Here is a 56,601-nt window from a genome sequence, read left to right as displayed (position 1 = left end):
GCTGCCTTCTTCTGCTGAGCCGTTCTTGCTAAATAGCTGTTGATCAAAGATAACTCTCGGCGACAGAGTATTTTAAACACATGTAAAAATTTAGGCGCGCCGCCCCCGGAGGCGAGGATCAGCGCTCCGTCAACCTAGCCCGCCTGGGACCGCCGGTCTGATTCGAGTTTGCCAAGTGTGTTACATCAAACCCTGCAGCAAGGTGGTCTGAAATAGACCATCCCTGCCATACTGGCGTAGTCCGATCCACATGCCGCTAAACCAAGAGCAACCAAGCAAACCCATCAGGCTTTCCAAGCCTGATTTCTGGTCGTGCGAGTTTTACACTGACTACGATTTTACACGTGTAAAATCCGGGTCGAGCAGCTCTCGATTGTGGTTGGTTGGCCCCAACGTCAACGACCTCGGCCGAGTACAAGGCCGCACTGGCATCGCTTAGCCGATGCCAGCGGCTCTCAGTTGAGACATTTTACACGTGTAAAAACTGCAGCGAGGGCCTCACATTCATCGGTTAACCTCAGCGGAGTCGCCTTTAGCTTCTGGTGCCCTGCCCTTTTCAGCGCCACGGATAGTTTTGGGATCCTGATACTTGGCAGGTAGGATGTCGACCGTGCGCGTCAGCTACCGTTCCTTGACTAGATGACCGCCGTGTCTTGTTAGGTCTAGAGCCGCAGACCACAAGACATCGTAGTTTTACCTGTAAATTCGAGGGTGTGAGCTAGAGCCCTTCCCGTTCATACCGCGGGCCGCTGACGACTGTTTGACGTGTAGGCTGCCAGCGCAAAGTGCTCGTGGTTACGCGACATCTAGGCCAGATGGAAGCCCGCCGTGTCACCGCGGTTTCCGCCCCGACGCTTCACGATGTGACCTATCCAGGCTAGCCCATGAAGCTTTTTACACGTGTAAAACGTACCATTGGTGGGCCCGACCCTTTATCAGGTTGATTGCTGGTAACAGAACAAGGGGAGGTGCAAGCTGACTAGTCAGCCATTGATCTAGAAGTAAGCTATTTCCGTCATTACAGCCAGCCACCCGGTTCCGGGCACTGACTTCATGGGCGGGAGCCATCGCGGCCGTGAATGCCGTGGGCGGATATCTACCATCCCGGCTCCCACCAGATCCTCTCCTGCGCCAGACGAGAGGACGGGCAGGGGTTCCGCGACACGATGGCTTTGCCCGCAGCATCAACCCCGTGCACATAATGTCAGACGGCGACACGATCTTTGCCCTGTCCACCGGCAAGGCCCTATCCGACCGAGCTAATGTTCCGGCCATGGGGGCGATCGCCGCAACGGTGATGATCCATACCGAGAGCCTGATCAGGCATCAATTCCCGGCGCCAGAGGCTACTTCCAGGGATGAACAGAGCCTTTGGAGTTCGTCGCAGAAGATGGGCAGGGGACTGAGAGCGCCTCACCCCCTACTATCGCTCTCCTTCCGTCGCCTCGACAACGGTCCACGGCGCGTGAACCCGCTTCAACTCGGGCGCCGCGCGTTAACCATATTTCTTGGCGCGCTACTCCGCGCCTTGCAAGGATGTTGGCAGGGTCAGCCCAGCCCTCCGCGCTTGTTCGAGTTGCTGTTTGACGGACGAGGCATTCCATTTCGTCCCGCCGCGCGGAGTGCGCTCTCGCATGCGTTCGAGTTGCAGAGCAATATCCCGCAGCGACAGATCCGGATCGGCCATGGCTATGCCAGCGATCAGCGTCATGAGCCGGTCGGCAGAGGGGCGGGGAGGGGACCTCTGAAGCAGCGCCGGATCGGCCATGCGCTGCGAGACCAGTTTTCGCACGGCGCGGCGGAGGCGCTCCACCGTCCAGTCCTGGCCCCACCCATTCAGAACCTGAACGACGTCGGCCCAGGGGTGGTCCGGCCGCATCCGCTTCACCGTGGGCATCCACCGATCGGCGGAGGCAATGAGTGGGTCGAGATACCGCTTCTCTCGGGCAAGTGTCAGCCGGCGGATAGTTTCCGGGCGGTATTCGCGAACCCCAGGGTTGCCGAGAACCTTCCCGCGGGCTTTAGCAGCCCGTAGTCCGGCCTTAGTGCGCTCGGAGATCAGCGATCGCTCGAGTTGTGCCACCGCACCGAGAACCTGCAGCGAGAACATGCCCTGGGGTGTCGACGTATCGATCGGATCCTGGAGCGATTTGAAATGGGCTCCCTTCTTTTCCAGCCCTTCGATGACCTCAAGCAGGTGGCTCACCGATCGCGCCAGCCGGTCGAGGCGCACGACCACGAGCACATCCCCGGCCCGGATCTCCTTGAGCAGCTGAGCGAGAACCGGACGGGCCCGGGACGCACCTGAACCCAGCTCCTGATAGATCACCACGCAGCCAGCCGCCTTGAGCTCGATGATCTGAGCGTCCGTCATCTGCTCCTCGGTCGACACGCGGGCGTAGCCGATCAGGCGCCGTTTCGGGGCAGGGGAGGGGGCCATCAGAGTCGCTAATCTCGGTTCTCGAGCTCACCATAAGGATGGCGGCGCTCGGAGCTTATACCGCCGCCAACAGGTTCGAGGTTGACCATGAGGGCCAGCCAGTTCCGGCGAAATCACGGTCATGGCTCCACAGATCGGCATCCAAGGTCCAGGCCAACGCCAGAAGATGAGCATCAGTGACGCTGCCGTTGCGGAATGCCGGAGCGTTCTTGAGAGCTGTCTCGGCCATCGCCCTGTCCTTATCGGCCACATCCTCTCGGGCGATGATGGTCAGCAGATCCAGCAGGCTTTCCAAAACCGAGAGATCGTTTGGCCTGATATGCTCTACCACTCTGTACGCCTCGTCAAAGGCTTCCTCACTGGTGATCAGGCTACGCCGCCCTGAAATGAGGTCCAGGTGTGTGCCTGTCATTGACCCCAGGACCGCGGCCACGAAAATATTGGCGTCGACCACCAAGGCCGCTGGGACGCCGCGCGGTCGGCTCAAGGACCGAACTCGCGATCAAGAGCGGCCTGCTCGTCAGGAGAGCGCTGGGACTGTGCCTGTGCCAGCGTCTGACGAAACCGTGCTCGAGCTGCCTCAGAAGGGGGGCGCAGGGGGACGAGCAGAGCGACGGTCCGCCCGTCGCTCTGAACCGGAACAGCTCCTGGCAACTGCTCGATTGAGGCAGCGGACAGTTTCTGGAGCTCTCTCATCGTAATCGCCTGGGCCATGTTATGTATGTAAACCCATAGGGCGCGATTTTCAAGGAGCTTGGCAACCATTTGTACAATTAAAGGATATGCATACTAACGATCGTTTGAAGACGATCGGTGAGGGATTTGGTTTACCACCCGAAGAGGACAGGACTTCCCTCAGCCCTGCTAAAATGGCTTAAAACAAGGACTTCTGAGATCCTTCAGCCGCCCAGGGATCTTCATAAGCGCCTATGATGAGGCTTCAGGTAGAGTGGCTCGCGATGCAGCCGGGCAGAAAAGCTCGAAACTGTCTATCAGACCGTAGCCAGTTGCGGTTTAGCTTCCACCGCTCCCGTCAGCTCGTTTTACATCAACGAGTTAGCAGCTATGCGGAAGCTTAGCTTTTGGTGGGGGCGGGATCGTAAACCTCAAGTCGGAAGAGCCTCGCCCGCAAAAACCTCGCAGCGCCTCTGTCGGCATCAGAGTAGGGGCAGGGGACTGTCGACTGCCCGAATCGGCATCCACGGCAGGAGGGGAGGGCAGGTCAGAGGTGAAGAGCGGACCTCGTCACAGCCGCGCTTAAACGGCTGAGTTTGGCCCGGACATTTCATCCTCGTTAGGGTGGCGCTTTGGAACAACGGCAAAGGTCGCAGGTTGGGAGGGTTTGGTCCTCCTGTTCCTGTGACATGCCAACGAGCCAGCTCTCAAAGACCGATCTTAACCGCACGCTTGATCGGCTTCGCCAGCATGAGACTATCCTGGTTGAGTTCGCCCGTGTCTCGGCCGAGATCACCGATCTCCAGCGCCTGCTCGACCTCGCCTGCCAGCATGCCGCCCGGGCCACGGGCGTCGACCACGCCAAGGTCATGCAGTACCGCAGCGACAAGGGCGATCTGCTCATGGTTGCGGGGAAGGGATGGAAGCCTGGCACCATCGGGCACGCACGGCTTGGCGCTGATATGTTCTCGCCTCCAGGACGCGCCTATCAGACCCGCGAGGCCATCTGCCTCGGGGTCATCCAGGATGATCCGGATTTCCCGCTACTCCTCGCTCCTGAGGGACCACGGCATCGTCTCGCTCCTCAATGCCCCGATCGCCATTGACGGCGTGGTCTGGGGCGTGATGGAGGTCGATTCCACCAGGCCCGAGGCCTTCGACGAGGACGATCAGCGCTTCCTGGTCGCCTTCTCGCTTATCCTGGCCTTGGCGGTCCGGCACCGGCAGGGGCAGAGCGAGCGCGAGAGCAAGGCCGAGGAGATGGGCCGGCGGCTGGCCCAGGCCGAGACCTACATGCAGGAGCAGAACCATCGGGTCCGCAACTACTTCCAGATGATCCTCTCGATCCTGGGCAGCCGCAGCCGTCGGGCCGCCAGTGGGCAGGCCCGCACCGAACTCGAGGAGGTGATGGAGCGGGTGACCGCTATCGGCCTGGCCCATGACCTGCTCACGGTGGAAAGCGGCCAGAGCGTGCTCGATGCCGCCACCTACCTCGATGCGCTCTGCCTCGGCATCGAGCGCAGCATGGCCGATGAGGTGCGGATCGAGCGGGATCTCGAACCGGTCCAGCTCCGGCCGGACCGGGCGGTGCCGCTCGGGCTGATCCTGAACGAGCTGGTGATGAACTGCATCAAGTACGCCGTGAAGGAGCGGCCGGACGCGTTCATTAAGGTCCGGTTCCGCTCCGACCTTGGCACGGCGGAAGCCATGCTGAGCGTGCAGGACAACGGCCCGGGCATGGGCGAGCAGCGGCTGGGCAGCTTAGGATTGCGGCTCGTGCGCTCGCTGGCAGGCCAACTTAGCGGACGGATCACCGTCGACAGCTCCTCTGCTGGGACCCTCGTGACGCTGATCTTCCCGATGATCGAATGATGGGGCCGTCGCGAAACAGCGCCTGCCCAAGGCACAGAGGCCCAGATCATGTCGGCACGCTCCTGTTTGCTGGATCAGAAGCCTGAAAGACTGCAGTGGATTGGCAAATCCCACCATGGCTTGCGGCGACCAGGGGAGAGGATGCCGCCCCTTCGGAAATTCCTCATCAGGCCGTGAACAACGGCAGCCGCCAATGGTTAGGGATGCTCCTCGGTCAACAAGAGGTGTGCGGGCCGTGTATGTTCCCCGATTTGAGCGAGCGGCCGATTACCGCCGGCAGGCCGAGCACGCCCGAGGCATGGCCAACTGGATCTCGCTGGACAATGCCAAGCAGCAACTGCTCGCGGTCGCCCGGCATTTGGAGGCCATGGCGGAGATCGAGGAGCGGGAAGCGCGCAAGACAACGTCCATTCAGAATCCGCGACCGGAGCGCTAGTCGCTGCCGGCATCGCTAGGCTTCATCGCCTGACCAAGCCGCCAAGCATCCCCTGCTGGCATAATGATCGGGCGCACGGCTCGATCGGGCAAGCTTCGACGCGGATCGTAAGCCCCGTTTGCGTTGGGGCCAAGCGGCATGCCAGCGAGGCTCTCCGAGGGCCGTATTTGCCGCACGCCATTCCTGAAACCCTGACCTCGCGCCGCGAGTTCGGTTGCATCAACGGACACAACCGCCGATGAACGGCGATGGAGAGAAGCCTATGGGGGCCAATGAGAGCCGGCGGCCGAGCCGCGGGGCGAACCCGCGCACACCGCACCTCCCACGGTACATCATCGAGCACATTGGACAGGTGCTGCGAAATCGCTTCCGCGAGGACCTGCTCATTCCCGTGCCGGGCGAGATGCTCGATCCGCTGGAGAGGATGAGACTCACGCAGGGTTTGGTTCCGGCACGTCTGCGACCTGAACCCGAGGTCAGCAAGCGTCACCGATCCGGACCTTCCTCAGCGTCCGTGAATTTCATTGCCTGACCCTCAGCCGACCTTAACCAGCCCGTCCGGCGTCTCATTAACGGGGACTTTCCGGCCCCAACTCACGTTATCAGGGAAGCAGCGAGTCCAGCTTTGCCTCCAGAGGTTGAGACGTGGCGCTCAAGGATTTGCAGAACCTGATGTGGAACGGGGCACTCCTCTCCGGCGGGGTATCCATCGTCGCCCGTGTCCATGCGCATCAGGCGTGGAAGAGGTTCGAAGCAGCCTTGGCGGGTGCCCGCGCCACCGGTACCGGCGACAGGCTCTACCAGCGGGACTGGGATTTCAGGTACTGGCACAGGATCGGGCTATCGGCGGCCGGGTTCTCCATCCTCTGCTCCATCCTGTGGCTATTTTCCAGGCTACTCTACCTGTGATCCGCCCCATGCAATCGGAAAGGCAGGCGCAGGATCCGGATCCTGCACGGGGCTGCGCCCTCCCGGTCCTCGTTGGTTGCCCCAGTCAGATCGTGATCCGGGAACCCACCTCGACCGCCCGGTCCTCTGGGATGCAGAACTGGTCCGAGATGTCGCTCGCCGAGCGCGCCATCGGAATAAAGATGTAGTCCTGCCACAGCGGCAGTCCCGCGTGCGCCGACGCTTGCAATGCCCGCCGCGACAGGAAGAACGACGAATTGTCGAGATCAAACCCCGCCGCCCGGAGCGCCTTCGGGAGATTGGGGCTCTCCATGAAACCGAACCGCACCGTCACCCGCGAGAACCGGTCCGAGAGCTTCTCCATGGTGACGCGGCCCTCGTCCGGACGGCGCGGGATCTCCTCGGTGACAACCGTCAGGATGACGTTGTGCTCATGCAGCACCTTGTTGTGCTTCATGTTGTGCAGCAGGGCCGCGGGCACATCCTGAGCGTTGCCGGTCGGGAAAATGGCCGTGCCGGGCACCCGCGGCACCGAGCTGCTCTCGGCCATGCGCATGAACTCGGCGAGCGGCGGGCGCCCCCGGTGCGAGATCTCGGCCAGCAGGCGCGTGCCCTTGCGCCAGGTGCGCATCAGGATGAACAGCCCCGTGCCGACCAGCAGCGGGAACCAGCCACCGTGCGGGATCTTGAGGGCGTTGGCGCCCAGGAAGACGAGCTCGATGGCCAGGAACGGCGCGATTACCAAAGCGGCCACGGCCGGTGACCAGCGCCAGAACTTCCAGGCCACGATGAACAGCAGGCACGAGGTGATGACCATGTCGCCGGTGACGGCCAAGCCGTAAGCGGCTGCGAGGGCGCTCGACGACTCGAACAGGACGACGATCAGGATGACGGCAAACAGCAGGAGCCAGTTGATGGTCGGGATATAGATCTGGCCCTTCTCGGTCTCGGATGTGCGCATCACCCGGAAGCGCGGCAGCACACCCAGGTGCATCGCCTGCTCCGAGATCGAGAACGCGCCCGTGATGACCGCCTGGCTGGCGATGATCGTGGCCACCGTGGCAAGGATCACCATCGGCAGCAGTGCCCAGGACGGGTAGAGCAGGAAGAACGGGTTCTCAAGTCCCTCAGGATGGGCCAGCAGCATGGCGCCCTGGCCGAGGTAGTTGAGGGCGAGCGCCGGCAGGACCAGGCCAAGCCAGGCGGTGCGGATCGGCGCACGGCCGAAATGGCCCATGTCGGCATAGAGGGCCTCGGCCCCGGTGACCGACAGGAACACTGCGCCGAGTGCAAGCAACCCGGCCGTGCCGTGATGGAGCAGGAAGCTGAGGCCGTGCACCGGATTGATGGCGGCGAGGATGCTCAGGTCATCCCGGATGTGCATCAGGCCGCCCACGGCCATGACCAGGAACCAGAACGCGGTGATCGGGCCAAACCAGGCGGCCACGCTCGCCGTGCCGAACCGCTGCACGGCGAAGAGTGTGATCAGGATCACGAGGCTGAGCGGCACCACGTAGGGCTCGAAAGCCGGCGTCACCAACTTGAGGCCTTCGACGGCCGAGAGCACGGAGATGGCGGGCGTGATGATGACGTCGCCGTAGAACAGGGAGGCGCCGACCATGCCAAGGACGATGGTGATCCCGGTGCTGTGCCCGAGAGCGCGTTGGGCCAGGGTCACGAGCGAGAGGGTGCCGCCCTCACCGTTGTTGTCGGCCCGCAGCACGATGACCACGTACTTGACCGTCACGATGATGATCAGCGCCCACAGGATCAGGGAGACCACGCCCAGCACCATGTCACGAGTGAGAGCGCCCGAGCCGGCATGGCCGGTGGCGGCAGCGAGGCTCTCCTTGAGGGCGTAGAGCGGGCTGGTGCCGATGTCGCCATACACCACCCCGATGGTGCCAAGCGTCAGGGCCCAGAAGGAGGTCGGGACTGCGTGCCCATGCTCAACAGGACCGACATCCACCCGTTCACTGATCCCTGTGGCAGCCATGAACCGTCGCACCTTTCCGAAGGGGGTGATAATCCCCACGGCTCAACGTAGCTGCATGGTGGAGGGTTTCACCTCCTCAAAGCGGCCGGTCACGCTACAGGCTCGGTTGGGTTCGGTGAAACCGTGTGATAATGGCCTGCGAATGGCGGAGGTCATGGACGCAATGGTTGCCTTTGATCCCCGGTCGTCTCGCACGGCGCAACCTGTTCCCAAAGTGTCGCGTCCTGGCTCATGGGCGCTCCCCCGAAGCCGCAAGACCGGGTTCGATCTGGCCTGGCCCTATCTCTGGTCCGCCGCGGCCGTGGGCCTTGCCGCTGGCGTTGGTCTTGCCTTGACGTCCCTGGTCCGCCTTCCCAACATCTCGATGGTGTTCCTCTTGGCGGTCCTGTTCTCCGCCGCCCGATTCGGCATCTGGCCAGCCCTGGTCTCGTCAGGGCTGTCGTTCCTGGCCTATAACTTCTTCTTCATCGAGCCGCTGCATACCTTCGCGGTCACCCAGCCTCACGAACTGCTCTCCCTCTTCGTGCTTCTGGCCGCCGCGATCCTGACCTCGACCATTGCCGGCCGTGCCAGGGACCAGGCGCAGCTGGCGGCCGAACGCGAGGTCGCTTCGCAGCGCCTGTACCGGTTCGCCCGGCGTCTCTCGGCGCTCGCCGATCCGCAGTCCGTTATCGATCATGCCGTGATCCAAGCCCATGGCGACCTGCGTCGCCCGTGCGTGATCCTGCTCCCGGAACAGGGCAGGCTCGCGATGTCGGCGGCCTGGCCCCCCGAGGACCATCTCAACCCGGAGGTGTTGGCGGCCGCCGACCTCGCTCTCATGCAAGGGGAGCCCGTTGGCGCAGGGACCGCACTCTGCCCGACCGTGCCGTGGCTTTTCCTGCCCCTCCGCACCCCCGAGGGAGCCACCGGCGTCATTGGGATCGCTTTGCCCGATGATGCCCCGGTCGATCCGGAGGCGCGGGTGATGTTTGAGACGGTGGCGGAGCTGACCGCGACGGCGCTGGAGAGGGCCAGGCTCGGCCAGGAGATCTCCGCCGCACGGACGGCCGCCGAGGCCGAGCGGATCCGCAACACGCTGCTGGCCTCGATCAGCCACGACTTCCGCACGCCGCTGGCGTCCATCTTGGGGGCCGCGACCAGCCTGATCGAATATGGCGCCCGCCTGCCGGAGCCGGCCCGGCGTGACCTACTGGTCCAGGTGAAGGATGAGGCCGAACATCTCGACGGCATGGTCCGCAACCTCCTGGCCATGACGCGGCTGGAGGCGGGGGCGCTTGAGCTCAATCGCGACTGGGTCGACCTGCAGGAGCTGTTCGACCGGGCCGTGGCCGTGGCCAAGCGACGGGGCGCCTCCGAGACCTTTGACGTCGCGGTCGAGGAAGGGCTTCCGTTTGTTTTCGCCGATCCCAACCTGCTGGATCAGGTTCTGGCGAACGTGGTGGGCAATGCGATCCAGCATGCCGGCTCGGGTGATCGGATCACGCTTCAAGCCAGGCGCGACGGGGAGATGGTCGTGCTTTCCGTAACCGACAACGGACCTGGGATTGCCCGGGAGGTGCTGCCCCGCATCTTCGAGAAGTTCGCGCGGGCACCGCGGCCAAGCGGCGATGCCGGAGAGGGGACGGGTCTCGGTCTCGCCATCGTCAAGGGGATCGTGGAAGCTCACCACGGCACAGTCGCGGCCATCAGCCCGGTTTCCCAGGTACAGGGAACCCGGATCGAGATCCGGTTGCCGCTCCCACAGGGGAATTCATGACCCATCCAGCCCGAGTCCTCGTTGTCGACGACGAGCCGGCCATCCACCGCTTTCTCACGCCGGCCCTCCTCGCGAATGACTATGAGGTGCTCAAGGCGGAGAACGGAAGCGACGCCCTTCGGCAGATCGCGGCGGACGCACCGGACATCGTCATTCTCGACCTCGGCCTGCCGGATATAGACGGCAAGGACGTGATCGCCCGTGTGCGCGAGTGGTCCAACGTGCCGATCATCATTCTCTCGGCCCGCGACCGGGAGGCCGAGAAGATTGCCGCCCTCGACCGCGGCGCGGACGACTTCGTCAACAAGCCTTTCGGAGTGGGCGAGCTGATGGCCCGCCTGCGGGCGGCTTTGCGTCATCGCATGCAACGCAACGGAGAGACGCCGGTCGTGAGGGTCGGTGGCTTGGAGATCGACGTTCCACGGCGGCGTGTGACGTGGCAGGGCAGCGAGGTGAGTCTCAGCCCAAGGGAATTCGACCTCCTCGCGTTCCTGGCGCGGCATGCGGGCAAGGTGGTGACCCATCGCCAGATCCTGACCGCTGTCTGGGGACCGGCCCATGAACACGATACCCAGTACCTGCGGGTGTATGTCGGCCAGCTCCGGCAGAAGATCGAGCCCAATCCATCTGATCCCAGCTTCATCCTGACCGAGCCCGGCATCGGCTATCGCCTGAGCGATGTGCCCTAAGGGCAGTGGGCCAAGCGTCTTTATACTGTCTTTATATCGCGTCCCTCACTTCCACATCGAATTTTTATGCGGACCGGATCATGTCTGCTCGAAAGGTCAGGACTGGCCGGTCGGCTCCGCAGGGACTGATCGGCTGAAGCCGTTCCTGACCCGTATGGGACAGCCGGCATGTGGCTTCAGCGCAATCAGGAACGCGATCTCCGTTCCCTCCTGTCGAGGATTGAAGCGGCCTCGGAGCCGACAAGCGCGCTTGTGGGGGAGCTTCTCCACCGCGCATGTCCTCGCCTGCAGGGAACCCCCAGGCCTAACGAACTCGTGCAGCGGCTGGTCGAGGCAGAGGCCTGGGTTGACCTCGGGTTCTGGCTGATCGGCTGGGAACTGCCGGATTGGGTGATCCACCGCCTGTCCTGCGATGACCAGCGCTGGAACTGCGCGATCTGCGTCCGCGGCCTGGCGATCAACTGGATCGAGGATGTGGCCGAGTTCCAGCACGACCACCCGGCGCTCGCGATCTTCGGCGCCCTGGTGCTGGCCCAGCTCCGAAAGGTTCAAGGCCCCACGCCCAGCAATGTCACCCCGTTCAGGCGGACGGCAGCCCGTCACGTGAGCCGTGATGCAGAGAGATAACATGACAGCAACAGTATCACCACAGCAGGATTCCGCTGAGACGGCCACCCAACCTGCGACCTCGCACGGGTCCGGCTTCTGGCCCCTGACGCTCGGCACGCTCGGGGTCGTCTACGGCGACATCGGCACGAGTCCGTTGTACGCTCTCAAGGAGTCGCTCTCGGCCGCGGCTGCGGGCGGCGTTGTCACCCGCGAGATGGTGTTCGGGATCGTGTCGCTGATCCTGTGGGCGCTGATCGTCATCGTCACGATCAAGTACGTGCTGTTCATCCTGCGGGCCGACAACAACGGCGAAGGCGGCACGCTGACCCTCATGGCTCTGGCCCAGAAGTCCATGGGCCACAACGTGTTCATGATCACTCTGCTCGGCATGATCGGGGCGGCCCTGTTCTATGGCGACGCCATCATCACGCCCGCCATCTCGGTGCTCTCCGCCGTCGAAGGCCTGAAGGTCGCAAGCCCGGCCTTCGAGCATTACATCCTGCCGCTCAGTCTTGTGATCCTGATTGGGCTGTTCGCGGTCCAGAGCCACGGCACCGCCCGGGTCGCGGCTTGGTTTGGGCCAATCACGGCGGTGTGGTTCGTGCTCATGGCGCTCGGCGGGCTGGTTCACATCGCCGACGACCCAAGCATCTTGGCCGCGATCAGTCCGACCTATGGCATCGTTTTCCTTGCTACGCACGGTACGGCCGGCCTGTTTGCGCTCGGCGCTGTGTTCCTGGCGGTCACCGGGGCCGAGGCGCTGTATGCCGACATGGGACACTTCGGCCGGCGTCCGATCCAGACCGCCTGGCTGGGGCTGGTGCTGCCGTGTCTCGCCCTCAACTACATCGGCCAGGGCGCACTGCTTCTCGACGACCCGGCCAAAATCGAGAACCCCTTCTTCCTGCTCTACCCGGACTGGGCGCTGCTCCCGATGGTCGGCATGGCGGCGGTTGCCACCATCATCGCGAGCCAGGCGGTCATCACCGGCGCGTTCTCCATCACCCAGCAGGCAATCCAGTTGGGGCTCCTGCCACGGATGGAGATCCGCTGGACGTCCGAGACCGAGAAGGGCCAGATCTACGTACCGAAGATCAACTTCCTGCTGCTGCTCGCAGTTCTGTTCCTGGTCATCATGTTCAAGAGTTCGAGCGCCCTGTCCCATGCCTATGGGCTGGCGGTCACCGGCACGATGGTCGTGACCGCCATCATGGCCTTCTTCGTGGTCTGGCGGTGCTGGAACTGGCCGCTTTGGGCTTCTGTTGGCGTGATTGCGCCCTTCCTGCTCATCGACACGATCTTCCTGGCGGCGAACGCCCTCAAGATCCCGCAAGGCGGCTGGATGCCACTGCTGGTCGGGGCGCTGCTGGTTCTCCTCATGATGACCTGGAGGACCGGCACCCGCATCCTGTTCGACAAGACCCGGAAAGTGGACGTGCCGCTGCTTGAGCTCATCACCATGCTGCAGAAGAGCCAGCCGCACCGCGTGAAGGGCACGGCGGTGTTCATGACGAGCGATCCGGATACTGCGCCGGCAGCGCTGCTGCATAACCTCAAGCACAACAAGATCCTGCACGAGCAGAACGTCGTGCTGACGATCAAGACTGCGGATGCTCCGCGCGTCCGGGACGAGGAGCGGGTCCGGATCGAACCGCTGGGTGACTCGTTCTGGCGTGCGACCATGACCTATGGCTACATGGAGCCGCCGAACATCCCGCATGGTCTGGCCCTCCTGCGCAAGCAGGGCTTCAAGTTCGACATTATGGCGACGTCGTTCTTCGTCTCGCGGCGCTCGATCCGGCCGTCCGTGCATGGCGGTATGCCATTCTGGCAGGATAAGCTGTTCATCACCCTGGCCAAGTCAGCCAGCAACGCGACGGACTTCTTCCAGATCCCGACCGGGCGAGTCGTCGAGGTCGGCACCCAGGTGACAGTCTGAACCGGCTCCTGTGTCGTGGCTGTTAAGGGCATCCGCAATTTCTCGTAATGGCACATTTGCGAAGTAGATCGAATGTCGGCTGTGGAAGGGGACAGCAGACCTCCCTGAGGCGATCACAATTTCCCTAGATGACCCAAGAAACCCCTAGGTTGTCCCCTACGAGAGTGCAATCTCCAGGCACCCCGCTCGCTGATTTACATGACAGGGTTCGCGCGGATGTATTTGCGGCGGCGCTATGGCTCAGGCAGCTTCCCATGCTCGGCGACCGGCACGGTCAATATGGACTTTTTCGTCAATATGACCTATATAAAACTTAAGTTTGATAGCTGGTTAGCGATGGCAAAAGTCGATCCGATTCGCCGGGCCGAAATCGGGCGTGAAAAGCGCGCTCGTACTCGTGCTCAACTCGTCGCCGCTGCCACTTCGCTTTATGCGAAGCAGGCAGTAGATTCCGTCACCGTCGACGATCTGGTCCGGGAGGCGGGGGTCGCGAAGGGCACTTTCTATGTCCATTTCACGGGACTCGACGCACTAAACGCAGCCGTCGCGGAGGAATTGGTCAGGTCTTTAGACGAACTACTACAACCGATCAGGCTCTCGCTCAACGAGCCTGCGCTCCGTATCGCATTCGGATGCAGCGCCTTCATCGACAAGGCTCTCGACGATGCTCCATGGGCGAGGTTTGCCTCACGGTTCTTGATGACAGCTCCCATGGGAGGGGAGATCGTCCGCCGCCATCTCCTCGAGGACCTCCAGCAGCTCTCAAAGGGCTTGCCACAAGGCGAAGTTTCTCCCCAACTCAATCTAGAGATCGTGGTCGGGATTATTCTCCAGTTGATGCGTGCCCTTGGCTCGGGCAGGCTGTCATCCCAGGATCGCAACCCAGCTATCAGCGCGATCCTGCGGGCAATCGGCCTTGATGCTCGGCGAGCGGGCGCCATTCTCACGCGTTTGCCGCCCCTTCAAAAAGATGGAGCCCAGGCTGTACCGCGGCGTTCAAAGTCACAGCCAAAGCGCATGCGTGACAGCACTGTCTGAGTCTCGCGAATCGTGGGGCCTTCGGGTTGCTCCAAACGATGCAATTCTCAACGGAGAAAGCATCAAACCCAACAGCGGACGGCGCTTTTGGGCCCGGCGCTCTGGCGGAACCCCAATGCTCTCAGCCCACGATCTCAGTAATCTGTTCGCCGAGATCGAGTGCACCGTCGCGGCTCCAAATCCGTGCATTGATCCGGTCACCGGGTTTCAGATAGTTGGGCCGACGCCCCTGCGACTTGAGAAACAGCTTCCAGAACCGGCGCTCGGGAAGCAGTTGCATCACGCGGCGTAAGGGCGGCGGCGGGACGCGAAGTGCACAGCCGCTCGGCGTACCCGTCAGGAGGACATCCCCGGGAGCGATGTTGGCGAAAGTAGACAATTCGGAAATCGTCTCGGCAGGCTTGAACACGAGAGCGGAGGTGTTGTCGTGTTGCCGCACCGTTCCGTTCACTGAGAGCTGGAGTTCCAGATCGTCGATCTTGGCGAACTCTTCCCGGTCCAGAACGGTAAGCCAGGGGCCAATCGGACAAAAGCCGCGATAGCTCTTTCCCTTGAAGAATTGTGTCTGTGGCAATTGGATATCGCGTGCGCTGAGATCATTCGCGATCGTAACAGCGAAGACGTAGTCGGCCAGCATGTCAGGGGTGACAGTCACGGCGGAGCAAATCGGCCGGCGAAAAACCAGGGCAAGTTCGACCTCGTAGTCCAGCAGCTTCACATGAGGCGGTCGCGCGACCGCCACACGTGCCGAACCGATCGAAGCGTCGGACTTCGTGAAGAACATGTTGAACAGCTTGGCATCCGGATTCATTCCGGATTCAATCATATGTTGTCGGTAATTCGCGCCCTGGCAGTAGATCCGGCATGGGGTGGTGATCGGCGACAGGATCTCGACGTCCTCAATCCCAACACTCGGCGTCCGCCCGCGCGCCTGGCGCCAATCAGCTTCCCCTCGTTCGATCAAGGCCGCGGTGGTCAGATAATCGTCGGAGAGCGGTGTGATCCACCCTTCTGACGCCACTCCCCACCACGGTTTGCCCTGCTTCTCGAAGCGCACGAGATTGGTTGCCATCTTTTCCTCCCTTGACTGCCTGCTCGAAACCCACGCCGCCGATCGCTCATGCTCGCGACCGACCGACTGCGACACGCATTGCCCTAGGCTTTGAACCCGTATTGACTATTTAGTCGTTATGACTCTAACGTTCAAGAATCTGTTGGCGACGAACACGCCAACGGGAGGAAACACAGATGACAACGAAACCTATCGGCCAACCGACTTCTTTGGCCGAGCTCGATATAGCCGTCATCGGAGCAGGCCCCGTCGGGCTGATGATGGCAAACCTGCTTGGCCTTTCCGGCGTGGAGGTTGCCGTTCTCGAAGGCAGCGAGGGTGTTCGAGGCATGCCGCGGGCCATTGCCTATGATGCCGAGACGTTGCGGTTGTTCGGAATGGTCGGTCCTCTTGGCGAGATCGCACCTGAACTGGTCCAAGGTCCGCGCGTGCGTCACGTCAATGCCCGCGGCCGCACCTTGATGGAAATGGATTTTCCCGCCTGCGGGCCCTACGGACACTCTCCTCTAGGCACCTTCTACCAGCCACAGTTTGAGAACGTCCTGCTCCACGGGGTGTCGCGGTTTTCCAACGTCAGAACGTTGTTCGGACACATGGTGACCGGCCTGCAGCAATGTAGCGATCATGCGGTCCTGACAGTGTCAACGCCTGAGGGGGTACGCACCCTTCAGGCGAAGTTCATCGTCGCGTGCGACGGCGGCACCAGTCGGGTTCGCGACATGCTTAGCTCTACGCTCGTCGGGTCGACCTTCGCACAGCAATGGCTCGTTGTGGATGCGATCGTCAATGGCCACGATGTCAGGCAGGTCAGCTTCCACTGTGACCCGCGGCGCCCACGTGTCGAAATGCCGGCTGTTGGGGATCGCGTCCGCTGGGAATTCATGCGTCTTCCTGGCGAGCGCCAGGACGAGTTGTTGGCGGAGGACAGGATTCATTCGCTCATCGCCGACAATTTCGGAGGCGGTTCAATCCGAATCGAGCGGAAGGCGGTCTACACATTTCACGCCCGCGTCGCGGATCGCTGGCGCAATGGTCGCGGGTTCCTCGCCGGCGACGCCGCTCATCTGATGCCGCCCTTCGCGGGCCAGGGCATGAACAGCGGATTGAAGGATGCGGTCAATCTCGCCTGGAAGATAGCCTATGTCATCAAGGGGCTCGCACCGGCCGCTCTCCTCGACACCTACGAGGCCGAACGAGCTCCCGTGGTGCGCAGATTGGTCAACGTCTCCCGGCGTCTCGGCTTTGTCATCATGCCGACAAACCGTGGTGTCGCTTTGGCGCGGGACTGCATCTTCGCCTGTCTCAACATGTCGCGCCGTTTTCGCGCCTTCATCCGTCGTGGCGGTGTGCTGCCGCCCCCTGCTATCGGCCGCAGCACGCTGACCGCCGGAGGCCGGGATCCGTTGATCGGCCAGATGATTCCGCAACCCCATGTGCGATCACCGCAGGGGACGGCGCCGCTGGACACGTTTCAGGCCTGCCATCAATGGCTGGCCCTCGGGATCGGGATCGACCCAACGACAATGTTGTCCCCGCGCGATCTCGCCATCCTGAAAGCCCTTGGCACGGGCTTCGTCTGCCTCAATGGCAACGACGAGGGCATCTCGGCAATGGCGCTGCAATGCGACGACCCTGCCTTTGCGGCCTGGGTGAAGCGTCATGCCGTCCGCGCGGTTCTCGTCCGACCCGACCGCTTCATCGCCGCGCGGATCGATCCGCAGGGCCGAGATGTGACCGTCCTCAACATGTTCGCCGCGAGCAGCCCCGAGGCTGCTCCCCGCATTGCAGCCTAGCCCGGAAGGAATTGCCGATGTCGCTCCAAACCGCCGCCACGCATGGCCCTGGCAGCGTCGAGTTGCCGCGTAGCCCTTCTCCGCTGGTGAAAGCACACGAACTTCTGTTTGCCCATTTTGAACGTCCCGACCTCAAGAAGGCCGAGGCCTATCTGTGCGATTTTGGGCTGGTCCGCGCTGAGAGGAGGGTCAACGAGCTGTTCATGCGGGGCGCCGGGCCGCGGCCTTATATCTACCGGGTGACACGCGGGCCTCGGGCCCGCTTTCTCGGTCTCGGCCTTTCAGTTCCGGAGGCGGAGGATCTCGAAACGCTGGCCAGAGCTTTCGGCAGCCGCGTGGAGCGGGCCGACGGACCAGGCGACGGGTGTGTCGTGCGCCTTCGTGATCCCCAGGGCGTTGCAGTGGACGTTCTGCATGGGATGACGCCGAGTCTGCCTTTGCCGGTCCGGCCGCCCATCCAGCACAATGCCCCAAGTCATATCATTCGCGTCAACGACACCCAGCGCCCGAAATTCGAGCCGCCGCAGGTCACCAAGCTCGGGCACCTCGTCTTGGAAACGCCAGACTTCGATCAAAGCGCGCGCTGGTACATAGACACATTCGGCTTCATCCCATCCGATGTGATGTGCCTGCCCGACGGCACGCCGATCGGCTCCTTCATGCGCTTGGACCGCGGCGCCGAACCCACGGACCATCACACCCTGTTTGTGTCCATGGGCCTGGAGTCGAAGGTCGATCACGTGGCTTTCGAGGTCATCGATCTTGATGCGGTGGAGATGGGCCAGCAGGTGATGATGGCGAGCCGCTATCGGCATGCCTGGGGTGTCGGCCGCCATCTTCTCGGGAGCCAGATCTTCGACTATTGGCGCGACCCATGGGGCCAGAAGCACGAGCATTACGCGGATGGCGACCTGTTCGATGCCGACCAGCCGCCTGGATACCACCGGATGGATCGAGAGGGGCTCTACCAGTGGGGCCCTGATCTGCCGGATGACTTCATCGATGCCCGGCTAACCCCACGGCGTCTGTGGAGCCTACTCAAGATCGCGGTCAACGACAGGGCACGTTTCAAACGGATGCTTGCCTTGAAGGACAGCGTATCCAGACCCAGCCGTAGATGGCAGCGTTGATGGTGTCAGCCGCCGCGATCTCGTCCGCTGTTTCTTCATTGTCCCACAGGTAAAGTGACCGATGCCGATCCGAAGCATTGCCGACATCGAAGCTATTGAGGCTCTGCCGCTCGCAGGTCGCGGCTTGCCCTCGACAACTTATGAGGCGCTTGCCGTCGCCGCCAAACGCACGCCCGACGCCAAGGCGCTGTCCTTCTTTCTCACATCCGACACCTACGATCAGGTATTCACGTGGTCCTATGCCGAACTGCTGGCCGACGTGACCCGGGCTGCGAATGCGTTTCACGCATTTGGTGTCAGTGCGGACCATCCGGTCGCCTTCGTCCTACCAAACCTGCCGGAAACCCACTTCACAATCTGGGGTGGCGAAGCGGCCGGGGTCGTGTTCGCCATCAATCATCTACTGGAGCCGAGCCAGATTGCGGGACTCCTGCGTGCTGCACGCGTGCGGGTTCTGGTGACCTTGGGGCCTGCACCCGGTACCGATCTATGGACGAAGCTCGCGCCGCATGTGCTGACGTTGCCTGACCTCCGGGTCGTGGCTTGGATCGACCTGTCGACATACACACGTGGTGCGGTGGCTGCGTCCCGAGACGAGGAGTCGGGCCTAGCTGATTTTGACTTTGAAATCGTTGATTTCCGCCGGGTTCTGCAGGAACAGCCGTCGGATCGCCTCATCGCACCGCAGCTGATCGCGCCATCCTCGACGTCGTCATACGTCTGCACCGGTGGCACGACAGGTCTGCCTAAGATTGCGGTCCGCACGCACGGCAACGAAGTCTTTGATGCCTGGGCCACGGCTCAGATCCTTGGTCCTCGGGCCGCGCCGCGCACCTTTTTTTGTGGGTTGCCACTGTTCCATTCCAACGCCCAGATCGTCACCGGACTGTTGCCGTGGATGCAGGGCGATCACGTCGTGCTAGGCACGCCCGAGGGTTATCGGGGCAAGGGGGTCATGGCCCGGTTCTGGGAAATCGTTTCACACTTCCGCGTCTCAATGTTCTCTGGAGTGCCGACGATATATGCATCGTTGCTCGATCTGCCGATCAGGGACAACGACGTCTCGTGCCTCGAATTGGCGCTCTGTGGCGCAGCACCGATGCCAGCCAAGCTGATCGAGAGCTTCGAAGCCAAGACCGGGATCAAAATCCTGGAGGGCTATGGGCTGACCGAAGGCACCTGTGTCTCATCCGTCAATTTGCCGGAGGGCGAGCGGCGCCCCGGATCGATTGGAATGCGCATTCCATATCAACAGATGCGGACTGTCATCCTCGATGACGCGGGACGATTTCTGCGCATGGCCGAAGTGCACGAGACCGGAACGCTTGCGATCAGAGGCCCGAACGTTTTCTCCGGCTATTTGGATACCCGGCACAATGACGACGTGTGGATCGACATCGAAGGGGAGCCTTGGCTCAATACCGGCGACCTTAGTCGAGAGGATGAAGAGGGACGCTTCTGGCTCTCAGGCCGGCGCAAGGAACTCATCATCAGAGGCGGGCACAATATCGATCCGAAGCTGATCGAGGACGCCCTGCTCAGGCATCCAGCTGTGGCGTTGGCTGCTGCAATCGGAAGCCCCGATGCCCACGCGGGCGAGGTGCCGGTGGCCTATGTCCAGACGCAGCCCGGCGCGATCGTCACGGCCCAAGAGCTCCTCGATTTTGCGGCCGCGAGCATTCCCGAGCGCGCTGCGGTCCCAAAGCAGGTGCACATCGTGCCGACGCTGCCGATGACGGGTGTCGGCAAGATCTTCAAGCCAGCGCTGCAACGGCTTGAGATGGGGGCCGTCGTCCGCGCCGAGGCGCGGAAAACCGGCGCAACCATTGTCAGCATTGAGCACGCTCGCGATGTGCGGGGAGGGGCCGTGACCCGGGTCCAGACCGATGCCGGAGCAACAGCCCTACGGGCGGCGCTTGACCGCTATGCATTCAAGTCGGAAGTGCTGGAAGGCGCCAGCGGTCCTTCCACTGGTGAAGAGGTAAAGTCACGAGCATAATCACGACGACAGCCAAGGCAGCGATGTGTCGTGATCCCAGCAGCAGCGGCGGACTCATGACGATGCAGGCCCTCGTCAAAAGCCGGCAGCCGACGAGGTCGCGGTTGCTGTAGCGCAGCCTTCGATAATTCCCTCGATGTGCCCCGCGCCCAAGGTTATGATAAGTTTTTCCAATCATCAGATGAAAGACAATATATTGGACCTTGGTGGCGTCCGCAGTCAAGTTTGTGCGGCATCCGGACGAGGTCGATGCCCAGCGCATCCCGCACCTCCCGATGTCAGTCCATCTCGCTGAAAGGATAAAAAATGAGAAGGGCACTCAACGCTCACCTCGCCGCCCTGGCTGTTGCGGGCACCCTCGGAACGGCGGCTCACGCGGCCGACCTGCCGGCCCGCATGGCTCCTCCGGCTCCGACTGTTGCTGCTGTTTCGGTCTTCACCTGGACTGGCTTCTATGTTGGTGTGAACGCCGGCTATGGTTGGAATACGAACAACGATGATGTGGTGATCAACGGAACGACGTACCAAGTTGACGACGAGGGTGGCTTCGTCGGTGGTGGCCAGATCGGCTACAACACCAGATTGGCTCCTTCGTGCTCGGTATCGAGACGGACATCCAGTATGCCGACATCGGTGGGGATAATAACATCCCCATCCTCAAAAGCGACGACGATGATGACAACTGGTTCGGCACCGTGCGTGCCCGCGCGGGTTATGCCTTCGATCGCGCTCTGATCTACGCCACCGGTGGTCTGGCTTACGCCAAGATCAGCAATGGCTTCAGCAGTTCGGATGACACGAGTGTCGGCTGGACTCTCGGTGCGGGTGTCGAGTACGCCTTCACCAACAACCTGACTGCCAAGGTCGAAGGTCTGTACGTCAACCTCGACCAGGATGACGATGACCTTCCCGTTAACGCAGGCAGTGACGAGACCGAGTTCGGCGTGATCCGCGCCGGCCTTAATTACAAGTTCAGCACCTACTGAACGATCGACGTGGAGCAAGAACAGCGCCCGTCGCTTCGCCGGGCGCTGTTCTCAGCATGGATGTTCCGGGCCGAATGCTCGTTTTTTCGTGTTGGGCCTCAGTCTCAAAACCAAGCGACTTTGCTTCTTCAGGGACACGGAGCCCGTCTCGCCGATCTTGATGGCCGAGACGAACTCATGCGCTGCTATTTTCATCTTGTAAATGACCAGAAGTTCTTGGCCGATCCAACCGGGATTGAGGTCACGGACCTGGCGATGGCGCATGCTGAAGCTCGCAGAGCGATCGAAGAGCTGCTGCAGGAGGATCCAGCGCTGGAGCATGACTTGATCGGCTGGAGCTTGGTTGTTGCCGACGCTGCTGGAAAGTCCCTGCTATCGCTTCCTATCGGAGGATCAGTGCAGTCGGACCTGGCGAGTGGATTAACCTCGTGCCTGAACTAAGACACGCCCGCGTAACCTGATCACTTGAAACAGCAAATAATGACACCAATGGTCAAAGCATCAGGGGTGCCCCCGACGCCGGGCGTCCTGCAGCAAACCCTGCGCATTGCCGCCATCATTCCCCTTTGCATGGGTGTGATTGGATGCGCAAGCTCGCCCAAAGGGGTTCTAGCGCCGGTTCCGGCAGCCGTTCCAGGTGCCTCCCAAGTCAATCTTCTTGTCGCGACCACGCGGGCGCCAGCGTCGGATCCAGCGGTCCTGTTCTCCGGAGAGCGTGGTCAGGGATTGTACACGACCGAGATCACGCTCTCGATTCCTCGGGCGGCAAACCGGCAGGTCGGACAGGTGCAATGGCCGAAGCGCCTGCCCCCGGATCCTTCGAATGAGTTCACGACGACAAAGGTCAGGACCTTGTCCGACCTCGGCGAGGTTCGTGGATGGTTGAAGCAGCATCTCCCGCGCAGCCGTCGCGTCCTGGTCTTCGTGCATGGATTCAACAACCGCTATGAAGACGCTGTGTATCGCTTCGCTCAGATCGTGCACGATTCCCATGCTGACGTCGCGCCGATCCTGTTCACTTGGCCCTCCCGGGCCAATGTCCTTGAATACGCCTATGACCGGGAAAGCACAAACTACTCCCGGACGCAGCTCGAAGAGGTTCTGCGACGTGCCGCTCAGGATCCGTCGGTCGGTGACGTCACGATCATGGCTCACTCAATGGGAAGCTGGCTGGTGATCGAGGCCCTGCGCCAGATGGCGATCCGTGACGGCCGTGTCGCGCCAAAGATCAGGAACGTCATTCTCGCCGCACCGGATCTCGACATCGATGTATTTCGCCGTCAGTCGCAGGAACTGGGTCCGTCTCGCCCGAAGCTCACGCTTTTCCTGTCTCAAGACGATCAGGCCCTTGGCGTGTCGCGCCTTATTGGCGGCGATGTCGATCGGCTCGGCCAGATCAACCCGGCGGCCGAGCCCTATCGGTCTGAACTGGAGAAAGCCGGTGTGACAGTCCTTGATCTGACGGCCCTCAAGAGCGGCGATCCTCTCAACCATAGCAAGTTCGCGGAAAGTCCCGAGGTCGTCCGATTGCTCGGCGAGCGGCTCGTGGCCGGGCAGACAATTTCGCAGAGCAGAACCGGCGTCAGCGGCCAATTTGGGGCCGTGGCGGCGGTAACCGTAGGAAGTGCCGCTAGCCTTTTTAGTCTCCGCTGAGCGCTCTCTCTCGCCATGCACTGCGTCGATAGGTTCAGGGAATCGGCTTAGGCTTGAAAATGAAACCCAGTATTGTGTTCGATGCTCTAATTAGTGGCGTGTCCGCAGTTCTACGATGGCAGCGTTCAGACCCGATTGGTATTTCTCGAGCAAGAGTGCCATCACGTTGCCTGCGCCTGTCTTCCCAACTCGTGCAACCAGGAAGCTGCTCAGCCCATCCTCGCGTGCTTTACATCGCTCGAAAGCCTCTTTTGCGAGAATCTCTGAATCCTGCCGCGAATGGATCCTTTCCCTTACGAACGAGGCGGCACAAGCCTGCCATTGATCATTCAAAGGCCTTGCCTCCTCATAGACGGCAAGAGGATCGAACTCGTCGGCAAAGACAGGAGGCCCTACAACCAGTGAGGCGATCATCGAGCAGACGAGAAGCGCAACGCGCCAGCGCGTCTCGGGAGGGCGGATGGATAGACTAAGGTCCTCGCAGTGCCGCCTCATGAATAATTGCATTCCGGAAATCCTACCTGTGCTCCTCCCGGTCATTCGGGGACCGAGCCATGATGAACAATCCAATGCCGCGTCGTTAGCATGCTCCGTGCTCCCATGCCGCTGACCAGATACGCGGTGGAAGCAATCCGCGATCCTACGATTACTCGCCGCGCTTCACACGTATCCATTCGTGCTTGAGGATTCCTTGCATGACTTGGGTGATATCGCGGCTGATGGCCTCGATACGGTCCTCAACGCCATTCTCCAGCAAAGGAGAGCGAAGCTGGTCGATCGCTTCCTTCATCAGGAGATTGAGCTGCTGATGGTCCTGCTCCAGCGGGTTGAGCATGAGCTCGATCTTGGAAACAGTCCGCAACAAGTTCTCCACACGCCTGGATAGCTCGGGATCCTTTGCGATGATGAGGCCCGTCGGCTCCTCCAGGGTCTGGCGGAATGCGGCCGCGATCAGAAGCTGCGAGTTGAGGCTCGCCACAAGGTCGCGCATCGTATCGATCCACTTCTGGCGATTAACCGACAGCACGTTGGCCTTGAACTCGAACTTGGCGATCCGCGTGTTGACGAATGGTCCGGCGATCGACGCGATCATCGCCGTCGAAGCCGAAATGAGGGTGATCCATTGCGGGTTAAGGTCCATGGCCATCTGCCTCTCTCGTGGTCATGGACATCAATCCATCCTGTGCAACGTTATGGAGAGGAATAGACGTGGGCAAATTTCTGGTCCAATATATTGTTTTTGATTTTATGATTGGGGAAATATATCATTAGCTGAATTTAGCTGTTGCGATCCAGACGTCAGAGCCCGAGTGCAGGGCAAGCCGACCCAGGGCTCAGTTGTTTGCGGGTCCGATGGGGCCAAAGCGATGCTTAAGTGAGCCGATAGATTCCCATCGTGCCATCTCTCTCCCGGACCTCTCGTCGGGCCCAGAACACGGCCTGTCCGGGCTCAAGCAAGCCGGAACAGACCCCTTCAGTGATCAATGTGATCACGTCGCTGTCGTCTTGGACGTCCTTCCCAACCTGCTCCAGGCGTTGTGCGATGTTAACGGCATCTCCGACGAGCGTGTAATTGATCCGGCTAGGAGCCCCGATGTTGCCCACGAGAGCAGGGCCCGTGCTGATGCCAATCCTCACCCGGACAGGGGCAAGGCCGCTGGCCAATCGGGCTCGGTTGTCGGCGTGAACCTTGGAGGCGATCGCCCGTGCGGCCCGGCAGGCCCGTTCCACGTGGTCGGGTTGCTCCTCCGGTGCCCCCCAAAACGCCATGAGGCTGTCGCCGATGTACTTGTCGATCGTGCCTCCCTCGGCCTCGACACAGGCCCCAACCAGAGCAAAGTGCGAGTTCAGGAACTTTGCCGTTTCGGAAGGGGACAGCCGCGATGCGATTCGTGTGAAGCCGCTCAGATCCGTGAACATGACGGTAACATCACGCTCATAGGCGTTGGCGAGATCGTCCTGCCCCTGCGCGATAAGGCGATGAACGAGGTGTTTGGGCAGGTACAGTTCAAACCAGCGAAGAGCTGCAACCATGGCGTTCAGCGCCTGGCTCGCTGTGTCGAGTTCCAGGATCCGGCTGCGTGAGAGAACGGGGGCTCGGTCGAATTCGAGCATCCGGACAGCTTCTGTCACACGAACGAAATCACGGATCGGATGGGCGAGGCGCCGACCGACCGCGATCGCGCTGAGCACGGAGACGAGCAGGAGCCCTAAGCCGGTCAGCACCATCGTCTGCAGTCGCTCCGCCTCCTGCCCGGCGTCTGAACCGGGCAAAGCGGCGCCAATGATCCAGGGCTTGTCACCGAACCCTGCGATCCGTCGGTACATGTAGATGAAGTAATCGCCTGAGAATGGAACGATATGCCCCTGGTCCGTCGACCTCAGAGGCAGATTCAGCGGTTGTCGCTCAGCCGACCATATCGCTTGCAGAACCGCGTCGTCGACCTCGCTGAGGAGCGGCAATGGGCGCTCGCGTGCTCCTGGTGGGGATCTGCTGGCCAGGGCAGGGTGAGCCAGCACCGCGTCCTCGCCGTGGAGGATGAACGCTCTCTGCACGGGCGAGGAGATCTCGGCGACGTATCGGGAGAGCTCGGTGACCTCAATGGCCGGGACCAGGAGTCCGATGAGGTCTCCGTCACGATGCACGGGGACGATAAACGGGATGATTGTCTGCTGAAACGGATGGCTCCAGACGGGGTCCCTCCATCCGGCATCCTTGCCGGCGCGCACATCCGCGAAGAGCTTGATGATCTCGGGCTGGCCGGACCAGTCCTCGATGATGAGACTGCCATCTCGTCGCTCCACCCGCACGACCTCCAGGTTGGCGCGAATGAAGCCGATGCCGGTTACCTGCGGTGTTGCGGCAAGGGCGGATCTGAGGGCGGTTTCGAGCGCTCTGGCATCATTGATGTCGAGCTGCCGCCGATCAATCGAGGTCTTCAGATACTCGGCTTGGGCCACGACGTGGCCAAGATGTTGCCGGACGCGCTGCTCGATGGAGGACAGGATCAGGTCGGCCTTATCGGCCAGCAGCTCGCCCGTGTTTCGCCCCGCGCCCCCGAGGCTTACCACGAGAACGGAGCCGACGGCGAGGAGCATCAAGCCCCCGAAACTGATCGCCAGAAGCGTGCTGAGAGAGAAATAGCGTGGGGAGATACGCTGTCGCATGCGGATCTCGGGTTTTTGACAGGGGGATTGTTGCTCCAACGGAGCGGACCGGGCAAGGGCTTCCAGCGTCATGGTCTCGCTACGGAGGTTGTGTACGGGCTTCTAACACTTGTCCCCTCAGCCTGGACCTCGGCGTTGGCTAGCGGAAGAACGCGACGTAGAGCGTGCCATAAGAGATTGACACGGTGATGATGAGCGGAAACCACCTGGACATCATGCGTCTCAGTCATAACGGCTCATGAGGCCTGCTCTCCCGCCGTGCGGCCGGTATCCCGCCGGATGTCCGAGTTTCGGAGAATGTCCTCGACCACGGCCGTGCATTCCGCTTCTGTCAGGCAAGGTTTGTGGGGCACCAGAACGCGCTCCATCACGTGCGCCATGAACTGCCTTGCGAACTCCTCTGCCGCGGCACGGCTGCTGCGGATCCGAAGGCTGCCGGCAGACGCTCGGAGATCGAGATAAGCTGCGATCTGCTCCGCAGTCTGGCCCAGGCTGTTCCGAAGGAACTCTTCTCCGAGCCCGGGAAACCGGCCGAGGGCTCCGATGATCAGGCGCAGGGTGGCGATGGTGGCCGGATTGTTCAGGGTTTCGAGAACGGCCAGCCCGATCTGACGCAGGGCGGAGCACGGGTCAGGGTCGTCCTGGTCGACGGACGGCAATGCCCGTGCAATCCTCTCCGCTTCCGCTGCGATCAGCGCTCTGAACAGGGCGTCCTTGCTGTCGAAGTGGTGATAGATCGATCCTTTCGAGACGCCCGATTGATTAATGATCTGGTCGATGCTGGTGCCCGCATAGCCGTTCAGGAGAAAGACCTGACGCGCGCCGTCCAGGATCTGACGCTTCGTGAGCGTGCTCCTGAGATCATGCGGGCGTTTATCGCTGTGAGGCGGATTGTCGTTGGGCACGGGGCTTTGCTCCTCTTTGGCATGCAGTGGAGGGTGGCCCCGGCGGCTTGCGGCCGCCGGGGCGGGGAGGCGTTCGCATGGGCCGGGTGCGCGGGACAGGGCCGCAGTCCGGAACGCCTGCCAATCGGGTTAGCGCGGTCTATGCCGGCGCATGCGTCTTCTCTGATTCATGCGCCGCCTCAGGGGCTGTCAGCGTCGTATGGGGTCCGGAGGGCGCCTTGATGCGGAACCAGGCCACGTACAGCGCCGGCAGGAACAGGAGCGTCAGCAGCGTGCCCACGATGATGCCCCCCATCATGGCGAAGGCCATCGGTCCCCAGAACACTTCGGATGCGATCGGGATCAGCGCCAGGCTCGCCGCTGCCGCCGTCAGCAGGATGGGCCGCGTCCGGTGCATGGTGGCGTCGACCACGGCCTCCCAGGGATCCCAGCCCTCCCGCAGGTGGTCGTCGATCTGCACGATCAGGATCACCGAGTTGCGGATCAGGATGCCGACCAACGCCAGCACGCCGAGGATGGCCACGAAGCCCATGGGAGCCCCGCTCGGCAGCATCGCCGCCACCACGCCGATCAGCCCGAGTGGGGCCACCGCCACCACCAGGAACAGCCGCGAGAAGCTCTGGAGCTGAACCATCAGGATCGTCGCCATGATGAACAGCATGAGCGGGACCACCGCCATGATCGGCCCCTGAGACTTGGCGCTCTCCTCCACCGGGCCGCCCACCGCCACCTGGTAACCGGCCGGGAGCGTGCGGATGAACTCCTGCACCTTGGGCTCGAGCTGCAGGACGACCGTCGCCGGCTGGGTGGCATCGACGATGCTGCCCCGGATCGTGATCGTCGACAGGCGGCTGCGGCGCCAGATCACCGGCTGCTCGAGCTCGTAATGGAAGGTCGCGACCGCCGCCAGCGGCACCGACTGGCCGTTCTTGCCCGGCAGCTGCAGGTTCTGGAGCGTCTCGATGGACCGCCGCTCGGCGGCGCGGGCCCGGGCCACCACGTCGACCAGGTAGATCGAATCGCGCACCTGGGTGATGCTCGTGCCGCCCACAACGCCATTCAGGGAGCCGGCGATGTCCTGCGAGGTCACGCCGAGCTGGCGGGCCTTGTCCTGGAGCACGTCGACCTTCACCACCCGGGCGGGCTCGTTCCAGTTGAAGCCGATGTTGGTGACCTGGGGGTGCTCGCCGATGACAGCCGCGAGCTGCTGGGCCAGGTCCCGCACCTTCTGGACGTCCGGCCCGCTGAGCCGGTACTGCACTGGGCGCCCGGCCGGCGGCCCCATTGCCAGCAGGTCCACGTACACGTCGAGGCCGGCAAACTCCTCCCGGGCCCAGGTCTTGATCTTGGCCCTGAGGCGCTCACGGGCCTCGATGCTCTTAGTCACGATGACCATCTGGCCGTAAAATGCATTCGACGGCCGCGGGTCGAAGGAGAGAATGAACCGCACCGCGCTCTGGCCGACATAGGACGACCAGTGTTCGATGTCGGGATCGCCCGCGAGCTTGGCCTCGAAGCGGTCCATCTGCGCCTTCGTGTCGGTGATCGACGCGTTCTGCGGCAGGTTGAAGTCGACCAGGAGCTCGTTGCGGTCCGAGGACGGGAAGAACTGCTGCTCGACGAACCTCATGCCGTAAAGCGAGACACCGAACATCACTATCGTCACACCAATGGTCAGCCAGCGCCAGCGCATGGCACCGTCGAGGATGTGCGAGAACATCTTTTCGAGGCGGCCCGGTTCGTCGTGATGCTTCTTCATCGTCTTCGGCAGCAGCGTCACGCCGAGCAGGGGCGTGAACAGCACCGCGACGATCCACGACAGCAACAGCGAGGCCGCGATCACCACGAACAGGGTGAAGGTGTACTCGCCCGCGTTGCTGGTGTTGAGGCCGACCGGGATGAAGCTTGCGACGGTGACGAGTGTGCCGGTGAGCATCGGGAACGCAGTCGACGTGTAGACGGCAGTGGCCGCCTTGCGCAGCGTGTCGCCGGCCTCCAACCGCGCCACCATCATCTCGACGGCGATCATCGCATCGTCAACGAGAAGGCCGAGCGCGATGATGAGGGCGCCAAGCGAGATGCGCTGCAAGGAGATGCCGGTATACTGCATGACCACGAAGGTCATGGCCAGCACGAGCGGGATCGACAGCGCGACCACCAACCCAGCCCGCACACCGAGGCTCACGAAGCTGACCACCAGCACGATCACCACGGCCTCGAACAGGGCCTTGGTGAAGCCGCCGACCGCCTCCTCGACCACGACGGGCTGATCGGCCACGAGATGGACCCCGACACCGATGGGCAGTTCGTCGGTGATCTTGGCCATGTGTTCGTGCAGCGCCTCGCCGAACTGCAGCAGGTTGGCGCCGGTCTTCATGCCGATGGCCAGGCCAATGGCGGTCTGGCCGTTGAACCGGAACAGCGCCTGCGGCGGGTCGAGGTAGCCGCGGCTGATGGCGGCAACATCGCTGAGGCGGAAGAAGCGGTCGTTGATGCGCAGGTTGAGGTTGCGCAGGCTCTCCTCCGAGGTGAACTGCCCGGTCACCCGGACGCTGATGCGCTCAGCACCAGCCTGGATGACGCCGGAAGGGGTGATCGCGTTCTGGGCCTGGAGCGTCTGCACGACGTCCTGCTGACTGATGCCGAGGGCTGCCATCTCGCGCGTCGAGAACTCCAGGAAGATCACCTCGTCCTGGGCGCCGATCAGGTTGACCTTGCCCACGTTCGGCACCGTGAGAACCTTGGTCCGCACGTCCTCGACATAGTCGCGCAACTGGCGCTGCGTCAGCCCGTCCGCGGTGAAGGCATAGACGTTGCCGTACACGTCGCCAAAGTCATCGTTGAAGACAGGGCCCACGACACCTTGGGGAAGCTCCCGTTTGATGTCGTTGACCATGTTTCGCACTCTCACCCATACGCCCGGCACGTCGCGGCTTTTGACCGTGTCCTTCAAGTTGACATAGATCACACTCTGGCCCGGCGTGGTCTGGCTGCGGGTGTAGTCGAGCGAGTCGAGTTCTTCGAGCTTCTTCTCGATCCGTTCGGTGACCTGGCGGGCCGTATCCTCGATCGTAGCGCCGGGCCATTGGGCAGCGATCACCATGGTCTTGATGGTGAACGACGGGTCCTCCTCGCGCCCCAGGTTGACGTAGGCAAGGAGGCCAGCAACGGCGGAAATGATCATGAAGTACCAGACGAGGGAGCGGTGCTCGAGCGCCCAGTCGGACAGGTTGAAGCGGCGGTTCATTGCGAGGCCTCGTCTGCGATCTTGACTGTTTGGTTGGGGGTCAGGCTGTTCACGCCAGCAGTGACCACGCGCGTACCGCGGGTGAGCCCGTTCAGAACCCGGACGGAGGATCCGTCTCGGGCGACGATCGTCACGTCCCGCGTCGACACGGCCCCAGTGACCGGATCGACGACCCAGACCATCGTCTTGCCGTCCCGCTCCAGCAGGGCCGAGACAGGCAACTCGACCCCCGCGACCGCCTCTGCCGTGACCGAGGCGGTGATCGTTGTTCCGAGACGGAAGCTCTCGGGTGGTTTATCGAGGGTGATCCTCACCCGCCGCGTTCGGGTGGCGGGATCCGCCTGTGGCGCGATCTCTCGCACCGACCCGGCCGCCCGCACCGAGGGATCCAGCTGCAGAGCGACATCGAAGCGGGCCTCCGGCCTGAGATCCCGCCCGATGCTCTCGGGCAGATCGACGACCGCCTCCCGGATGTCCGGGCGAGCCACCGAGACGACCGTTTGTCCCGGCTGGACCACCTGCCCGAGTTCCGCCGATGTGGCGGTGACCACACCAGCGAAGTCGGCGCGAAGCTCGGTGTAGCTGAGCTGCTCCTCGGCCTTGTCGAGGTTTGCCCTGGCGCTCGTGACGCCAGCCTCCGCAGATTCGCGGGCCTGCCTGGCGGCATCATACTGGGCCTGGTTGGCAATGTTCTGCTGCAACAGCATGCGCTGACGGGTCTCCGTCGCGGCGGCATTCTCAAGACGGGCGGTCGCGCTGGAGTGGTCAGCCTGCGCCGATCTCACCGCCAGCTGGTAGGCGAGGGGGTCGATCGTGGCCAGGCGCTGCCCCTTCTTGACCACGTCGCCCACATTGACATCTCGGCTGATGATGCGTCCGAGCACCCGAAACCCCAGGTCGGACTTGTACCGGGGCTCGACGGTTCCAGCGAAGCCCACGGTCCGCACGGCCTGCGGGGCAACAACGACGGTGAGAACGGGTCGGGGTGCCGGCGCCTCGGCATGGTGCTCCTCCTGGCAGGCGGCGAGCAGGCCGATCACACTCAGGGCTGCCACGGATGTCAGAATCGGGTTCATGAGGCCGCTCCTTCGGGGAATGCAACAACCTGGTTGGGACGCAGGAACTGCGCTCCACCGGTCACGATGATCTCTCCGGGTTGGAGTCCCCCACGCACGACCACCTTTCCGGTCTCGTAGCCTTCAACGGTGATTGGCCTCAGCGACACGGTCTTGCTCCGGGGATCGACGGTCCACACGGCCGGTCGACCGTTCCCGCTCGAAAGGGCGCTCCACGGGATCACGACGAGCTTGCGGGTCTGGAACCGGCCCTCGCCGACGACAGCGGCGCCGAGTGTCATCGCTGCCGGCGGATGCGCGATGGCAACCTTGGCCCTGACGGTCCCGGTGGCCCTGTCTACGGTCGGGGAGATCTCACGCACGCTGCCCTTGGCCTTCACGGCCGGATCGGACACCAGCGTCAGCGCGATGGCGGGATCGGCGAGTTCGCGGGTGAAGATCGATTCATAGACGTTGAAGACCGCATCGCGCGGCCCGTCCTGGGCGATCGAGAAGATGGTCTGGGCCACCTGCACGACCTGCCCGGTCTCGGCCTTGCGGGCCGTGATGACCCCGGAAACGCCGGCCCGCAGCACCGTATCGGACAGGTGGTCGCGGGCGGTGCCGAGTTGGGCCCGTGCGGTGTCGAGGGCGGCCTGCGCCGTACGGGACGCTTCTTGTGCCTGATCGTGCTCCCGCTTGGTTGTGAAGCCCTGGGCGAGCAGCGCCTTCTGGCGCTGGTAGGTGGAGATCGCTTCGCGGAGAACGGCCTCGGCAGACTGGACGGCGGCCTCGGCGGCGGTCAGCGTCGCCTGTTGCTGCTGCGGATCAAGCCGGGCCAGCACCTGGTCGGCGGTCACGTGATCGCCGACGTTGACCAGGCGCTCGGTGATGCGACCGCCCGCCCGAAACGACAGGTCGCTCTCGACCTGTGCACGGACTTCGCCGGTCAGCCGCACCATCGGGGCATAGTCGGTCAGCCTGGCCGTCTCGATCTGAACCACAATCGGAGAATTCTCCGGTCGGCTGGTCTGCTGCTGGCAGCCGGCCAGGCCTGTCACGGCAACCATTGCCATGCAACAGACTGATTTATGCCATTGACGACTGCATGCCATGGCGTGCTCTTTCCCTGATGTCCTCGGAAACCATTGCCCATGAGGATGGGATAGGCTTGTTACATGGCCCGGTCCAATATATTGTTTTTTGCTTTACGATTGGCAAAATATATCAATGAACTGAGGTTGGAGCCGGTATTCGCGTGCCTGCTGGAGCGGTCGTCCCAAGGCGACAAGGCCAGGGGTCGTGGCTCACCCAGTGCAGGCCATCATCACTGCGCCACACCCACTAGGGCAGCCTCCACCCGAACGCGCAAACCTTCCGGTGCGAAGGCCACCTCAACCTCACCGCCGAGTTGACGGCTGAGCACGCGCTCCAGCAGCGTTGTTCCGAAGCCCTTGCGGTCCGGCACGGCCACGGGTGGCCCGCCGTGCTCCACCCATTCGAAGCGGATCTTGCTCTCCCCGACGTCCGCGGCAGGCAAGCTCCATGTGACCTGAACGCGTCCCTGTGGACTGGACAGTGCTCCATACTTGGCCGCGTTTGTCGTCAGCTCATGCACCGCCATCCCGACAGCCAGTGTCAGATGAGCAGGCACATCCAGGTCCGGCCCGGTCAGGATGACGCGTGTGCCGGTCTGATCGTCATAAGGCTCGAGCTCACTGCGCAGGATATCCCGTAGCCGCACGCCTGCCATTTCGTTGTTGAACAGGAGCGTGTGGGTCTTTGCGAGGGACATGATCCTCTGGGTCAGGGAATCCCGGAACGTCTGAGCCGAGGGCGCGTTGCGGGCCGTGGAGTTCACCAGGGCCTGCACCGTGCTCAGGGTGTTTTTCACCCGGTGGTGGAGCTCGCGCATGAGCAGAGCCTGCTGCTCCTCCAGACGCTTCTTCTCGCTCATGTCAGAGAACATACCCAATGCACCCGAGACCTGACCCAGTTCGTCACGCAGGGCGCTGGTGGCGGCCAGGACGGGAATGGCCGCACCGTCCTTACGCCGAAAGCGGATCTCGAACTGCTCGAACTCGCCTGCAAGATTGCGGCCGACCCGCTCGCGGTGGTTCGGCTCGTCTTCGGGGAAGGTGAACTCCAGCGCTGAGCGCCCGATCATCTCGTCCGGAGTACAGCCCAGCATGGCCGCCATGCGGGCATTCACAAACTGCGTGCGGGCATCGGCGCCGATCAGCCAGATCCCCTCATTGGCGGTCTCGACAATGGTGCGGAAACGCGCCTCGCTGGCACGCAGGGCCTCTTCGGCGAGCTTGCGGTCATGGATGTTGGTGGTTGTCCCAGACCAAGCCGTAATGGCTCCTTCGGCATTCCGAAGCGGAATGGCCCGGGTCAGGAACCAGCGGTACTCCCCGTCATTGCGACGGATGCGGGTCTCGATCTCTAACGCCCGTCCGCTCTGCCGTGCGGTGCTCCACGCCTCCAGGCAGCGGGCCTGATCATCGGGATGAAGCACCAACGCGGGCCAGCAGCGGGCATTCTGTTCGGGCGTGATGCCGCAGAAGCTGAACCACTGATCGTTGACGAAGGTAATCGTGCCGTCGGGAGCCGCGGTCCAGACGATGGTTGGGATCATGTTGGCAAGGGTACGGAAACGAGCCTCGCTTTTCTCAAGCAAATCGCCGTGCTTCGGGAGCAGGTCGAACGGACAGCCATGAGAAGGCAGGACAGCCTTGTTGCCGGTGATATGGGCGATCTTCGTTTCCGTTGCCGCAGTCGAGGTGAAGCCCGGATCAGCGGCAAAGAGCTGCGCGAGGTCAATAACGCTTGGGTCGCTCAAGCTCTCTTGGGCCGGTAGTCCGGCGGGCCTGTTGTCGACGGCGCGGGTGCTGGAGTTCATAGGCATCAATCAATTCTGCAATCTATTTTGTGCGAAGACGTAGCTAGGGATAAGTTGCCGACATAACCCAGATCCAATATATTGTTTTTCTCCTTATGATTGGAAAAACTTATCAATGGATCTCCGTCAGCTCCGATACTTCGTCACAACCGCCGAGGAGCTGCACTTTGGGCGGGCGGCCGAGCGGTGCCACATCGCGCAGCCGGCCCTAAGCATCCAGATCAAGGCCCTTGAGGACACCCTGGGGGTTCGGCTCCTCAGCCGAACCAACCGGGTGGTGACTCTGACAGAGGCCGGCCGCCTGTTCCTTAAGGAGGCCCGCCGCACCCTTGAGCAAGCGCAGCATGCCGCCGTCGTGGCCCGCCGGGCCGGACGCGGCGAGATCGGTCGCATTGAAATTGGCTACTCCGCAGACACGTCTTATTCCGGGGTTCTATCCGGGACCCTGCGGGAGTATAGGCGGCGGGTTCCTGATGTAGAGCTCGGTCTCCATGAACTCCATCCGAGCACTCAGGTTGCACACCTGCTGGAAGGCCGCCTCCATATTGGGTTCGTCGCCAGCTTTGTCGGTAATCCTGCCTGGAAGCTGCCGCAAGAGCTGGATTCAATTCGCTTGGCGGAATGGCCGCTGAGGCTCGCTCTTCCGACTGACCATCCGCTTGCACGCCGGAGCCGGATCCCGCGAGAGGCACTCGCGAATGAACCGTTCATTGTCTACGTCGGATCGGACATTGAACAAGACCGCTCGTTGATCCAGCTGATCCTTGGGTTCATGCCGCGGGTCGCACATGAAGCGCACAGCGGATTCTCTCTCGTGAGCCTTGTCGGAGCCGGATTGGGAGTAGCCATCGTTCCCTCGTCGGTCAGCTCGATCAGCATCGGCGAGCACGTGGTCTACCGGCCCATCAACGGCAGTACGATGCAGATGGGAACCGATGTCGTGTTCCGCCGGGACGCTGACGATCCAGCCGTGATCAAGTTCCTGGAGATCGTGCGCCCGGCTCAGCTATGATGCCAAAGGACAGAGACACCGAGGCACGTGATCCATCCGGAAAACCAAAGATACGTTAAGGTTCGCCGGCGGAGGGTTCCCATTCAGGCCTGGATCATGATTCCTCAGTGTTGCGGGTTGTGGCCTCGGACAGAAAATTCCTTTCGATTCGCTCGATCCGTCACGCCGCCGTCCAGCCGCCATCCATGGACAGATTAGTGCCGGTGATCTGGCTTGCCGCGTCCGAGCACAGGAAGACGGCAAGGGCCGCCACCTGATCAACGGTCACGAACTGCTTGGTGGGCTGGGCCTCAAGCAGAACATCGTTGATCACCTGCTCCTTGGTCAGCCCACGCGCCTTCATGGTGTCGGGGATCTGCCGTTCCACCAGAGGCGTCCAGACATAGCCGGGGCTGATGCAGTTGACAGTGATCCCATGAGTTGCGACTTCGAGAGCCACCGTCTTAGTCAGGCCAACGGCGCCGTGCTTGGCCGCCACATAGGCCGACTTGAACGGGGAGGCGACCAGGGAATGGGCCGAGGCCGTGTTGATGATGCGGCCCCACTTGCGCGCCTTCATGCCTGGCACGGCCGCGCGGGCCGCATGGAAGGCCGACGACAGGTTGATGGCGATGATCTGGTCCCATTTCTCGACTGGGAAATCCTCTACCGGCGAGACGAACTGGATACCCGCATTGTTGACCAGGATATCGACGCCCCCGAAGGTCCGCTCGGCGAGCCGGATCATCTCCTCGATCTCCTGCGGCTTCGACATGTCGGCCGCCGAATAGATCGCCTTGACGCCGAACTCGCTCTCAATGCCGGCGCGCTTCTTCTCGATTTCGCCCGCATCGCCGAAGCCGTTGATGACCACATTGGCGCCTTCCTCTGCGAACGCCCGGGCAATGGCCAGCCCGATCCCACTGGTCGAGCCGGTCACAACGGCGGATTTGGAGCGAAGAGTCATCGAAGCCTCCTTGTTGTTGGGTCCAATGGTTTGGTTGAAGACGCTCGTCGTGAGCGCAGATCTTCTGCTAAGTTCGTCGTAGGTGCTCAAGCACCCTCCGGCACGACGAAGCCGTTGACAGTGATCGAAAAGAGGCAAGCGAGCCCGATCAGGTCAGTCAGTTCAGCGGCGCACTCCTGGCCAGCGGTCGCCAACAGGTCAGACCTCATTAGGCAGGTTCATACCGTTTCACTGGAAAGCGGGTCGGCTCGGATGGCGCCAGGTAGTCATGCGCGACCTTACCAAGCCCGAGCGTCAGGTCGGCGACAATGTGGGTCGCCGAGACCACCTCCACGATCGGCAGTTCCGCGACCGGCGCCAAGGCGTGCGACCACAGATTCAGGGATGCCGGACCGGTCCAGGCCTCTTTCAAATCGACGTCCTCCAGGTAAAACTCGACGAGCTCACAGATGCGCGTACTGCCGTCGACATGCGGGATGATCTTGAGCAGAAAGTTGGGCTCGCGAAGTGAGGCCATGACACTTCCGACATCGGTAGCCCGATGCTTGTAGCCCATCGTGGCGGTCGCGACGCGAACCGGTCCATAATCGAGGGTGCCAACCAGGGTATCGACCTCCGTACGCAGGGTGGGGTTCGCAAGCTTCTTGGGAAAGCCCCACAGCTCACGCCCTCCAGCGATGGGAGAATGATCATTGAGGAACATGCAGTGGGTGTAGCTCCCCTTGCGGCCGCGAAACGAGACGGGGATGACTTGTCCGCTCTCGGTGTAGTCGCCGAACCCGTTCGAGTCCGGCATGCGGATGAACTCGAACTTCACCAGCGGCTCGTCGACCTGGAGCGGTTCGGGGACGAGTTCCCTGAGCTTCTTCGGGTCGGTCCGATAGGTGATGATCAGATACTCGCGGTTGCGAAAGCGATAAGGTCCGATCGGGTAGGCTGGACTGTTCAGAGGCATTGCGAATGCTCTGGTCCGGACGGTGTCTTCGTGCATACCTGAAATTCTCCTGTGTTTGATTGAGCCGTTGCTGGGGCTGTAAGCCCGCTCCAGCCTATTCTCGCCCATCCTTAAGGAAGTCGAATGTGTGGACTCCGTCCTGATTGTCAGGCCGCTGCAATACCTCAGGATGGCGCAACGTACGCACTGCATCGTGGTAGCAGGCCCGCCAGTGCTCCTCCATAGACAGCCGGGAAAACTCGTAATCCTTTGAGTGGCTTTCGTAGTGTTTCGACCGATAAATCATCTGGATGATGTTGTACGCTTTACGATCTGCCTCCGAGCTGAGGAGCATTGCCTCCTCGGTGGTTCGCAGATCGTCCGGCAGGTTCGAGAGAAGGCTGGCAAGCGCATTGCGTAGGCGCTGCACGCGCTTGAACTGGTCGGTGCTGGCTCGCGTCCGGCTGGAATACTGGATTTCCTTGTGCCGTGTCGCGACCTCGGCCAGGTTACGGGGTAGATCACCGTGGGCGCTCCACAGGTCGACCTGGAATGCAAGCGTGTCCTGCCGCGGACCCGCATCAACCACCCAATCTAGCGGCGTGTTCGAGATGAGGCCGCCGTCCCAGTAGTATTCGCCTTGAATCTCCACCGCCGGGAAGCCGGGCGGCAGCGATCCGCTTGCCATCACGTGCTCAGGGCGGATCGTATGCGTGGTGTTATCGAAATAGACGAAATTTCCAGTGCGCACGTTAACGGCGCCGACACTGAATCGCATCTCGCTGGCATTGATCCGGTCGAAGTCAACAACCCTCTCCAAGGTGCTTTTCAGGTGTTTGGTCTCGTAGAAGCTCGTTGCCTCGCGGGCACCATCCGGGTGCAGCCAGGGAACCGGCAGCCGCGGCGTGAAAAAGTTCGTGGCCCCACCAACGAGGGCGCAGGTCGCGCTCACCTGATTGAAGAAAGCACGCACGAAGTCCCCTTTGGGAGTGATGGTATGGAGGGCCGTGGACCAGTCGAGCAGCGGATTGGCCGAGATTTCCCGCCAGAAGGTGCGCAGCTTGGCGACCCGCTCGGCCGGCTCGTTCCCCGCGATGATGGCTGAGTTGATGGCTCCAATTGAGACGCCGGCGACCCAGTCCGGATGAATGCCGGCCTCCGCAAGAGCCTCGTAGACTCCAGCTTGGTAGGCCCCAAGCGCACCGCCACCTTGCAACACGAGCGCGATGCATTCGAATGGGAGGTGTCGTCTGGCGGCAGTCAGATTCGGTTGGATTTGAATGTTCATGGAAGGTGTTCCTTCGCCTCAATGGCTTGTGGTTGCCGCCGTGCGGACCTGCGTCTCGGTCCGTAACCGGTTGACAATCTGAGTGATCGTGGGAGCCGACCAGAGCTCGAGCTCTTCGTTTGATGTGGCCTCGCTGGGATGGCCCATCGGCAGGATGCCGATCAGCATCAGCAGGTTAAGTTGCAGCAGCATTCTGGTCTCCGCACACGTGTGGATTACCAGCACTGCGTACATCACCAAATTATTGCGGGTCCAATATATTGTTTTTAGATTTATGATTGCGGGAATATATCAATGAGCCTGCGCCAAGTCCGCTCTTTTGACACGACCGCCGGGAACTGCATTGAGCAGATGATTTACAGGCTCATCAACAGCAGTACGATGCAGATGGAAGCCGACGTCGTGTTCAGTCGGGACGTTAACGATCCACTTATGATCAGCTTCCTGGAACTCGTCCGGCCGAATCAAGCATGAATACGACCAACCCGACCGACTTGCAGACGTGTTCGAGAAAACTCTTGCTGGCAGTGAGCGTTAAGATATGACGATACTATCAGTTCTACGGCTTGAGTTAATTCGTCTTCATTGAACTCAAACATCCCGTAACTATCAGTTACTGAGCCATTGGCGTGGGAGTAAATCTCAACCCATAGCGGTGGCATAGCCTGCGATTTGTATGAATCTGAGAGCTTATTGAGCCGCACTCTAAGCAATCCGAACTGGGCGACAATCACTGTCCGCGGCCCGGCAGGATTCCTGGCCGTAAAAACAAGTCTTGCGTAAGCTCGAAACAAAAGTTGCTGGATTCTATCAATGCAGGGAACCACTAACGTGGTTCCGCCTACGTCAGTTTCGATGGACAACGACATTCGATTTCTCCGTGGCAGTCTCGCTGTGTTCCAAGGCTCACCGATGGATGATCAGTGCATCGTGTCCACATCGCTCACGCTACGCGTCGATGCTCGCCCAAATCGTAGGTGGCAGTTGTCAGAGCCAACTGCTCCGATCTGATCAAGGCCCAAATCGTCTCTGCCACGATGGCTACTGTGGGCTCTTTCAGAACGATATCGCCTTGGGCAGTGAAACGTGCATCGTGCGCAGCGATAACCACTTGGCGGTTCGGACAGAATTCGTGGTACTGGTCTGCCAGAACCCAGCCATCAATGAGACCGGGAAGAACTGCGCGGCTATAGAGCCAGTTAATGCAGTGTGGCTGACGTCTCAAGAGTAAGAAGGCGTCCTCACCTGTGCTGGCTGTAAACACGTTGTAGTTGGCGGAGCGGAATGTCTTGACGAGACCCTCGCAAAACATCGTATTGCTCTCTACGATGAGTATGGATTTGTCTATTGTTGCAATCATGATATCCTCCTGCATCAGAGTTATTTGGAATACATTTGCAAGCGAAGCCTGATGCCGAGTAGTGTGCTTCTCGGAAGCTATATATCGTCGAGTCCGTGGCCTAGTTGACTTCGGGTTCACTGGTAAAACTCGGGACCTCTTGGTCCACTATTAGCGCCTACGCGCCTAAACTTCCGCTGCTTTAAGCATCAGCTCTGAGACCAGCCCGCGTCGCATGGCGACCCTTGCCAATCTGGTGTTAAACTAATATGTCATTTTGACTAAATAGTCAAAGAGAAGACATAGAAAATGGTGCGGGCGGGATTGCAGATAGCGAAAACCGACATGGCCAGTAGGACGTAGATCGAGCGGGAGAAGCGTGCCAGGACACGGGCGCAAATCTCGCAAGCGGACAGGATGCCCCCTTCAAAGTAGCCGCCGAGGGTGCTCACGGCCGACGCCGTCTTAGGGGCAGCTTCCTGCTTTGACCCAATCCTTCGCAATCTGGTCACCTCCGATGGGGCAGAATGGAAGGCCAGGTAAGGCCAAGCTATGACGGCCATCCTGACGGCCCGTCTTGCTTCACTAGGCGATGAGCCCTGCTGCCGGACGCTGAGCAGTCGTGGTCAGGTATCGGGCGGCGCCATCCCCAATCGTGCCGCCCCGCATAACTGAAACCTCTGGGTTGATCACGAACGCCACGACGATCGCAGTTTCGATATCCCGAAGGATCAACTCGGTGGGGTCGGCCGTCAATCTGCTCTCGGTCTGGTCGAACCGCGTGCCTGCCGGCATAAACGAAGAAATACCAGCTCCATCCTGGTCTCAGTGGAAGCATCGTCGATGCGCCTGCCTCTAAACGAATGTCGTAGATATCGACGTCGTTGCGCACGAAGAACGGAGCGGCGCTCCCCTCCGGTCCAACGAGATGTCGCCACCGGTTAGGCTCGGGAGCCACCAACGGTCCATGTTGGATCGTAGGCTCCAGATCGAGCGTGTGCGGCCGCACGAAGATCTGCAACATCCGAAGCGGTGGCTCACCGGCGAGCGTGTGCTCCTCATGCCAGAAGCTGCGGCCCGCATTCATGACCATGAGGTGGTTCGGCTCGGCGATGAGCTTGCCGGTCGTGCGGTCATCGCGCCGCATGACACACTGGGGCACATAGGAGATGATCTCGTCCTGCACGTGCTCGTGCATCGTGATCCAAGTGTCGGGAGCCATAAACGAATCGGCGATCAGCGCGAGTGGTTCATAACCATGGTCAGGATGGCCGGGGATGTTAAGCTCCGGCATGGCCGCGAGAACGATGAACTTGCCCTTGTCGATCACCACGGGTGTTCTCTCGGCTTTGTAGAGTATGGCTTTCCTTCTGAACCTCAGGCTGCCAGCGAAGTAACGAACAGGTGGTCGATCTGCTCCTGCACCGAGTTCATCGATTGCTCCACGGCTGCAGGCCCCATGTTGGTGCCCTCGGCGCGAACGATGGCGACGTCAGTAATGCCGGTGAAGCCGAGGACGCCACGCAGATAGGCCTCCTGGTGGTCGAGTGCGGCCTCCAAAGGCGTGCCGGCGTACATCCCGCCCCGCGAGGAGGCGATCACGACGCGCTTGCCCCCGGCGAGCCCCACCGGACCAGCCTCGGTGTACTTGAAGGTGCGGCCAGCCTGGGCGATGCGGTCGATCCACGCCTTGAGTGGTGTTGGCAGGCTGAAGTTGTACATGGGCGCCCCGATCACGACTGCGTCGGCGGCCAGGAACTCCTCGACCAACTCCTCCGAGAGCGCAATTTGCACCCGCTCCTCGTCGCTCAGGCCTGTCAGGTCGCGGGAGCGCATGGCCATCATCACGCGCCCGGTCAGGTGGTCCGGGGGCGCGGCCGCCAGATCGCGATAGGTGACCACAAGGTGAGGGTTGGCCTGCTGCCAAGCGCTTACGATGGAAGCGGTGAGCTTGCGCGAGGTGGACAAGTCGCCGAGGGCGCTGGAGTCGATGTGAAGAAGCGTCTTGGTCATGGGATCCTCCGGAACTGGCCCAAAGGGCAGTCCTTGCTGTTCCATCGAACATAACCGTCGAACGTCATTGCCATTAGGGGGTCTCCATGGCACTCACTGTTCCAGTTCTGGAACAATGGTGGGCAGCCATGCAGGACCTCAACGACCTCTACTACTTCGCCAAGGTGTTGGAGCACAAGGGTTTCGCGCCGGCCAGCCGGGTGCTCGGCATTCCCAAGTCCACCCTGAGCCGGCGCGTGTCGCTGCTGGAGGAGCGGCTCGGGGTGCGGCTGCTCCAGCGCTCGACCCGCCGCTTCGCCGTGACCGAGATCGGGCAGGCCTACTATGGGCACTGTCTCGCCATGGTGGCCGAGGCCGAGGCGGCGCAGGAGGCGGTCGAGCGCGTCCAGGCCGAGCCGCAGGGATCCATTCGGGTGAGTTGTCCGGTGATGCTCAGCCTGACCACCGTGGCTCCGCTGGTGTCGCGCTTCCTCGCCCAGCACCCGCGGGTGCGGATCCACTACGAGGTGACGAACAGGCGCGTCGACGTGATCGAGGAGGGCTTCGACGTCGCGCTCCGGGTCCGACTGCCGCCGTTGGAGAGTTCGGACCTGGTCATGAAAGTGCTGGGAGAAAGTACTCTACTGCTGGTCGGGAGCCCGGCGCTCCTTGATCGGTTGGGTCGACCTCAGTTGCCTGCCGACCTAACCCGCTTCGAGAGCCTGGGCTTCAGCTTGGCTGGCGGTGAGCACGCCTGGCGGCTGACCGGGCCGGACGGAACAGTGGAAGCCGTGCCCCACCAGCCACGACTGACCACCGACGAGATGATGACCTTGCGCCAAGCCGCGCTAGACGGTGTCGGCATCGTGCAATTGCCGGACTACATCTTGGCGCAGGACCTCGCTTGCGGGAACCTGGAGGTGTTACTGCCTGGCTGGTTGCCCCCGAGGGGCATCATTCATGCGGTCTTTCCCTCCCGCCGCGGCCTCCTGCCGGCCGTGCGGCATTTCATCGATTTTCTTGCGGTCGAAATGAGAGAACCTTGACGCGCTGCCACTTGGTGACCTTGTAGGGATTAGAGCAAGATCTAGGCCTGAATGTACGGCAATGCCATCGCCGCTGGAGAAGCCACCCGTGCCCACCGCCGGATGCACGCAGCCACGCCAAGCCCGAGACAGCGCCGCCGGTGGGCTGAAAGGATCAAGCGGGGCAGAGGGCGACTTGCTGGCACATCCCGGAAGTAAGGCGCGTGCCTGCTGAGAGATGAAATAGGAAAAGCTGCCTTGGAGCAGGGCATTTCCTAGCTTGACCCCAAATTGCCCTTCGCCGTCTGGCACGTGCAGGATTACTTCGAACCTAAGTCGGACAATCGAGGTGACGCTAGGCTATCCCGCTAAGCAGCACGTGCCATCGTGCACCATGGACTTCAGATACCGCCTCCGAAAGTTCGCAGCAGCGGTTGCGATCCATCCTCCTGATGACTGCCGCAGGATGACGGTAGGTGGCAGAACGAGCATGGCGAGACGGTCCCATCCCCCACCTTTGCTCGCTTCCTGTGACCGCCCGGCCAACTTGACGGTATTTTTGCCGCGCGGCACAGTTGTACCGCGTTTGATCGCCTCCGCGAGGTGGGTGTCGACGATCCGATCGTGGTCATTCTGTTGATGGCCGCGTCAAGCTCGGCCGAGACAGGACGGCGTAGCGACTGTCCGACCGCTCCGACATCGTAGGGTTGACGGCAGTCCACCCTGCGAGATCCCCAGCAGGAGGTAGGTCCACGATGCGATGCACTTGGCCCAGTCTCTCTGAACTGAAACGGCGATCCTGGTCCATGGGAGCGGCAATGGGGCTCCTCGGGCTGTTCAGCCTTGCCGCTTGCGGAACGCTTCCACGAACGCCCTACACGGCTACCGATGCAGCCTCGTCCGAAGTTCTGGGCGTTCCTGGGGTCCGCAGATATGCCGACGAGCCCGCCGCAGCGTTCCGCGCCGATGCAACCGCTCTCGCCGCAAGGCCGGCCCGGATGCCGCTCACCTACCTGGCCCTGTCGGGGGGCGGTGCCTACGGGGCGTACGGGGCCGGCGTCCTGAACGGATGGACGGCGGCTGGAATCCGGCCCGAGTTTACCTTCGTATCGGGTGTCAGCACCGGCGCCCTCATTGCCCCCTTCGCGTTTCTCGGCCCGTCGTATGATGCCAAGCTGCGTGAGGTTTACACCAGCGGTGTGGCGGAGAGCCTTCTCGACTCTCCGGACCTTCTGAATGTCGTCTTTGGCTCTTCCCTATTCGGGGGCAGGCGCCTGCGCGAACTGATCGCCCGCTCCGTGGATGACGCGATGCTAGCCGCGGTCGCGGCGGCGCACGCGAACGGCCGGCGGTTGTTTGTCGTCACGACAAATCTGGATTCGCAGCGAGCGGTGATCTGGGACATGGGCCGGATCGCATCGAGTGGCTCGCCGCAGGCCCTCGGCCTCTTCCGTGATGTTCTGGCGGCGTCCGCGAGCGTGCCTGGCGTCTTTCCCCCCAGGCTCATCGACGCCGAGGCAAACGGCAGGCGGTTCGAAGAGATGCACGTGGATGGCAGTGTGATGGCACCCGTGTTCACGTTGCCGGACACGGTGTTACTCGCCAGCGCGCCACCGCTCCGCGGACCACGCGTGAATATCTATGTGCTGATGAACAACAAGGTGGATCCGGATTTCCAGGTCGTGCCGGACAAGGCCGCGGAGATCGGCGGGCGGGCGGCCTCGACATCCGTCAAAGCACAAACAAAGTCCGTTCTCTTCGGGACCTATGCCGCCGCCCAGCGAAATGGCTTCGGGTTCAACCTAACCTTCATCGACCAGGATGTGCCGTCCTCAACCTCGGCGGGTTTCGACACGGCCTATATGCGAAGGCTCTACCAATATGGCTTCGAAAAGGCCCGAAGCGGTCGGCTCTGGGTGCGGAGGCCCCCTTCCGGTGCTCTTGCTGTGGTTCGCAGAATGGAAGAGGCTTCAGGCGGCAGGCGTGAGGCCCTGTCTCGGCAACTGGAGCAGGATTGAATGTGCCCTGACGAAGCGCATCGGTAGCAACCGCCTTGGGTATCAAACGCAAATGTGGCATCGGTTTTGCGTGAAAGGGTTCTCGAAACACCACCTTGAAGCATCGGGCGTGAGCCCGACTGCACGTCCGTTGCTCTCATAATGATATCGTGAAGCCTGAGGTGACCAGTAACCTACCATAGGTCAGATAGCAGAGGTCGATCTCAGTCAGTTTGAACGACGAGGAGCTCCGGCGTGAACTTGCCGCCGTACCACTCCTCCGGCTGAGAAAGGCGCCGGAATGCGGTACGGCGGCATTCGATTCAGCGACGGGGCGCCGAGGTCGTGGTGAGCGCTTCCCGGGTGAGTCGCCAAGCCTGTCGCAGCTTATCGGACCGAACTTCGTAGTCAGCTTTCATCTCGTCGATCCGCTTCTCCAGGCGCGCCTTTGCATCGCCAGCGGCTCTCGATGCTTGATCGTGCAGAGCCTGGATTTTGGCTTGAACCTCTCGGTCCATTTCGTCGACTTGGGTCTTCGCGTTGCTCTTCGCAACCTCCAGCCTCGCCTTGGCATCTTTGACTTTCGCCTGCAGCCTGGCCTTCGCCTCGCCACTGGCCTGATCGAACTCGGCCTGAAGCTTGTCGAGTTCTGCCTGCAGCAAGGCGGCGTCACGCTCCATCTTCACATCGATAACTTCAGCGCGCGGTCTCCGGTATATGGTGCCGCCAAGTGCCTCCATGCGGGTATCGAGCGGTGTGACCCATTCCTCTTCGATCTCGGCAACGATGGCGGCTTTGCCAGGGCTGAGCTGCCGGGAGATCTCGTCCAGGAAATCGACACCAACGCCCAGGTTGACGAGATCCACGATCGAGCCACCAACCGCGCCAACCGCCGCCCCAGCCGCAAGGCCGACCGGGCCGCCCAGAGCGCCGATCAATGCGCCCGTTGCCATACCGAGCGCGGTCCCTAGCGGTCCTTGATCACCTGCCTGCCTGACCGATATCTTTCCGCTGGCATCCTTCACAATCACTGCGCCCGAATAGACAGCCAGACTGCCCTCGCGGTGCAGATCCGCAAGCGCTCGGGACGCGTCATAGGCTTTCGTCTCATTGTCGAAGACAACCATGATCATCTTGTCCATGACTTCCTCCTTCAGGTTTCACGCGACACCCATCGACGTCGCTCAGGATCACGACCGGCACCGAGTCCGCCGGCTATGGCAGTCCAGCCTTTCAGCTTCCGAAAATAACGCGGCGGAAGCGGTGCAGGGTAATGCCGAAATAGACAGCCCCAATGATTCCTACGGCCAAGAGCTGGGGCCAGACGAGCGGAAAGTCTGCCCCGCGGTAGAGCACATTCTTGGCGAACTCAACAAAATGCGGCGTCGGGCTGATGGTCTTCATCAGGTACTGCAGCCAGACCGGCATGCTTTCCATTGGTGTCGTGCTGCCGGAGAGCAGCATCTGCACCAGAAGCACAGGCAAGGCCAGCAGGCCGAACTGGCCCATTGTAGAGGCGATCGTGCCGAGAAAGATCCCAAGCGCCGCCACAGCGATGACGAAAATAAAGGAGCCGGCGAGGAACAGCAGGGGCGATCCGGCGATCGGCACCTCGAGCCACCATTGCACCACGAACATCAGCGACAGTTGGGCCGCCACGAGAATGACGATGCCGTTCGCCAGGATCTTCGCGAGCATGATCTCGACCGGAACCACAGGCATCACCAGGAGGTGCTCCACAGTGCCCTGCTCGCGCTCGCGAATGAGCGCTGCGCCGGTCAGGATAACCGTCAGCATGGTGAGATTGCTGATGATCTGCATCACCGAGGTGAACCACTTTGAGTCCATATTCGGATTGAACTTGACGCGGGTCACGAACTTGACTGGGACTCCCACCAGCCCTTCACGTCCGGTCACGAATTCCGAGACATAGTTGACGATGACATTCTGAAGGTAGGTCATGCCAAGGAAAGCCTGGGCGACGGCGGTGGCATCGACATTGATCTGAACCGACGGCTGCCGCCCGGACAAGATATCCGTCTGGAACTTTGGCGGGATCTCGATGACGAAGACGAAACGTTGCGACTCCATCGACGAGTCTATTTCGGTCGCAGCGATCCCCACGGCAGCCTGGAACGTGGGGGGAGTGAGACCGTCCGCAATGCGGCGGGAAAGGTCGGAGCGATCTTCGTCGACCACTCCGACGGCAAGATTGGTCGCCTCGGTCCTGGCGCCAGTGGCGGCGGCGTAGATGGCAAAGGTGAACGCATAGGCGACCAGCACCAGCAGGATCGGGTCGGAGCGGATGCTGCGCAACTCCTTGATCAGCAACTGAACGATGTTCGCCAGATGCGTGCGGAATGCGCTCATCTGCTTGGGTTTGGAGCGCTGCGGACGCGTCACCTGTTCAGGGGTGAGTTGCTGCGGAGGCGCCGCCTGGCTGTTCAGCAACATCTCAGGCCTCCTGCTTCTTCAGCACTGTGAGGGCCGCCAAGAGGTAGAAGAGCGCGAAGCCTGCGATGACGAGCAGACTGCGCCACACATCCGCAAAGCCAAGGGCCTTGTCGAAGATCCCGACCGTAATGGGCTGGAACCAGGCGGCCGGAAACGCCATGCCGATAAGCCTTCCCTGACCCGAGAGGGATGACACAGGCACGAGCAGTCCTGAGAAATTCACGGTCGGAATGACCGAAAGGACGACGCACGCGAAGATCGCCGAGACCTGCGTCCGGGTGAAGGTTGAGATGAGTTGGCCAAAAGCGGTCGTAGCGGTTACATAGACCAGAGCACCCAGCAGGAGCGCGCCGAAGCTTCCTGTGATGGGGACATGGAAGACAACATACGACATCAGCAGGAGGAGGCCGAAAGACACCATGGCGACGGCGATATAAGGGAACTGCTTGCCGACCAGGAACTCGAGCTTGCTGACAGGCGTCGAGCGGAAGTTGGCGATAGACCCGGTCTCCTTCTCGCGCACGACGGCAACGGTCGCCATGATGGCGGGTATCAGAACCAGCATCATCATGATCACGCTCGGGACCATGCTGAAGACGCTCTTGAAGGCCTGATTGTAGCGGAAGCGGTTTTCCAGATTGAGCCCACCGAGGTAGACGTTCGAGGCAACGTTGGGGCCGATACGTTCCGTGACGAGATCCCTGGCATACTGAAGGGACAAGCCGGTGACGTAGCCTTTGGCGGTTTCGCCGCGGAACGGCATGGCGCCATCCACCCAGACGGCAATATCGGGCGGACGAGCGCTTGCAAGATCGCGGCCGAAGCCCTCCGGAATCTCAACGACGACCGCCAGCTCTCCGCTTCTCATCCGCTGCTCCACCTCCGTGGGGGAGCTGATCGGAGGTTGCTCGGAGAAGTAGCGGGATCCGGAGAAGTTCTCGAGCAGCCTCCGGCTTTCAGGCGTCCGGTCCTGGTCAAAGGCGGCGTATTTCAGGTTCTCGACATCAAAGGTAATGCCGAAGCCCATGGCGAACATCAAGATGACAGGGCCAAGCAACGCAAAAGTCAGCCGGATCGGATCTCGCAAGATCTGCATGGTTTCGAGCCGCGAATAAGCCCACAGCCTCCCGGGATCGAAGCGCCTGGCCCCCCCGGCGGCGGCATGCCTTGACGGCGGAGGTGCCACCTCTGCTGTCGGTTGTGGCGCCGCTTGGGTCTTCTTTTCTTGCTTCGTCTTTTCTTCTTCCGCGGCCGCCGCTTCCTCGAGATAGGAGATGAAGGCGTCCTCGAGCGATTTGCTGCCGCGCTCCCTCACCAGTTCCTGCGGCCCGCCGACCGCCAGCACCCGGCCGCGATGCATCAACGATATGCGATCGCAGCGGTCGGCCTCGTTCATGAAATGGGTCGAAAGGAAGATGGTAACGCCGTCATCGCGGGAGAGGTCGATCAACGTGCGCCAGAACGCGTCTCGCGCGACGGGATCGACGCCTGAGGTGGGCTCATCAAGAATGAGGATGGGTGGCCGGTGCAGCACCGCCACGGCAAGCTGAAGTCTCTGCTTCAGGCCGAGCGGCAGGCTCTCGGGTTTGGCATCGGCCACACTCTTCAGGTCATAGCGCTCCAGCAGTTCGGCGATCCGCCCCTCGACCTCGTTTGGAGGGAGGTGGTAGAGGTGCGCATGGAGATCGAGATTCTGCCGGACGGTGAGCTCGTTATAGAGTGAGAACGCCTGCGACATATAGCCAACACTCTGACGCGCCTCCATGTCACTCGCGCCCATCGGCTCACCGAACAGCTTCGCCGATCCCTCGGTGACGGGAAGAAGCCCCGTCAGCATTTTCATGGTCGTGGTCTTGCCGCAGCCGTTCGAGCCGAGAAAGCCGAAAATCTCGCCGCGTCCGATGCGAAAGCTCACATGGTCGACCGCGACGAAATCGCCGAACCGGCGCGTGAGCCCCTCCGCTTCGATAGCGGGGGTCTCGTCGCTGGCCGCAGTCCGCGGCCGAACGATGACTTCCTGGTGCGCGGCCCGCTTCTCCGGCGGAAGCAGCGCGATGAAGGCGTCGTCGAGGTTACTCTTTCCCGCCCGAGCGAGGATCTCATTCGGCACACCCTGCGCAATGACCTTGCCGTCGTCCATCGCGGCAAGCCAATCGAATTGACTCGCCTCATCCATGTAGGCGGTGGCGACAATCACGCTCATGCTCGGCCGTCGGACACGGATCGAGCTGATCAGTTCCCAGAACTGTCGGCGGGAGAGCGGATCGACGCCTGTCGTCGGCTCATCAAGGACCAGCAAGTCCGGATCGTGCATCAAGGAACAGCAGAGGCTTACCTTCTGCTTCATACCGCCTGATAGCTTGCCGCAGGGGCGGTCCGGAAAAGGATCGAGCCCTGTGGCGTGCAGGAGTTCGTCGATACGGGTGCGCCGCTCGGCGGCACCCTGTCCGAACAACCGGCCGAAGAAATCGATGTTGTCGAATATGCTGAGTGTCGGGTAGAGATTGCGGCCAAGCCCTTGCGGCATGTAGGCGATCCGGTTGCAGCTCGCCCGACGATGGCCGTCATCCGCCATGTCTCCGTCAAGTGCGATCACCTTCCCACTCTGGATCTTGCGGACCCCGGAGGCCAGCGCCAGCAAGGTGGACTTGCCAACGCCATCCGGCCCAATCAACCCGACCATGCAGTTGGCAGGGATGTCGAGGGTGAGGTCATCAAGGGCGACCGTCTTGCCGTAGCGGTGTGTAACCCGCTCGAGCCTGATGATGAATTCGGTCATTGGGGAAGCTTCACGTTCAGCTCGTCAGGCCAGGCAATCTTGGGATCGGTGCGGACAAAACCGAGGCCACGAATGCCGGTCTTCACGGCGCGATGATATTTGTCCAGAACCGCCGGATCGGCCTGGAGCTTGACGCGGAACATCAGCTTCTCACGCTCCTCGGCTGTCTCGACGCTCTTGGGCGTGAACTGCGCTTCCGTGGCGACGAAGCTGACCGTTGAGGGCAGCACGTACTCCGGGATCGGGTCGAGGATCGTGCGCGCCTCGTCACCCATCGTAAGCCTGCCGGCCTCTTTCGCGGGCAGATAGACCGTCATGTACACGTCCTTGAGGTCGAGGATGGTCAGGACGCGCTGTCCTGCGCCGATCACCTCGCCGGCACGAGCCAGTCGGTACTGTACGCGCCCACTCCTCGGAGACAGGAGCACCAAGTCGGCCAGGATCGACTGAAGCCGCTCCACCTCGCCCATCGCGGCCTTGATTTCCGACTCAGCCGCGTCATGCTCGGCGTTGGCTGCAACATAGGCTGCCTCTGCCTGATCCGTTCTATTGCGGCGCTGATCCAGCAATTGCATCGGGATATTCCCGGTCTGAAGCAGCTTTCTTCCACGTTCATAGTCCGCCTTGGCAGTGTCCAGTTCGCTCTGCCTTTGTGCGATGAGCGCGGTCACTGCCGTAAGCTGCTGTTTTGCCTTGAGCAGCCGCGCCTGCGCGGAACGCAGCTCGGCTTCTGTCTCCGGCGACGCTATGGTGCCGACCACCTGGCCGGCGGAGACCTCGTCGCCCTCATCCACGGTCAAGGTTGCCAGTCGGCCGGGATATTTTGCGGAGACATCAACTTGCGTTGCCTCGAGGCGGCCGTTCGCTTTCACGATGCCTTCGGGCATCTCGCTGCCGCGCAGTCGCGCGATCAGGCTTTCCACTGCCGTGCGGGCTCGTTCGAGAGGCTCGGGCAGTTTGTCCGGAAGTTTGGGAAGTTCAGGCAATTTTGGTTGCGCCTGTGCGCTGACCATTTGGGGGCTTCCGCTGGAAACGTCCAGCGCCCATGCGGCTATTGCCACAGAGGCAGTCATGAGAGCAGGGCCTAGAACGCGGACGGTCAACGGTCGGAAGGACATGCGGCTCTCCCTCAACGGTGTTAATTCCTCGCCAGAACTGGAGCCGGCACGCAACGCCGAAGGCTCGGTCCAGGTTTTCTCACAGCGGGACGAAATCGGTCATGTGATGCCAACACGTGGAAATCTCGCGCGAGAGGCAGCGAGCCACATTGACAAAAATCAAACGCGGCGACCGTCGTTGCATCTTGGCCAACCAGTATCCAAGGGTGACCGTATCTCCTCGCCTGCCTTGAGGCTCAGGAATAACGAAAGTTCTCCCTGTCGCGACGTGGTCCGAGCCATTCCGCTTGGTGGGACGCTCCGCTGCTTTATCCGAGTGCATCGTCCACATTGGGAGGCCCCGCCCGCGAAGCTCTATCATGAGGCGACTGCTGTCGACCGCGAGGATGACCCTGCCCTAGGCAGGCGCACACGTGGCGTACCTCTGATCCGCTGTGATCAGTCTTCCGCAACGATCCCTCGCCCCTGACATCAGGCGCGAGCCGTCACGCTCTGAAGAAACACTCGCGAAACGGCTCGCGATGAGACGACCCATCACTCATCGCAGCCCTCTTTGAAGGGAATGAGCAATGACCAGGTCCTATTCACTGGATTTGCGCCAACGGGTCCAACGGGTGGTGCTTCGTCGCGGCTGGCTATTTCTACCATTCCACTCCCGGCACTTCGCCGTGGTGGACGCAGCAGGGAATAGCGGATCTTGGTGGACCAGCAGATTTGTCGATGGCTTCAGTATGGAGTTCGTCCTGCGAACTCCGCAGGCTATCCCTGCTATCCTTGCTGGTCCCATGAGGGTCGCGCTATGACATCTCTCCTGAGACTGCTCGTGTCAGGCCCGACGCTTCAGAGCCACACCTATGCTGATCCAGCCGATGCCGGCAAAGACCAGGTCGACACCAAGAAAGATACCGAGCACGTACAGGCTTGAGACCGGCCATTGGGCCAGGATCATACCGCCCAGGACTAGGGTGATGACGCCCGACAGCGCCACCCAGGCCCAAGGTGCACCCTCGGTCATTTGTAGGCCCAGGAAGATGCGCAGGAATCCCGAGATGATCAGCGCTACGCCGAGCATCAGCGTCAGGACAGTGGCAGCCAGGAGCGGGTTCTGGAAGGTCATAAAGCCCGCAACGACATAGAGCGTGCCGAGCAGCGCCCACAGAAAGGCCTTGCCCCAGCTCTTCACGCTGAAGGCGTTGATGATCTCGGCGATACCGCTGACTAGCATCATGACGCCGACCACCGCGACGGAGGCAACGGTTGCCGTCACGACGCTCCCGAGGGCAATGATGCCGGCGATCAGGAAGACCACACCGAGCGCGACGATCCAGCCCCATTTGACGCGTAGCGGTTCAAGCTCCTGGTCCGCACGCCCTGGGACCGCCGTGTCAAGATTGGCCGTGTTGGACATGAGACACTCCTCTGTTCCAGCGGGTATGCCGGCACCCGTTGGAACGTAGTGTGCAGCTGAGAGAGCAGCTCTTGTTGACAAAAATCAAAATCCCGGCTGCCGGAACTGTTATTTGTTGCGAAGCTGGTTCGGGTTCATTGGGTTTAGGCGCATGAGTCCCGAGCCTCAGGGCGCAAAGATGCCAAACAAGATCCCAGTTCGGGTCATTCCTTGTACCACATGCGGCCAATTCGAAAGGCGTCCGAAATAGCCCATGGTCGTAGAGTAGTTCGGCTAAGGACCGCTTTTTGTAGTCGGTACCGACAGAGACTGTTCGGCATGAGCCGCCAGAGGTAGACATGGATCTCAAACATATGCTTGATCGGCCAACGCCCCCATCTGTCAACTTTGCCAGTACGGCCTACGAATACGCGATTGATCTCTGGCAGCGTGGCTTGCTCTATGCCGATGTCATGCGCGAACGCGGCAACCAGTATCTGGAGCATCTGGCTCAAGTTACACCGAATGTCCTGAGCTTTGAGGCCGAGCTCGTCATGTTCGGCCCCACGTTAGACCGGCCGGTCAACTATGGCCTTGCCCGCATCATTCCACCCGAGGGGGTTGAGATCGACCCTCGCAAGCGCCCCTTTGTCGTGGTCGATCCACGAGCCGGACACGGCCCTGGCATCGGCGGCTTCAAAGCTGACAGTGAGATCGGCGCCGCTCTCGGGGCCGGCCATCCCTGCTACATTGTCGGATTCACGCCGGACCCGGTGCCGGGCCAGACGGTCGAGGACGTCATGCGGGCCGAGGCCGCCTTCCTGGAGCGGGTGATCGCCCGGCATCCCGAGAGCGAAGGCAAGCCGGTTGTGATCGCTAACTGTCAGGCCGGTTGGCAGATTCTGATGACTGCCGCGGTCCGGCCCGAGCTGTTCGGTCCGATCATCGTCGCCGGATCGCCCGTGTCATACTGGGCCGGCTGGCCCGGCCGGAACCCGATGCGCTACTCAGGCGGACTGCTCGGCGGCAGTTGGCTGACAGCCCTGACCAGCGATCTCGGGGCAGGCCGCTTTGACGGTGCCTGGCTCGTTCAGAATTTCGAGAACCTCAACCCGACCAATACACTCTGGACCAAGCAGTACAACCTCTTTTCGAAAGTCGACACCGAGCGCGAGCGGTATCTCGCGTTCGAGAAGTACTGGGGCGGCCACGTGTTCCTGAACGATGTCGAGATACAGTACATCGTCGACAATCTGTTCATCGGCAACAAGCTGTCCACGGCGGGACTTGTCACGTCCGACGGGATCCGCATCGACTTGCGCAATATCCAGTCTCCGATCCTGGTTTTCTGTTCCAAAGGCGACAACATTTCGCCGCCGCCCCAGGCGCTCGGCTGGATCACCGACCTTTATCGGGATGATGAGGACGTGCGGGCGCACAATCAGACCATCGTCTATGCTCTCCACGACAGCATCGGCCATCTCGGCATCTTTGTCTCAGGCAGCGTAGGCCGCAAGGAGCACAAGGAGTTCGAGGCGAACATCGACTTCGTCGATGTCCTGCCGTCCGGCATCTATCAGGCCGAGTTGCGGGAAAAGGGCCCGGACACGTTTAACCCGGATCTCGCCTACGGCGATTACGTGCTGTCGTTGGAGAGGCGCAGCGTGGCGGATGTCCGGGAGATCGTCAGGCCCGAGGTTGAGAGCGACCGGCACTTTGCCGCGGTGGCACGCATTTCGGAGATCAATCTCAGTCTTTATCGGAGTTTCGTCCAGCCGTGGGTCCGGGCGAGCATCACGCCGCAAATGGCGCACCACCTGGCACGCCTGCATCCGCTGCGCGTCCCCTATGAACTCGCCTCGGATCGCAATCCATGGATGGGCTGGATCGCCGGCGAGGCACAGAAGGCGCGAGAGAACCGAAAACCGGTGTCCCCGGACAATACCCTCCTGCACCAGCAGGAGAGAGTTTCCCAGACAATCGAAGCCTCGCTCGATCAATGGCGCCTGTGGCGTGACAACATGTATGAGCACACGTTCAATGTCATCTACGGATCGCCCTGGGTGCAGGCTTGGGCGGGTATGGATGCAAGGGACACGAGCGAACCCCGCCAGCATCCCGGTGACACGCCCGAGCATCGGGCGTTCCGGGCGGCGGAGGCTGACCGTCTGCGCTGTGAGATGGCCAAGGGCGGCCTATTCGAGGCCGGTGTACGTGCCCTGTACTACATCGGTGATACGCTCGGCTGGGTCGATGAGCGAGGTTTCAACCTAATCCGACGGTTGCGGGAGGAGAATGTCGCGAATGCCAGAGTCATATCGTTGGCTGAGTTCAAGCAGGCGATCCGGCAGCAGGCCCGCCTCATGCGGCTCGACCCTGCGGCGGCGATCGCGGCACTTCCCCAACTGCTGTCCCGAGCGACGCCAGCCGACATCGAAATGTTGAGGAGCATGCTCGAACGAGTTGTGACAGTAATTGGTCCGCTTGACACAGCAGCCCAGGACCGCCTGCGCAACGTCAGAACGGTCCTGACCGATGCCATGCGCCAGGCGACCAATGTGATCCGCCCCGGCCTGGGGACTGTTGTGCCAGCAGTCACTCGAAGGAGAAAGCGCCCCCAGGAGGTGTCCTGATCCGACCAGTCCCGGTTCGATTGCGATCCAGATAGGCAAGCTCATGAACGATCAACCTACTGACCTGATCAAAGTCGCCATTCAGGCAAAAATCCTGCATGGGAAGCGGGCCGTTGTGATCGGCATTGCCAATGAGCATTCGATTGCCTACGGCTGCGCCCGAGTGTTTCGTCAGCTCGGGGCCGAGCTTGCGGTCACCTACCTCAACGAGAAGGCCCGGCCTTATGTCGAGCCGCTTGCCAGGGAACTCGGGGCCTCGGTCTTCGTGCCCTGTGACGTGGCTCAGAGCGGCCAGCTTGAAGCGGTCTTCGAGAGAATCCGCGAGACTTGGAGCAGCCTCGACATCGCGCTCCATTCCATCGCCTTCGCGCCGAAGGAGGATTTGCAAGGGCGACTTGTCGATAGCTCCGGCGAGGGCTTCAAGGTGGCAATGGACATCTCCTGCCATTCTTTCGTCCGTATGGCGCGGCTTGCCGAGCCCCTGATGCCCGAAGGCGGAACGCTCCTGGCGATGAGCTACCACGGCGCCGACAAGGTGGTGCCGAACTACAACCTGATGGGTCCCGTGAAGGCGGCGCTGGAGAGCGCCGTGCGCTATCTCGCCTATGAACTGGGACACAAACATATCCGGGTGCATGCCGTCTCGCCCGGTCCCCTAAAAACCCGTGCGGCCTCCGGCCTGAAGGATTTTGACGTCCTGCTGTCCGAGGCGATTGAGAAGGCGCCCATCGGCGAGTTGGTCGACATCGACGATGTGGGTCTGACCGCCGCCTACCTGACCACGCCCTTCGCACGGCGGCTCACCGGGACGACCACCTACGTCGACGGCGGGCTCAGCATCATGGCGTAAGATGTGAGGGCAATAGGAGGCCCCGATGACTTCGAGTCTCTTGTCCTTATGGGGTCGCGTCGGCGTCGCGGCTACCGTGCTTCTTCTGGAGAGTGGCGCATGGGCTCAGGCGCCGGATCAGAAGCCTTCGCCACCTCATCAGCTGAGGCTCCGTCAGCCCACATCCCAGTCCGTCCAGCAGCCGGAAGACCTGCAGGAAACCTCAGACAAAAGCCAGTCGGCGGCGGACCGAAAGTTCCGCGAGATAGAGCGCCGGCTGAACCGAACCATGCGCAGCGTCTGCGTTAGCTGCTGAGGCCAACCCATTTGGAGGGAGCCCATGCGTTCCTTGAATCCCGTGAGACCGCCGCTGGCCAATGGGAGACAGCCTGTACCGTGCTTTGAGGAGGCCCGCCATGAAGACTATTAGCCTTCAAGACGCTATCGCGATGATCCCCGCAGGCGCCACCCTGATGATCGGCGGCTTCATGGGAGTCGGCACGCCGGAGCCGATGGTGGACGAGCTGGTGCGGCAGCAGAAAGGTGATCTGACCGTCATCGCCAACGACACGGCGGCACCAGGCGTCGGCATC

47 protein-coding genes and 1 pseudogene are annotated in these 56,601 nt (G+C 61.7%); 22 read left to right on the top strand and 26 right to left on the bottom strand.

Going from position 1 to position 56,601, the window contains the following annotated elements; genetic code table 11:
- Positions 1–1,020 precede the first annotated feature (1,020 nt).
- Positions 1,021–1,339: pseudogene (locus NF876_RS43520) on the top strand (P1 family peptidase); the annotation flags it as partial.
- Positions 1,340–1,516: 177 nt separating this feature from the next.
- On the opposite strand, the gene NF876_RS22370 reads toward NF876_RS43520, so the two are convergent.
- The 3 genes from NF876_RS22370 to NF876_RS22360 form a co-directional block, all read right to left on the bottom strand.
- Positions 1,517–2,440, bottom strand: coding sequence for a recombinase family protein (locus NF876_RS22370; protein WP_210806972.1), 924 nt, complete (start codon positions 2,438–2,440; stop codon positions 1,517–1,519).
- Positions 2,441–2,495: 55 nt separating this feature from the next.
- Positions 2,496–2,927, bottom strand: coding sequence for a PIN domain-containing protein (locus tag NF876_RS22365; RefSeq protein ID WP_210806970.1), 432 nt, complete (start codon positions 2,925–2,927; stop codon positions 2,496–2,498).
- Positions 2,928–3,822: 895 nt separating this feature from the next.
- Positions 3,823–4,059 (bottom strand): hypothetical protein, encoded by a 237-nt coding sequence (locus NF876_RS22360; protein WP_262266134.1) that lies wholly within the window; start codon positions 4,057–4,059, stop codon positions 3,823–3,825.
- Between the two features lie 82 nt (positions 4,060–4,141).
- On the opposite strand from NF876_RS22360, the gene NF876_RS22355 reads away from it, so the two are divergent.
- The 3 genes from NF876_RS22355 (at position 4,142) to NF876_RS22345 (ending at position 6,332) form a co-directional block, all read left to right on the top strand.
- Positions 4,142–4,987: a sensor histidine kinase gene (locus tag NF876_RS22355; RefSeq protein WP_262266133.1), complete on the top strand. Its 846-nt coding sequence runs from the start codon at positions 4,142–4,144 to the stop codon at positions 4,985–4,987.
- Positions 4,988–5,222: 235 nt separating this feature from the next.
- The gene (locus NF876_RS22350) at positions 5,223–5,423 is read left to right on the top strand and encodes a hypothetical protein (protein ID WP_262266132.1); all 201 of its coding nucleotides are present in this window, start codon (positions 5,223–5,225) and stop codon (positions 5,421–5,423) included.
- Positions 5,424–6,068: 645 nt separating this feature from the next.
- A complete protein-coding gene (locus NF876_RS22345) occupies positions 6,069–6,332 on the top strand; it encodes a hypothetical protein (RefSeq protein WP_262266131.1) in 264 nt (87 codons plus the stop codon).
- An 85-nt stretch (positions 6,333–6,417) separates the two neighbouring features.
- Here the strand turns inward: NF876_RS22345 and NF876_RS22340 are convergent, their stop codons facing one another.
- Positions 6,418–8,328: a potassium transporter Kup gene (locus NF876_RS22340; RefSeq protein ID WP_262266130.1), complete on the bottom strand. Its 1,911-nt coding sequence runs from the start codon at positions 8,326–8,328 to the stop codon at positions 6,418–6,420.
- Positions 8,329–8,482: 154 nt separating this feature from the next.
- Between NF876_RS22340 and NF876_RS22335 the strand changes: the two genes are divergently transcribed.
- From NF876_RS22335 to NF876_RS22315, 5 genes are all read left to right on the top strand, one after another.
- Positions 8,483–10,087 carry a DUF4118 domain-containing protein gene (locus tag NF876_RS22335; RefSeq protein ID WP_262266129.1) on the top strand — a complete coding sequence of 535 codons (1,605 nt, stop codon included), beginning with the start codon at positions 8,483–8,485 and terminating at the stop codon, positions 10,085–10,087.
- Positions 10,084–10,776, top strand: coding sequence for a response regulator (locus NF876_RS22330; RefSeq protein ID WP_262266128.1), 693 nt, complete (start codon positions 10,084–10,086; stop codon positions 10,774–10,776). The genes NF876_RS22335 and NF876_RS22330 overlap by 4 nt, the downstream gene beginning before the upstream one ends.
- A gap of 168 nt (positions 10,777–10,944) precedes the next feature.
- Positions 10,945–11,403 (top strand): hypothetical protein, encoded by a 459-nt coding sequence (locus NF876_RS22325; protein ID WP_262266127.1) that lies wholly within the window; start codon positions 10,945–10,947, stop codon positions 11,401–11,403.
- Between the two features lies 1 nt (position 11,404).
- Positions 11,405–13,324, top strand: a complete 1,920-nt coding sequence (locus NF876_RS22320) for a potassium transporter Kup (RefSeq protein WP_262266126.1) — start codon at positions 11,405–11,407, stop codon at positions 13,322–13,324.
- Between the two features lie 198 nt (positions 13,325–13,522).
- Complete coding sequence (locus NF876_RS22315; RefSeq protein WP_262266125.1) at positions 13,523–14,362, top strand: TetR/AcrR family transcriptional regulator; 840 nt, start codon at positions 13,523–13,525, stop codon at positions 14,360–14,362.
- Positions 14,363–14,483: 121 nt separating this feature from the next.
- On the opposite strand, the gene NF876_RS22310 is transcribed toward NF876_RS22315, so the two are convergent.
- Entirely contained in the window at positions 14,484–15,434 is a 951-nt protein-coding gene (locus NF876_RS22310; RefSeq protein WP_262266124.1) for a fumarylacetoacetate hydrolase family protein, read from the bottom strand.
- Positions 15,435–15,610: 176 nt separating this feature from the next.
- Here NF876_RS22310 and NF876_RS22305 point away from each other — a divergent pair, with 176 nt between their 5' ends.
- The 4 genes from NF876_RS22305 to NF876_RS43195 all read left to right on the top strand — a co-directional run bounded on the left by NF876_RS22305 (position 15,611) and on the right by NF876_RS43195 (position 21,342).
- Entirely contained in the window at positions 15,611–17,227 is a 1,617-nt protein-coding gene (locus NF876_RS22305) for a bifunctional 3-(3-hydroxy-phenyl)propionate/3-hydroxycinnamic acid hydroxylase (RefSeq protein ID WP_262266123.1), read from the top strand.
- Between the two features lie 17 nt (positions 17,228–17,244).
- Positions 17,245–18,357 carry a VOC family protein gene (locus NF876_RS22300; protein ID WP_262266122.1) on the top strand — a complete coding sequence of 371 codons (1,113 nt, stop codon included), beginning with the start codon at positions 17,245–17,247 and terminating at the stop codon, positions 18,355–18,357.
- 61 nt (positions 18,358–18,418) lie between these two features.
- Complete coding sequence (locus tag NF876_RS22295) at positions 18,419–20,356, top strand: acyl-CoA synthetase (protein ID WP_262266121.1); 1,938 nt, start codon at positions 18,419–18,421, stop codon at positions 20,354–20,356.
- A gap of 593 nt (positions 20,357–20,949) precedes the next feature.
- Complete coding sequence (locus NF876_RS43195) at positions 20,950–21,342, top strand: outer membrane protein (protein ID WP_315974901.1); 393 nt, start codon at positions 20,950–20,952, stop codon at positions 21,340–21,342.
- A 51-nt stretch (positions 21,343–21,393) separates the two neighbouring features.
- On the opposite strand, the gene NF876_RS22285 is transcribed toward NF876_RS43195, so the two are convergent.
- The gene (locus NF876_RS22285) at positions 21,394–21,663 is read right to left on the bottom strand and encodes a hypothetical protein (RefSeq protein WP_262270794.1); all 270 of its coding nucleotides are present in this window, start codon (positions 21,661–21,663) and stop codon (positions 21,394–21,396) included.
- On the opposite strand from NF876_RS22285, the gene NF876_RS43515 reads away from it, so the two are divergent.
- Both NF876_RS43515 and NF876_RS22280 read left to right on the top strand, forming a co-directional pair.
- Positions 21,559–21,783, top strand: coding sequence for a DUF6894 family protein (locus tag NF876_RS43515; RefSeq protein WP_373696704.1), 225 nt, complete (start codon positions 21,559–21,561; stop codon positions 21,781–21,783). The genes NF876_RS22285 and NF876_RS43515 overlap by 105 nt on opposite strands.
- 48 nt (positions 21,784–21,831) lie before the next feature.
- A complete protein-coding gene (locus NF876_RS22280; protein WP_373371181.1) occupies positions 21,832–22,995 on the top strand; it encodes an alpha/beta hydrolase in 1,164 nt (387 codons plus the stop codon).
- Between the two features lie 90 nt (positions 22,996–23,085).
- Here NF876_RS22280 and NF876_RS22275 read toward each other — a convergent pair whose 3' ends face one another.
- From NF876_RS22275 to NF876_RS22240, 8 genes are all read right to left on the bottom strand, one after another.
- Positions 23,086–23,502, bottom strand: coding sequence for a hypothetical protein (locus NF876_RS22275; RefSeq protein WP_262266119.1), 417 nt, complete (start codon positions 23,500–23,502; stop codon positions 23,086–23,088).
- Positions 23,503–23,641: 139 nt separating this feature from the next.
- Positions 23,642–24,142, bottom strand: coding sequence for a hypothetical protein (locus NF876_RS22270; RefSeq protein ID WP_262266118.1), 501 nt, complete (start codon positions 24,140–24,142; stop codon positions 23,642–23,644).
- 224 nt (positions 24,143–24,366) lie between these two features.
- The gene (locus NF876_RS22265; RefSeq protein ID WP_262266117.1) at positions 24,367–26,163 is read right to left on the bottom strand and encodes an adenylate/guanylate cyclase domain-containing protein; all 1,797 of its coding nucleotides are present in this window, start codon (positions 26,161–26,163) and stop codon (positions 24,367–24,369) included.
- A 236-nt stretch (positions 26,164–26,399) separates the two neighbouring features.
- Positions 26,400–27,068: a TetR/AcrR family transcriptional regulator gene (locus NF876_RS22260; RefSeq protein ID WP_262266116.1), complete on the bottom strand. Its 669-nt coding sequence runs from the start codon at positions 27,066–27,068 to the stop codon at positions 26,400–26,402.
- A 139-nt stretch (positions 27,069–27,207) separates the two neighbouring features.
- On the bottom strand, positions 27,208–30,315 hold the full coding sequence (locus tag NF876_RS22255) for an efflux RND transporter permease subunit (RefSeq protein WP_262266115.1): 3,108 nt from the start codon (positions 30,313–30,315) through the stop codon (positions 27,208–27,210).
- Complete coding sequence (locus NF876_RS22250; protein ID WP_262266114.1) at positions 30,312–31,391, bottom strand: efflux RND transporter periplasmic adaptor subunit; 1,080 nt, start codon at positions 31,389–31,391, stop codon at positions 30,312–30,314. The genes NF876_RS22255 and NF876_RS22250 overlap by 4 nt, the downstream gene beginning before the upstream one ends.
- A complete protein-coding gene (locus tag NF876_RS22245) occupies positions 31,388–32,446 on the bottom strand; it encodes an efflux RND transporter periplasmic adaptor subunit (protein ID WP_262266113.1) in 1,059 nt (352 codons plus the stop codon). The genes NF876_RS22250 and NF876_RS22245 overlap by 4 nt, the downstream gene beginning before the upstream one ends.
- A 251-nt stretch (positions 32,447–32,697) precedes the next feature.
- On the bottom strand, positions 32,698–34,281 hold the full coding sequence (locus NF876_RS22240; protein ID WP_262270793.1) for a PAS domain-containing HWE histidine kinase family protein: 1,584 nt from the start codon (positions 34,279–34,281) through the stop codon (positions 32,698–32,700).
- Between the two features lie 109 nt (positions 34,282–34,390).
- Here NF876_RS22240 and NF876_RS22235 point away from each other — a divergent pair, with 109 nt between their 5' ends.
- The gene (locus NF876_RS22235) at positions 34,391–35,287 is read left to right on the top strand and encodes a LysR substrate-binding domain-containing protein (protein WP_262266111.1); all 897 of its coding nucleotides are present in this window, start codon (positions 34,391–34,393) and stop codon (positions 35,285–35,287) included.
- A gap of 160 nt (positions 35,288–35,447) precedes the next feature.
- Here NF876_RS22235 and NF876_RS22230 read toward each other — a convergent pair whose 3' ends face one another.
- From NF876_RS22230 to NF876_RS22215, 4 genes are all read right to left on the bottom strand, one after another.
- Positions 35,448–36,233: a 3-hydroxybutyrate dehydrogenase gene (locus NF876_RS22230; RefSeq protein ID WP_262266110.1), complete on the bottom strand. Its 786-nt coding sequence runs from the start codon at positions 36,231–36,233 to the stop codon at positions 35,448–35,450.
- A gap of 208 nt (positions 36,234–36,441) precedes the next feature.
- Positions 36,442–37,224, bottom strand: coding sequence for an acetoacetate decarboxylase (locus NF876_RS22225; protein WP_262266109.1), 783 nt, complete (start codon positions 37,222–37,224; stop codon positions 36,442–36,444).
- A 58-nt stretch (positions 37,225–37,282) separates the two neighbouring features.
- The gene (locus NF876_RS22220; RefSeq protein WP_262266108.1) at positions 37,283–38,455 is read right to left on the bottom strand and encodes a patatin-like phospholipase family protein; all 1,173 of its coding nucleotides are present in this window, start codon (positions 38,453–38,455) and stop codon (positions 37,283–37,285) included.
- An 18-nt stretch (positions 38,456–38,473) separates the two neighbouring features.
- Positions 38,474–38,647, bottom strand: coding sequence for a hypothetical protein (locus NF876_RS22215; RefSeq protein ID WP_262266107.1), 174 nt, complete (start codon positions 38,645–38,647; stop codon positions 38,474–38,476).
- Between the two features lie 102 nt (positions 38,648–38,749).
- Between NF876_RS22215 and NF876_RS22210 the strand changes: the two genes are divergently transcribed.
- Entirely contained in the window at positions 38,750–38,929 is a 180-nt protein-coding gene (locus NF876_RS22210) for a hypothetical protein (RefSeq protein WP_262270792.1), read from the top strand.
- 469 nt (positions 38,930–39,398) lie between these two features.
- On the opposite strand, the gene NF876_RS22205 is transcribed toward NF876_RS22210, so the two are convergent.
- From NF876_RS22205 to NF876_RS22195, 3 genes are all read right to left on the bottom strand, one after another.
- On the bottom strand, positions 39,399–39,815 hold the full coding sequence (locus NF876_RS22205; protein ID WP_262266106.1) for a DNA-binding transcriptional response regulator: 417 nt from the start codon (positions 39,813–39,815) through the stop codon (positions 39,399–39,401).
- Positions 39,816–40,344: 529 nt separating this feature from the next.
- Entirely contained in the window at positions 40,345–41,127 is a 783-nt protein-coding gene (locus NF876_RS22200) for a pirin family protein (RefSeq protein WP_262266105.1), read from the bottom strand.
- Between the two features lie 44 nt (positions 41,128–41,171).
- The gene (locus tag NF876_RS22195; protein WP_262266104.1) at positions 41,172–41,807 is read right to left on the bottom strand and encodes an FMN-dependent NADH-azoreductase; all 636 of its coding nucleotides are present in this window, start codon (positions 41,805–41,807) and stop codon (positions 41,172–41,174) included.
- Between the two features lie 128 nt (positions 41,808–41,935).
- Here NF876_RS22195 and NF876_RS22190 point away from each other — a divergent pair, with 128 nt between their 5' ends.
- Complete coding sequence (locus tag NF876_RS22190; RefSeq protein WP_262266137.1) at positions 41,936–42,832, top strand: LysR substrate-binding domain-containing protein; 897 nt, start codon at positions 41,936–41,938, stop codon at positions 42,830–42,832.
- A 797-nt stretch (positions 42,833–43,629) separates the two neighbouring features.
- Positions 43,630–44,829, top strand: coding sequence for a patatin-like phospholipase family protein (locus NF876_RS22185; RefSeq protein ID WP_262266103.1), 1,200 nt, complete (start codon positions 43,630–43,632; stop codon positions 44,827–44,829).
- A 302-nt stretch (positions 44,830–45,131) separates the two neighbouring features.
- On the opposite strand, the gene NF876_RS22180 is transcribed toward NF876_RS22185, so the two are convergent.
- The 5 genes from NF876_RS22180 to NF876_RS22160 all read right to left on the bottom strand — a co-directional run bounded on the left by NF876_RS22180 (position 45,132) and on the right by NF876_RS22160 (position 52,567).
- On the bottom strand, positions 45,132–45,950 hold the full coding sequence (locus NF876_RS22180; RefSeq protein WP_262266102.1) for a DUF1269 domain-containing protein: 819 nt from the start codon (positions 45,948–45,950) through the stop codon (positions 45,132–45,134).
- Positions 45,951–46,041: 91 nt separating this feature from the next.
- Entirely contained in the window at positions 46,042–47,262 is a 1,221-nt protein-coding gene (locus tag NF876_RS22175) for an ABC transporter permease (RefSeq protein ID WP_373371180.1), read from the bottom strand.
- Between the two features lies 1 nt (position 47,263).
- Complete coding sequence (gene rbbA, locus NF876_RS22170; RefSeq protein ID WP_262266101.1) at positions 47,264–50,041, bottom strand: ribosome-associated ATPase/putative transporter RbbA; 2,778 nt, start codon at positions 50,039–50,041, stop codon at positions 47,264–47,266.
- Positions 50,038–51,054: an HlyD family secretion protein gene (locus NF876_RS22165; protein WP_262266100.1), complete on the bottom strand. Its 1,017-nt coding sequence runs from the start codon at positions 51,052–51,054 to the stop codon at positions 50,038–50,040. Before NF876_RS22165 ends, rbbA begins: the two co-directional genes overlap by 4 nt.
- A 931-nt stretch (positions 51,055–51,985) precedes the next feature.
- Entirely contained in the window at positions 51,986–52,567 is a 582-nt protein-coding gene (locus NF876_RS22160) for an HdeD family acid-resistance protein (RefSeq protein WP_262266099.1), read from the bottom strand.
- 353 nt (positions 52,568–52,920) lie between these two features.
- Here NF876_RS22160 and NF876_RS22155 point away from each other — a divergent pair, with 353 nt between their 5' ends.
- From NF876_RS22155 to NF876_RS22145, 3 genes are all read left to right on the top strand, one after another.
- Complete coding sequence (locus NF876_RS22155; RefSeq protein WP_373371182.1) at positions 52,921–55,179, top strand: DUF3141 domain-containing protein; 2,259 nt, start codon at positions 52,921–52,923, stop codon at positions 55,177–55,179.
- A gap of 43 nt (positions 55,180–55,222) precedes the next feature.
- Positions 55,223–56,029, top strand: coding sequence for an enoyl-ACP reductase FabI (fabI, locus tag NF876_RS22150; protein WP_262266097.1), 807 nt, complete (start codon positions 55,223–55,225; stop codon positions 56,027–56,029).
- A gap of 395 nt (positions 56,030–56,424) precedes the next feature.
- On the top strand, positions 56,425–56,601 hold a 177-nt coding region (locus NF876_RS22145), incomplete at its 3' end, for a CoA-transferase (protein ID WP_315975063.1).

It is taken from the genome of Microvirga yunnanensis, from assembly GCF_025460875.1.
The sequence above is the reverse complement of the archived record's forward strand: the minus strand, read 5'-3'. Positions and strand labels throughout refer to the sequence as shown.

Excerpts from the sequence above, each read along its gene's own strand:
- NF876_RS22370 (WP_210806972.1), bottom strand. The coding sequence starts at position 2,440 with ATGGCCCCCTCCCCTGCCCCGAAACGGCGCCTGATCGGCTACGCCCGC.
- NF876_RS22355 (WP_262266133.1), top strand. The coding sequence starts at position 4,142 with ATGATCCGGATTTCCCGCTACTCCTCGCTCCTGAGGGACCACGGCATC.
- NF876_RS22340 (WP_262266130.1), bottom strand. The coding sequence starts at position 8,328 with ATGGCTGCCACAGGGATCAGTGAACGGGTGGATGTCGGTCCTGTTGAG.
- NF876_RS22335 (WP_262266129.1), top strand. The coding sequence starts at position 8,483 with ATGGACGCAATGGTTGCCTTTGATCCCCGGTCGTCTCGCACGGCGCAA.
- NF876_RS22330 (WP_262266128.1), top strand. The coding sequence starts at position 10,084 with ATGACCCATCCAGCCCGAGTCCTCGTTGTCGACGACGAGCCGGCCATC.
- NF876_RS22325 (WP_262266127.1), top strand. The coding sequence starts at position 10,945 with ATGTGGCTTCAGCGCAATCAGGAACGCGATCTCCGTTCCCTCCTGTCG.
- NF876_RS22320 (WP_262266126.1), top strand. The coding sequence starts at position 11,405 with ATGACAGCAACAGTATCACCACAGCAGGATTCCGCTGAGACGGCCACC.
- NF876_RS22315 (WP_262266125.1), top strand. The coding sequence starts at position 13,523 with ATGACAGGGTTCGCGCGGATGTATTTGCGGCGGCGCTATGGCTCAGGC.
- NF876_RS22310 (WP_262266124.1), bottom strand. The coding sequence starts at position 15,434 with ATGGCAACCAATCTCGTGCGCTTCGAGAAGCAGGGCAAACCGTGGTGG.
- NF876_RS22305 (WP_262266123.1), top strand. The coding sequence starts at position 15,611 with ATGACAACGAAACCTATCGGCCAACCGACTTCTTTGGCCGAGCTCGAT.
- NF876_RS22300 (WP_262266122.1), top strand. The coding sequence starts at position 17,245 with ATGTCGCTCCAAACCGCCGCCACGCATGGCCCTGGCAGCGTCGAGTTG.
- NF876_RS22295 (WP_262266121.1), top strand. The coding sequence starts at position 18,419 with ATGCCGATCCGAAGCATTGCCGACATCGAAGCTATTGAGGCTCTGCCG.
- NF876_RS22285 (WP_262270794.1), bottom strand. The coding sequence starts at position 21,663 with ATGCTCCAGCGCTGGATCCTCCTGCAGCAGCTCTTCGATCGCTCTGCG.
- NF876_RS22280 (WP_373371181.1), top strand. The coding sequence starts at position 21,832 with ATGGTCAAAGCATCAGGGGTGCCCCCGACGCCGGGCGTCCTGCAGCAA.
- NF876_RS22275 (WP_262266119.1), bottom strand. The coding sequence starts at position 23,502 with ATGCAATTATTCATGAGGCGGCACTGCGAGGACCTTAGTCTATCCATC.
- NF876_RS22270 (WP_262266118.1), bottom strand. The coding sequence starts at position 24,142 with ATGGCCATGGACCTTAACCCGCAATGGATCACCCTCATTTCGGCTTCG.
- NF876_RS22265 (WP_262266117.1), bottom strand. The coding sequence starts at position 26,163 with ATGCGACAGCGTATCTCCCCACGCTATTTCTCTCTCAGCACGCTTCTG.
- NF876_RS22255 (WP_262266115.1), bottom strand. The coding sequence starts at position 30,315 with ATGAACCGCCGCTTCAACCTGTCCGACTGGGCGCTCGAGCACCGCTCC.
- NF876_RS22250 (WP_262266114.1), bottom strand. The coding sequence starts at position 31,391 with ATGAACCCGATTCTGACATCCGTGGCAGCCCTGAGTGTGATCGGCCTG.
- NF876_RS22245 (WP_262266113.1), bottom strand. The coding sequence starts at position 32,446 with ATGGCAATGGTTGCCGTGACAGGCCTGGCCGGCTGCCAGCAGCAGACC.
- NF876_RS22240 (WP_262270793.1), bottom strand. The coding sequence starts at position 34,281 with ATGCCTATGAACTCCAGCACCCGCGCCGTCGACAACAGGCCCGCCGGA.
- NF876_RS22235 (WP_262266111.1), top strand. The coding sequence starts at position 34,391 with ATGGATCTCCGTCAGCTCCGATACTTCGTCACAACCGCCGAGGAGCTG.
- NF876_RS22230 (WP_262266110.1), bottom strand. The coding sequence starts at position 36,233 with ATGACTCTTCGCTCCAAATCCGCCGTTGTGACCGGCTCGACCAGTGGG.
- NF876_RS22225 (WP_262266109.1), bottom strand. The coding sequence starts at position 37,224 with ATGCACGAAGACACCGTCCGGACCAGAGCATTCGCAATGCCTCTGAAC.
- NF876_RS22220 (WP_262266108.1), bottom strand. The coding sequence starts at position 38,455 with ATGAACATTCAAATCCAACCGAATCTGACTGCCGCCAGACGACACCTC.
- NF876_RS22215 (WP_262266107.1), bottom strand. The coding sequence starts at position 38,647 with ATGCTGCTGCAACTTAACCTGCTGATGCTGATCGGCATCCTGCCGATG.
- NF876_RS22210 (WP_262270792.1), top strand. The coding sequence starts at position 38,750 with ATGAGCCTGCGCCAAGTCCGCTCTTTTGACACGACCGCCGGGAACTGC.
- NF876_RS22205 (WP_262266106.1), bottom strand. The coding sequence starts at position 39,815 with ATGATTGCAACAATAGACAAATCCATACTCATCGTAGAGAGCAATACG.
- NF876_RS22195 (WP_262266104.1), bottom strand. The coding sequence starts at position 41,807 with ATGACCAAGACGCTTCTTCACATCGACTCCAGCGCCCTCGGCGACTTG.
- NF876_RS22190 (WP_262266137.1), top strand. The coding sequence starts at position 41,936 with ATGCAGGACCTCAACGACCTCTACTACTTCGCCAAGGTGTTGGAGCAC.
- NF876_RS22185 (WP_262266103.1), top strand. The coding sequence starts at position 43,630 with ATGGGGCTCCTCGGGCTGTTCAGCCTTGCCGCTTGCGGAACGCTTCCA.
- NF876_RS22180 (WP_262266102.1), bottom strand. The coding sequence starts at position 45,950 with ATGGACAAGATGATCATGGTTGTCTTCGACAATGAGACGAAAGCCTAT.
- NF876_RS22175 (WP_373371180.1), bottom strand. The coding sequence starts at position 47,262 with ATGTTGCTGAACAGCCAGGCGGCGCCTCCGCAGCAACTCACCCCTGAA.
- rbbA (WP_262266101.1), bottom strand. The coding sequence starts at position 50,041 with ATGACCGAATTCATCATCAGGCTCGAGCGGGTTACACACCGCTACGGC.
- NF876_RS22165 (WP_262266100.1), bottom strand. The coding sequence starts at position 51,054 with ATGGTCAGCGCACAGGCGCAACCAAAATTGCCTGAACTTCCCAAACTT.
- NF876_RS22160 (WP_262266099.1), bottom strand. The coding sequence starts at position 52,567 with ATGTCCAACACGGCCAATCTTGACACGGCGGTCCCAGGGCGTGCGGAC.
- NF876_RS22155 (WP_373371182.1), top strand. The coding sequence starts at position 52,921 with ATGCTTGATCGGCCAACGCCCCCATCTGTCAACTTTGCCAGTACGGCC.
- fabI (WP_262266097.1), top strand. The coding sequence starts at position 55,223 with ATGAACGATCAACCTACTGACCTGATCAAAGTCGCCATTCAGGCAAAA.